Annotated in this window: 47 protein-coding genes; 20 read left to right on the top strand and 27 right to left on the bottom strand. The window is 40.5% G+C overall.

Annotated features, from left to right (window positions below; all coding sequences use genetic code 11):
• Positions 1–186: 186 nt before the first annotated feature.
• From Q0064_RS06715 to rpsF, 6 genes are read right to left on the bottom strand one after another with little or no spacing between them, the layout of a single operon-like run.
• Positions 187–894, bottom strand: coding sequence for a lysoplasmalogenase family protein (locus tag Q0064_RS06715; protein WP_298146171.1), 708 nt, complete (start codon positions 892–894; stop codon positions 187–189).
• Complete coding sequence (ligA, locus tag Q0064_RS06710; protein ID WP_298146168.1) at positions 884–2,887, bottom strand: NAD-dependent DNA ligase LigA; 2,004 nt, start codon at positions 2,885–2,887, stop codon at positions 884–886. The genes Q0064_RS06715 and ligA overlap by 11 nt, the downstream gene beginning before the upstream one ends.
• A gap of 47 nt (positions 2,888–2,934) precedes the next feature.
• Positions 2,935–3,408 carry a DUF6495 family protein gene (locus Q0064_RS06705; protein ID WP_298146165.1) on the bottom strand — a complete coding sequence of 158 codons (474 nt, stop codon included), beginning with the start codon at positions 3,406–3,408 and terminating at the stop codon, positions 2,935–2,937.
• A gap of 52 nt (positions 3,409–3,460) precedes the next feature.
• Positions 3,461–3,901, bottom strand: a complete 441-nt coding sequence (rplI, locus tag Q0064_RS06700; RefSeq protein ID WP_094486676.1) for a 50S ribosomal protein L9 — start codon at positions 3,899–3,901, stop codon at positions 3,461–3,463.
• 12 nt (positions 3,902–3,913) lie between these two features.
• Positions 3,914–4,210, bottom strand: coding sequence for a 30S ribosomal protein S18 (gene rpsR, locus Q0064_RS06695; protein WP_094486677.1), 297 nt, complete (start codon positions 4,208–4,210; stop codon positions 3,914–3,916).
• A 5-nt stretch (positions 4,211–4,215) separates the two neighbouring features.
• The gene (gene rpsF, locus Q0064_RS06690; RefSeq protein WP_094486678.1) at positions 4,216–4,557 is read right to left on the bottom strand and encodes a 30S ribosomal protein S6; all 342 of its coding nucleotides are present in this window, start codon (positions 4,555–4,557) and stop codon (positions 4,216–4,218) included.
• Positions 4,558–4,728: 171 nt separating this feature from the next.
• On the opposite strand from rpsF, the gene Q0064_RS06685 reads away from it, so the two are divergent.
• Complete coding sequence (locus tag Q0064_RS06685; protein ID WP_298146178.1) at positions 4,729–5,424, top strand: LytTR family DNA-binding domain-containing protein; 696 nt, start codon at positions 4,729–4,731, stop codon at positions 5,422–5,424.
• Positions 5,425–5,426: 2 nt separating this feature from the next.
• On the opposite strand, the gene priA is transcribed toward Q0064_RS06685, so the two are convergent.
• The 5 genes from priA to Q0064_RS06660 all read right to left on the bottom strand — a co-directional run bounded on the left by priA (position 5,427) and on the right by Q0064_RS06660 (position 11,199).
• Positions 5,427–7,874, bottom strand: a complete 2,448-nt coding sequence (priA, locus tag Q0064_RS06680) for a primosomal protein N' (protein WP_298146160.1) — start codon at positions 7,872–7,874, stop codon at positions 5,427–5,429.
• Positions 7,875–7,884: 10 nt separating this feature from the next.
• On the bottom strand, positions 7,885–8,280 hold the full coding sequence (locus Q0064_RS06675) for a DUF2147 domain-containing protein (RefSeq protein WP_298146176.1): 396 nt from the start codon (positions 8,278–8,280) through the stop codon (positions 7,885–7,887).
• 103 nt (positions 8,281–8,383) lie between these two features.
• Positions 8,384–9,307, bottom strand: coding sequence for a YihY/virulence factor BrkB family protein (locus tag Q0064_RS06670; protein WP_298146157.1), 924 nt, complete (start codon positions 9,305–9,307; stop codon positions 8,384–8,386).
• Positions 9,307–10,164, bottom strand: a complete 858-nt coding sequence (gene nadC / locus Q0064_RS06665) for a carboxylating nicotinate-nucleotide diphosphorylase (RefSeq protein WP_298146154.1) — start codon at positions 10,162–10,164, stop codon at positions 9,307–9,309. The genes Q0064_RS06670 and nadC overlap by 1 nt, the downstream gene beginning before the upstream one ends.
• Before the next feature lie 900 nt (positions 10,165–11,064).
• Positions 11,065–11,199 carry a hypothetical protein gene (locus Q0064_RS06660; protein ID WP_298146151.1) on the bottom strand — a complete coding sequence of 45 codons (135 nt, stop codon included), beginning with the start codon at positions 11,197–11,199 and terminating at the stop codon, positions 11,065–11,067.
• 359 nt (positions 11,200–11,558) lie between these two features.
• Here Q0064_RS06660 and Q0064_RS06655 point away from each other — a divergent pair, with 359 nt between their 5' ends.
• From Q0064_RS06655 to Q0064_RS06640, 4 genes are all read left to right on the top strand, one after another.
• Positions 11,559–12,563 (top strand): bifunctional oligoribonuclease/PAP phosphatase NrnA, encoded by a 1,005-nt coding sequence (locus Q0064_RS06655; protein ID WP_298146147.1) that lies wholly within the window; start codon positions 11,559–11,561, stop codon positions 12,561–12,563.
• A 2-nt stretch (positions 12,564–12,565) separates the two neighbouring features.
• The gene (gldI, locus tag Q0064_RS06650) at positions 12,566–13,138 is read left to right on the top strand and encodes a gliding motility-associated peptidyl-prolyl isomerase GldI (RefSeq protein WP_298146144.1); all 573 of its coding nucleotides are present in this window, start codon (positions 12,566–12,568) and stop codon (positions 13,136–13,138) included.
• Positions 13,135–14,235, top strand: a complete 1,101-nt coding sequence (locus Q0064_RS06645) for a peptidylprolyl isomerase (protein ID WP_298146141.1) — start codon at positions 13,135–13,137, stop codon at positions 14,233–14,235. Before gldI ends, Q0064_RS06645 begins: the two co-directional genes overlap by 4 nt.
• A 67-nt stretch (positions 14,236–14,302) precedes the next feature.
• Entirely contained in the window at positions 14,303–15,538 is a 1,236-nt protein-coding gene (locus tag Q0064_RS06640; RefSeq protein WP_298146138.1) for a peptidylprolyl isomerase, read from the top strand.
• 75 nt (positions 15,539–15,613) lie between these two features.
• Here the strand turns inward: Q0064_RS06640 and Q0064_RS06635 are convergent, their stop codons facing one another.
• Positions 15,614–16,048: a hypothetical protein gene (locus Q0064_RS06635; RefSeq protein ID WP_298146136.1), complete on the bottom strand. Its 435-nt coding sequence runs from the start codon at positions 16,046–16,048 to the stop codon at positions 15,614–15,616.
• A 110-nt stretch (positions 16,049–16,158) separates the two neighbouring features.
• Here Q0064_RS06635 and Q0064_RS06630 point away from each other — a divergent pair, with 110 nt between their 5' ends.
• The 4 genes from Q0064_RS06630 to Q0064_RS06615 are packed head-to-tail and all read left to right on the top strand — an operon-like array spanning position 16,159 to position 20,293.
• Positions 16,159–18,081, top strand: a complete 1,923-nt coding sequence (locus tag Q0064_RS06630; protein ID WP_298146133.1) for a BatA and WFA domain-containing protein — start codon at positions 16,159–16,161, stop codon at positions 18,079–18,081.
• On the top strand, positions 18,078–19,343 hold the full coding sequence (locus Q0064_RS06625) for a dihydroorotase (protein ID WP_298146130.1): 1,266 nt from the start codon (positions 18,078–18,080) through the stop codon (positions 19,341–19,343). The genes Q0064_RS06630 and Q0064_RS06625 overlap by 4 nt, the downstream gene beginning before the upstream one ends.
• Positions 19,324–19,650, top strand: coding sequence for a hypothetical protein (locus tag Q0064_RS06620; protein ID WP_094486375.1), 327 nt, complete (start codon positions 19,324–19,326; stop codon positions 19,648–19,650). Before Q0064_RS06625 ends, Q0064_RS06620 begins: the two co-directional genes overlap by 20 nt.
• A gap of 1 nt (position 19,651) precedes the next feature.
• Positions 19,652–20,293, top strand: coding sequence for a dienelactone hydrolase family protein (locus Q0064_RS06615; RefSeq protein ID WP_298146124.1), 642 nt, complete (start codon positions 19,652–19,654; stop codon positions 20,291–20,293).
• A gap of 304 nt (positions 20,294–20,597) precedes the next feature.
• On the opposite strand, the gene Q0064_RS06610 is transcribed toward Q0064_RS06615, so the two are convergent.
• The gene (locus Q0064_RS06610; protein ID WP_298146120.1) at positions 20,598–21,095 is read right to left on the bottom strand and encodes a hypothetical protein; all 498 of its coding nucleotides are present in this window, start codon (positions 21,093–21,095) and stop codon (positions 20,598–20,600) included.
• The gene (locus tag Q0064_RS06605; RefSeq protein ID WP_298146117.1) at positions 21,092–21,871 is read right to left on the bottom strand and encodes an MBL fold metallo-hydrolase; all 780 of its coding nucleotides are present in this window, start codon (positions 21,869–21,871) and stop codon (positions 21,092–21,094) included. The genes Q0064_RS06610 and Q0064_RS06605 overlap by 4 nt, the downstream gene beginning before the upstream one ends.
• Before the next feature lie 139 nt (positions 21,872–22,010).
• On the opposite strand from Q0064_RS06605, the gene Q0064_RS06600 reads away from it, so the two are divergent.
• Complete coding sequence (locus tag Q0064_RS06600; RefSeq protein WP_094486379.1) at positions 22,011–23,465, top strand: TonB-dependent receptor; 1,455 nt, start codon at positions 22,011–22,013, stop codon at positions 23,463–23,465.
• Between the two features lie 138 nt (positions 23,466–23,603).
• Here the strand turns inward: Q0064_RS06600 and bcp are convergent, their stop codons facing one another.
• The gene (bcp, locus tag Q0064_RS06595) at positions 23,604–24,056 is read right to left on the bottom strand and encodes a thioredoxin-dependent thiol peroxidase (RefSeq protein WP_094486380.1); all 453 of its coding nucleotides are present in this window, start codon (positions 24,054–24,056) and stop codon (positions 23,604–23,606) included.
• 228 nt (positions 24,057–24,284) lie between these two features.
• Between bcp and nth the strand changes: the two genes are divergently transcribed.
• Complete coding sequence (gene nth / locus Q0064_RS06590; RefSeq protein ID WP_298146112.1) at positions 24,285–24,944, top strand: endonuclease III; 660 nt, start codon at positions 24,285–24,287, stop codon at positions 24,942–24,944.
• A 75-nt stretch (positions 24,945–25,019) separates the two neighbouring features.
• Here nth and Q0064_RS06585 read toward each other — a convergent pair whose 3' ends face one another.
• Positions 25,020–25,163: a hypothetical protein gene (locus Q0064_RS06585; RefSeq protein WP_165764475.1), complete on the bottom strand. Its 144-nt coding sequence runs from the start codon at positions 25,161–25,163 to the stop codon at positions 25,020–25,022.
• A gap of 52 nt (positions 25,164–25,215) precedes the next feature.
• Positions 25,216–25,800: a sigma-70 family RNA polymerase sigma factor gene (locus Q0064_RS06580; protein WP_298146105.1), complete on the bottom strand. Its 585-nt coding sequence runs from the start codon at positions 25,798–25,800 to the stop codon at positions 25,216–25,218.
• Positions 25,801–26,114: 314 nt separating this feature from the next.
• On the opposite strand from Q0064_RS06580, the gene uvrA reads away from it, so the two are divergent.
• The 3 genes from uvrA to Q0064_RS06565 all read left to right on the top strand — a co-directional run bounded on the left by uvrA (position 26,115) and on the right by Q0064_RS06565 (position 29,994).
• Entirely contained in the window at positions 26,115–28,913 is a 2,799-nt protein-coding gene (gene uvrA / locus Q0064_RS06575) for an excinuclease ABC subunit UvrA (RefSeq protein WP_298146102.1), read from the top strand.
• A 181-nt stretch (positions 28,914–29,094) separates the two neighbouring features.
• Positions 29,095–29,280, top strand: a complete 186-nt coding sequence (locus tag Q0064_RS06570) for a hypothetical protein (protein ID WP_298146099.1) — start codon at positions 29,095–29,097, stop codon at positions 29,278–29,280.
• Between the two features lie 6 nt (positions 29,281–29,286).
• Positions 29,287–29,994 carry a hypothetical protein gene (locus tag Q0064_RS06565; RefSeq protein WP_298146096.1) on the top strand — a complete coding sequence of 236 codons (708 nt, stop codon included), beginning with the start codon at positions 29,287–29,289 and terminating at the stop codon, positions 29,992–29,994.
• Between the two features lie 126 nt (positions 29,995–30,120).
• Here the strand turns inward: Q0064_RS06565 and Q0064_RS06560 are convergent, their stop codons facing one another.
• Positions 30,121–30,510 carry a hypothetical protein gene (locus Q0064_RS06560; protein ID WP_298146094.1) on the bottom strand — a complete coding sequence of 130 codons (390 nt, stop codon included), beginning with the start codon at positions 30,508–30,510 and terminating at the stop codon, positions 30,121–30,123.
• Between the two features lie 40 nt (positions 30,511–30,550).
• Entirely contained in the window at positions 30,551–31,489 is a 939-nt protein-coding gene (locus Q0064_RS06555; RefSeq protein ID WP_298146091.1) for a LysR substrate-binding domain-containing protein, read from the bottom strand.
• Positions 31,490–31,582: 93 nt separating this feature from the next.
• Between Q0064_RS06555 and katG the strand changes: the two genes are divergently transcribed.
• Positions 31,583–33,865 carry a catalase/peroxidase HPI gene (gene katG / locus Q0064_RS06550; protein ID WP_298146088.1) on the top strand — a complete coding sequence of 761 codons (2,283 nt, stop codon included), beginning with the start codon at positions 31,583–31,585 and terminating at the stop codon, positions 33,863–33,865.
• 233 nt (positions 33,866–34,098) lie between these two features.
• On the opposite strand, the gene Q0064_RS06545 is transcribed toward katG, so the two are convergent.
• Positions 34,099–34,881, bottom strand: coding sequence for a CDP-alcohol phosphatidyltransferase family protein (locus Q0064_RS06545; protein ID WP_298146084.1), 783 nt, complete (start codon positions 34,879–34,881; stop codon positions 34,099–34,101).
• Positions 34,882–35,467: 586 nt separating this feature from the next.
• On the opposite strand from Q0064_RS06545, the gene Q0064_RS06540 reads away from it, so the two are divergent.
• Positions 35,468–36,043: a hypothetical protein gene (locus tag Q0064_RS06540; protein WP_298146081.1), complete on the top strand. Its 576-nt coding sequence runs from the start codon at positions 35,468–35,470 to the stop codon at positions 36,041–36,043.
• A 509-nt stretch (positions 36,044–36,552) separates the two neighbouring features.
• Here the strand turns inward: Q0064_RS06540 and Q0064_RS06535 are convergent.
• The 3 genes from Q0064_RS06535 to Q0064_RS06525 form a co-directional block, all read right to left on the bottom strand.
• Positions 36,553–37,389 carry an alpha/beta hydrolase-fold protein gene (locus Q0064_RS06535; protein ID WP_298146077.1) on the bottom strand — a complete coding sequence of 279 codons (837 nt, stop codon included), beginning with the start codon at positions 37,387–37,389 and terminating at the stop codon, positions 36,553–36,555.
• Positions 37,390–38,058: 669 nt separating this feature from the next.
• Entirely contained in the window at positions 38,059–38,616 is a 558-nt protein-coding gene (locus tag Q0064_RS06530; RefSeq protein WP_298146074.1) for a hypothetical protein, read from the bottom strand.
• A gap of 214 nt (positions 38,617–38,830) precedes the next feature.
• Positions 38,831–39,328, bottom strand: a complete 498-nt coding sequence (locus Q0064_RS06525) for a hypothetical protein (protein WP_298146071.1) — start codon at positions 39,326–39,328, stop codon at positions 38,831–38,833.
• Between the two features lie 902 nt (positions 39,329–40,230).
• On the opposite strand from Q0064_RS06525, the gene Q0064_RS06520 reads away from it, so the two are divergent.
• Positions 40,231–41,286, top strand: a complete 1,056-nt coding sequence (locus Q0064_RS06520) for an NAD(P)-dependent alcohol dehydrogenase (protein WP_298146068.1) — start codon at positions 40,231–40,233, stop codon at positions 41,284–41,286.
• 305 nt (positions 41,287–41,591) lie between these two features.
• Here the strand turns inward: Q0064_RS06520 and Q0064_RS06515 are convergent, their stop codons facing one another.
• The 4 genes from Q0064_RS06515 to Q0064_RS06500 are packed head-to-tail and all read right to left on the bottom strand — an operon-like array spanning position 41,592 to position 47,173.
• A complete protein-coding gene (locus Q0064_RS06515; protein WP_298146065.1) occupies positions 41,592–43,058 on the bottom strand; it encodes an oligosaccharide flippase family protein in 1,467 nt (488 codons plus the stop codon).
• Positions 43,046–44,344: a glycosyltransferase family 4 protein gene (locus tag Q0064_RS06510; protein WP_298146061.1), complete on the bottom strand. Its 1,299-nt coding sequence runs from the start codon at positions 44,342–44,344 to the stop codon at positions 43,046–43,048. The genes Q0064_RS06515 and Q0064_RS06510 overlap by 13 nt, the downstream gene beginning before the upstream one ends.
• Positions 44,345–44,348: 4 nt before the next feature.
• The gene (locus Q0064_RS06505) at positions 44,349–46,838 is read right to left on the bottom strand and encodes a YfhO family protein (protein WP_298146058.1); all 2,490 of its coding nucleotides are present in this window, start codon (positions 46,836–46,838) and stop codon (positions 44,349–44,351) included.
• Positions 46,839–46,891: 53 nt separating this feature from the next.
• The gene (locus Q0064_RS06500; RefSeq protein ID WP_366094886.1) at positions 46,892–47,173 is read right to left on the bottom strand and encodes a DUF4834 family protein; all 282 of its coding nucleotides are present in this window, start codon (positions 47,171–47,173) and stop codon (positions 46,892–46,894) included.
• A gap of 91 nt (positions 47,174–47,264) precedes the next feature.
• Between Q0064_RS06500 and Q0064_RS06495 the strand changes: the two genes are divergently transcribed.
• From Q0064_RS06495 to Q0064_RS06485, 3 genes are all read left to right on the top strand, one after another.
• Positions 47,265–48,236, top strand: coding sequence for a transporter (locus tag Q0064_RS06495; RefSeq protein WP_298146056.1), 972 nt, complete (start codon positions 47,265–47,267; stop codon positions 48,234–48,236).
• Between the two features lie 5 nt (positions 48,237–48,241).
• Entirely contained in the window at positions 48,242–49,375 is a 1,134-nt protein-coding gene (locus Q0064_RS06490) for a GTP cyclohydrolase (RefSeq protein ID WP_298146054.1), read from the top strand.
• Between the two features lie 235 nt (positions 49,376–49,610).
• The gene (locus Q0064_RS06485; protein WP_298146051.1) at positions 49,611–50,447 is read left to right on the top strand and encodes an AraC family transcriptional regulator; all 837 of its coding nucleotides are present in this window, start codon (positions 49,611–49,613) and stop codon (positions 50,445–50,447) included.
• Positions 50,448–51,186 lie beyond the last annotated feature (739 nt).

Here is a 51,186-nt window from a genome sequence, read left to right as displayed (position 1 = left end):
GCGAACTTTGCGTAAATCTTCGCGTTCTTTGCGGTTAAGCATTCAACAAGCTCAGGTACCGCCGATACGCGGGTTCGGGTGGGTGAATGATACGTAAAGTGGTGAATTCATCGAAGTCTCAATACTCTAATCTTAATACTCTAATCTTAATACTAAATGCTGTTAAACCATACGTTACGTGGCCAATTAATCTAATGATAACTTCTTTTGCAACTTTCGAGCTTCTTCGGCTTCACGCATAATGAAATACTTGGCTAAAAAGAAGTAGGAAAGCATTTGCATTGCTAAAGTTAATAACTGCAGTAGATCGGAATAAACGTAAAAGCTCTTTATAGAATAGAAAATATCAGATAAGATGAAACAGGTTGTAGCTAAGCCAAAACTCAAATACTGTAAACTGCCTTTTGCCGTATAACCCGCAAAGACTAAAATCGATAAAACAGTAAGCACCAAAGCATAAATGAGATACAGGAAATTCTGTCCTTTTGGATTGCTAAATTGCATCTCTAAAACAGAAATGACCACATATATTAAAGAACCAGTAACAACTAGTATAACTGGTATATCCCGTCTTTTATAAGTAACATGTTTGAGATCTTTCACAGCATAAATGAGCATCAAACTATAAACAATCAAAAATGCATAAGCGGAATAGATGAAAAAGTCCTCCTGGTCGATAAGCACTGCAACGTCGCCCGTGTAGCATAAAAGGAAAATGCTTATCGGAAGGAAACTAAATTTGCCGTTTCTACTATTCAAATAGTACATTCCGATAGAAGGGACTACGCAAGATTTTGCAATAAGTGCTGAATAATCCCAGCCTAACATAAAAAAGGTTACAAAACTGATGCTTGATAACCAATACAATATCAAGGTTGGGCTCTTAATTTTCATTAATTAGATTTAAAAAGGTTTGTTCGTCTAGTATCTTCACACCCAATTGTTTGGCTTTTTCTAGTTTAGCCGGTCCCATGTTCTCACCAGCCAATACAAAAGAGGTTTTCGCCGAAATAGATGATACCATTTTTCCTCCGTGTTTTTCAACTAGTAACTTCAACTCATCGCGGCTGTGCGTGCTAAATACGCCTGAAATAACCACAGCCTGCCCTGCTAGCGTGTCGCTTAACAAAGACAGCTCTTCTTGATTAATTTCAAATTGCAAGCCCGCAGTGCGCAAACGGCTTACCATCTCACGCTGACTTTCCGTACCGAAAAAACTAACGACACTGTTCGCGATACGTTCGCCAATTTCATCAATTTCAAGTAGTTGTTCAACAGTTGCCGCGGCCAGGTTATCGATGTTTTTGAAATGTTGAGCTAATTTCTTTGCCACCGTTTCACCCACATGTCGGATTCCCAAACCAAATAAAACGCGTTCAAAACCAACCGATTTCGAGGCTTCAACACCAGCAAGTAAGTTTTGTGCCGATTTCATTGCCATACGTTCCAGTGGCAGTAAATCGTCGAGTTTTAAATCGTACAAATCCGCTACATTTTTGATGCGGTTTTCACGAAATAACTGCGCTGCCGTTTCGCCACCAAGACCATCAATATCGAGCGCCTTCCGCGAAATAAAATGCTCGATTTTTCCGATTATTTGCGGCGGACAACTACTGTCGTTTGTGCAATAATGCTGGGCTTCGCCCTCGGCTCGGCTAAGTATCGAACTACATTCGGGGCAATGCTCAATGAAAATAATTTTCTCCGTCGTTTCGTTGCGTTTGGTGAAATCAACCCCCGTTATTTTAGGGATAATTTCGCCGCCTTTTTCAACAAAAACATAGTCGTTTATATGCAAATCTAGTTTTTCAATCTGGTCGGCATTATGCAACGAAGCGCGTTTAACCGTTGTTCCGGCGAGTTGCACCGGCTCGAGATTCGCAACAGGCGTAATTGCACCTGTCCGACCCACCTGGTAGGAAACACTTTTTAATTGCGTAACGGCTGTTTCGGTCTTAAATTTATAAGCCAGTGCCCAACGCGGATTTTTAGCTGTGTATCCAATTTCCTCTTGTAAGAAAATCTCATTGACTTTAATCACAACACCGTCGGTTTCGTACGGGAGTTCATGTCGCTTTACGTCCCATTCATCTAGAAAAGTAAAAACCTCATCAATAGAACTGCAAACGCGGTAGCTGCTCGGAACTTTAAAGCCAGCAGTTGCTGCATGTTGTAAAAATTCGCTGTGTTTCTTGGCAAATTGCTCAGTAATTCCGCCGTAAATTAAACACTCCAACGGACGTTTTGCCACTTCGGTACTGTCCTGCAATTTTAGTGTTCCCGAAGCGGTATTCCTCGGATTTGCATACAGCGGCAATCCCTTACTTTCTTGAATCTCGTTTAGCTTATTGAATCCATCAATGGGCAAAATTACTTCGCCACGAAACACACTAAAGCCTTTAAAATGCTGGCTATGTAATTTCAAAGGAATTGTTTTGATGGTTCGAATGTTCTCGCTGACGTCATCACCTTGAAAACCGTCGCCTCGTGTAATGGCGCGTTGGAAAACACCATCTAAATATTCCAAACTTATGGAAGCACCGTCGTATTTGAGTTCGCAAACGAGTTCTACACTTGTACGTCCGGTACTTTTAAGAATGCGATTGTACCAGTCAACTACCTCTTCGCTGTTGTATCCATTTTCGAGTGAGTACATTCGGTTGGAATGCACCACAGTTTCGAAATTCTTTGTGACTCCGCCACCTACACGTTTTGAGGGAGAATTGGGATCGTCGAATTCGGGAAAATCGGATTCTAACTTTTGAAGTTGTTTCATTTTTAGATCGAATTCCGTGTCTGAAATCAACGGCTGATCTAAAATGTAATATTGATAATTGTGTTTATCGAGCTCGTTTCGTAAGGCAGTGATCTGTTCTTTGATGTCCATTCAATTGAGTGCTAATACTCAACTAAGATAAAAATAAAAAGCAGATTTTATCCGCGAATTACGGCATCGATTTGCAAGAACATTTCTCCGTCGGAAATAAAGGCACCTTGTTTGATGATTTCAAAAATAGCGGTGTTTCGATCGGGAGTGTAGTTCTTGGCACCAGACTGAATTTCAAACAAATCGGTAAAAAGCGAATCAGAAATAGCGTTAACTCCTTTGGCAGTTGTAAGATCAAGGTTTGGATCGGCGCATTTGATTACAATAGCTTGTATATTTTCTTCGGAACATTTAAAGAGAAAAACAATGCTTTTGGTGAAATGTTCGAGGAATGCGGTATTGCTGAGTACACCGTCCCAAATGAAGTCGGAAAAGTTATCGAGTTGGCGCTCGACTTCGGCGCTGTTGTTCGCCTTAATTTCGTCCCATTGTTGCTTATCTATTGATTGTACTGCTAGGAATTTCGCAAACTCGTCGGCAAGTTCTTCGAATTGCGGTCGGGAAAGTCGTAGGTATTTCATGGTAAAAAAAAATCCCGCCGAGACGGGATTTAATGTATTCTATAATTGAAAATTAGTTTTCAGCTACAATCTCGTAAGCTAATTCAACCACTACATCTCTGTGTAAACGTACGGTAGCGCTGTACTTTCCAGTTCTTTTCACGATACCTGAAGTGATGAATTTTCTTTCGATTTCGTGACCACTTTTAGCAAGTGCATCAGCGATATCGATGTTAGTGATTGAACCAAAAAGCTTCTCACCACCTGCTTTTGCAGTGATTTTAATTTCAAGAGCTTTAAGTGCCTCTGCTTTTTCTTTCGCATCAGCAACAATTTTAGCTTCTTTGTGTGCTCTTTGCTTTAGGTTTTCAGCCAAAACTTTCTTAGCAGAAGGAGTTGCCAACTGAGCAAAACCTTGAGGAATAAGGAAGTTTCTGCCGTAGCCCGGCTTCACAGAAACTACGTCGTCTTTAAAACCTAAATTAGGTACGTCTTGTTTAAGTATAAGTTCCATAATTTCTGATTCTTATTTTAATAAATCTGCAACGTAAGGCATAAGCGCTAAGTGACGCGCTCTTTTTACAGCAACAGATACTTTTCTTTGATATTTTAATGAGGTTCCAGTTAAACGACGTGGTAAAATTTTACCTTGCTCGTTTACGAATTTCAACAAGAAATCTGCGTCTTTATAATCTACGTATTTAATACCAGATCTTTTGAAACGACAATATTTTTTTGTCTTGTTTGTTTCTATGTTTAGCGGGGTTAAGTAACGGATATCTCCGTCTTTCTTACCTGAAGCCGATTGTTGTAATGTTGCCATAATAATTAAGCTTTAGCAATTTTAAGTTTTTCTCTTCTGCGCTCTGCCCAAGAAATCGCGTGTTTGTCTAAACTAACAGTCAAGAAACGCATTACGCGCTCATCTCTTCTGAATTCAGTTTCGAAAGCGATTAACACTTCTGCAGGTGCTTTGAACTCAAATAAGTGATAAAAACCACTTTTCTTGTGTTGGATTTCATAAGCGAGCTTCTTTAAGCCCCAGTCTTCTTTAGCTACCATCTCTGCACCTCTGCTCGTAAGAAAATCTTCAAACTTGCTTACTGTTTCCTTTACCTGGGTCTCAGATAAAACGGGATTCAAGATGAAAACAGTTTCGTATTGATTCATAAACAAATAAATTATTTTGTTAAAGTGGGTGCAAAAGTAATCATTTTATTTAAACGAAATCCATTCCAAAAAAAATATCGACGAACTGCAATATTTTTCTTGGAAATGCTAGTGTATTCAGATATTAGTAGCTATTTTAGACCATCCCAAATATAAATTGCAAATATGAGTGTGAAATTAAACTGTGTTATAGTAGATGACAGCGCCATACAACGAATGGTAGTAAATAAACACGTTAGTAATTCACTACATTTAAAATTAGTTGGCGAGTTCTCTAATGCTATAGAAGCAAAAAACTTTATGTCGTATAATGAGGTTGATCTCATTTTCCTCGACATCGAGATGCCCGTAATCAACGGATTTGATTTACTCGACGGTCTTAAAAAGAAACCGCAAGTCATTTTCATTACATCCAAACCCGATTATGCCGTTAAAGCTTTTGATTACGATGCCACCGATTACCTGCAAAAACCCATCACTAACGCCCGATTCGATGCGGCAATACGCCGAGCTTTGCAGCAGTATTCGCTACTGAAAGATGCTCCTGAGGAAGACGGAACACACATCTTCATTAAAAGCAAACTCAAAAAACTCAAAGTTTTTACCAATCGGATTAAATACGTAGAAGCGTACGGCGACTATATCAAAGTAATCACCGACGATGAAACGCATTTAGTGCTTTCCACGATGAAATCGTTCGAAAATGATTTGCCTAGCGAGCGCTTTGTTCGTGTACACAAATCGTTTATCGTTAATATCGATAAAGTCGAAAAGTTTAATTCGAAATATGCCGAGATCGGAACAATTAAAATACCGCTTTCGCGGAATAAAAAAGACGATCTGAAACGCGCCTTGAGTTTAACCTAAACCTAGTAATAATCGATATTCACAATCAAACGCACAGATTTAAACTGCGCAATTGCTTCGAAACTACTTCGGATTTTACGCAATTTCTCCTTTAAATCCTTTTCCGCAGCACCTTTCGCATATTTAACCATTAAATGTTGTAAATACTCGTTGCGAATACGACCCACAGCCGGCTCAATCGGACCTAACACCTGCGCGCGCGTATGCTCTTTAAGTGCGTTTGCAAACCAAGTTCCGGCAACTTGCGTAAGTTCGAAGTTCTTGCTCTTAAACGTAAGTTTTGCCAATTTAAATACCGGAGGATAATAAAACTGCTGCCGTTCTTCTAGCTCGCGATCTACCATAGTCGCATAATCGTTATTGATAAAATCTTTCAATACAAAATGAAACGGATTATACGTTTGCAAAATCACTTTGCCCGGATTCGTGCTACGCCCTGCCCTACCCGCTACTTGCGTGAACAGCTGAAATGTTCTTTCGTTAGCACGGAAATCCGATTGATATAAAATTGAATCGGCGTCCATAATCCCAACCAAGGTTACGGCACTAAAATCAAGACCTTTGGCAACCATTTGCGTGCCGACTAAAATTTCAGCTTCCCGATTTTTAAACGAATCGATGATCTTCTCAAAGGCAAACTTCCCGGAAGTAGAATCTTGATCCATTCGCAAAACACGGATATTCGGAAACAACTCTTGCAATTCGTTTTGAATTTGCTCCGTTCCAAATCCTTTGTGTATTAAAGTCTGACTCTTACACGCATAACAGCTTACCGGCTGCGGAACTGAAAACCCACAATAGTGGCAACGCAACTGATTTTTAGATTGGTGGTACGTGAGTGCTACATCGCACTGATTGCAATGCGGAACATGGCCGCAGGTAATGCACTCCGTTATAGGCGAGTACCCACGACGGTTTTGAAACAATATTATTTGTTGTTTCTGTTCCAAAGTTTCGCGAATGGCTTCCAACAACGTGTCGCTGAAATGCCCGGTCATTAATTTCCGCTTTTGCTTGTCTTTTAAATCAACAATTTCGACCTGTGGTAAAGGCTGTAATGCGTAACGCTCGTTTAGTTCCACATATCCGTACTTGGCCGTTTTTACATTATACGTACTTTCTAAAGATGGCGTAGCCGAACCCAGCAACACTTTAGCTTCTGCAAATCGAGCCAGAACTAAGGCGGCATCGCGAGCATGATAACGCGGCGCCGGATCTTGCTGCTTAAATGTAGGTTCGTGTTCTTCGTCAATAACAATACAATCCAAATTGCTAAACGGCAAAAACAATGCCGATCGTGCTCCGATTACAATTTGTGCTTCGGGTTTTCGCTCTAAAATTTGCTTCCAAACCTCGACGCGCTCGTTAATACTTAATCGAGAATGATAAACCGCAACTTTATTCCCAAACTGCTTACGTAAGCGACCTACTAATTGAGTCGTGAGCGCAATTTCTGGCAACAAATACAACACTTGATTCTCTGTACTAAGCAAATCGTTAATAATCGACATGTAAACTTCTGTCTTTCCCGAAGCGGTTACGCCTTTGAGTAAAACCGTTTCGCTTTTCGCCCAGGCGTCGGTAATTTCTTGCTTGGCTTTTGCCTGTGCTGCTGAAAGTGAGATAGCAGAACTCCCTTTAGAAAAATTGCCCGATAATCGCGATGTTTCAATGTAATACTTCTCAAAAACACCTTTGGAGATTAATGAGTCGACTGCCGATTGCGACACCCGTTCTTGCGACACAAACTCTTTGTAACTAATGTGTTTATCGGTTTTTTTCTGGGTATCGAAAAAAGCCAGTACGGCCATTTTTTGTTTTTCTGCCCGGGATAATTCCTGCAACAACAAAGGCAACGCTTCTTTGTCTTGAAAAGCTTCCGCAAGTCGGATATAACTCACTAATTTTGGTTTATACACTTCTTTTACCTCTTCTTCTAGCTTCACTACTTTAGAGGAAATCAATCGCTGCAATTTTTTAAAAGATACCTTTTTACCGATGATTTTTTCAACTTCGGCAATCGTTAGCGACGATTTTACTTGCATTGCTTCGTACACTAAATACTCATCGTCGTCGAGTGCGTTAGTGTCTGGATTTGTATCGAAGGCGCTGACAATGGTTTCGCTGGCTAAAAGAAGTGCGCTTGGCATGGCTGCTCGAAAAACCTCGCCTACACTACACATATAATAATCGGCAATCCAAAGCCAAAGTTGCAGTTGCGGTTTGGTAACAATCGGACTCTCGTCTAAAATATCGTGAATGGGTTTAGCTTCGTAGACTTGTGGAGCGGGCACATCATATTCGCTCACCAAAGCAGTGTATAACTTTCTTTGCCCGAACGGAACAACAACTCGAATACCAATTTGCAGCTGGGAAAGTTGTTCGTTGGTTACGAAATAGGTAAAAGCAGTATTAACCGCCAAGGGCAATACCACATTAATGTATGGCATGTATTATAGTTTAATGAACGCGATGCCAATATTGGGTTCGTCCTAAGAGCGAAAATCCTATATAGCCTCGTACCTTTAATTTATCCTTATTTTCTAAGGTTATGTAGCATTTGTATTTCTTTCCTGTCTTCGGATCTAAAATATGTCCGCCGCTGTATTCATTGCCATCTTTAGTTAAACCTTCAATAATTCTGAGATTTAAAATTGGCTTATTTTTATTTTCCCCGTCACAATTCTCGCAACGTCGGTTTTTGTTAGCCGGATTTAAAATATCGATCACCCGACCTTCTATTTTTCCGTTTCGTTCCACAATTTCCACAATCGACATGGCTTTACCTGTTTGGTCGTCTATCGTTTTCCATTTTCCAAGAACTGTTTGTCCGATCGAAAGTTGGAAAAACAACATAAAAAAAAGCACCGAAAATGTCGGTCTTGAGAATAATCTACTGCTGTAAAACAATTTCATAATTTCTTACTTACAATTAAACAAATGCACGAAAATCAAGTATTTAGGTGTTTTCGCGTTTTAAAGTTCGAATAACCGCATTAAGTTCAAATCCCAATAAAAGAATCATTGAATTCAACCAAATATAAAACATAAGAATTAAAAGTGTGCCAATCGAACCATACAATTCGTTGTATTGCGCAAACTTCTCGACCCAAATACCAAATAAAAATGAGGTGAGAATTACAATTAAAGTTGTAACCACCGAACCGATACTAAAAAACGGCAAGCGCTCCGAACGTCTGGCACCATATTTCAGTAAAGTACTCACTGTCAGAAAGATCATTAAAGCTAGAAACAAATAACGCCCAATTTCCAACAATTGAATCCGATCGGAAATAACACTCTGAATTTTAGATTTCTGCACAAAAACCTCAAAAACAACGACACCCGAAACCGTAAGAATCAGAAAAAAGATCAATAGAAAAGAAATGCCCATCGCTACAAAATACTGCCGAAAGAAGCTGCGCTTATTCCCGTAGTACTTAGAATGTTCAAAACCGCCTAAGATGGCATTAACACCGTTAGCTTGCAAAAAAATTGCCAATAAAAATCCAGACGACAATAAAGAACTATTACTGTTATTCATAATATCGAACAAGATAACGGAAATGGCGTCGTACGTATTTGGTGGCACGCTGCCTGCTACAAATTCTAGAAAATCGTCCTGAAAATTGGGAATAGGAATAAACGGAATCAAGTTTAATACAAAAAGTGCAAACGGAAACAGCGCCATAAAGAAACTCCAGGCAATGGCTCCCGCACGGTACGAAACGGCGCTTTCGGCAATTCCCACGCCATAGATTTTCAACAAACGATACAGCGATAAATCGCCCATAAAACCGAGCTTCCATCTATCTAAAAATGAAATTATCGGCTTCAAAACCGGCCATTTTTCAAACGATAACGGTTTGTCTTGTAGCAACATTAAAAGGCTTTTAAACTTAAATCCATGTTGTAAACCGAGTGAGTTAACGCACCCGACGAAATGTAGTTCACGCCGCATTCGGCATACGCGCGAATTGTTTTTTCATTTATGTTACCCGACGATTCGGTACGGGTTTTATCGCCAATCAAAGCAACGGCTTCACGGGTTTGCTCAAAGCTAAAGTTGTCGAGCAAAATCCGAAACACACCGCCGGCATCTAGAATTTCTTGTACTTCGGCAATGTTTCTGGCTTCCACAATTATTTTCAAATCCAAACCATGTTCTTGCAAGAAATCCTTGGTTTTTTGAATGGCATTGGTAATCGATCCCGCAAAATCATTGTGGTTATCCTTCAACATGATCATGTCGTACAACGCAAAACGATGATTTTCGCCGCCGCCAATTTTCACGGCCCATTTCTCTGCCGCTCTAAAATTCGGAGTCGTTTTGCGCGTGTCTAAAATTTTACACGAAGTTCCTTGCAGCAGTTGAACGAATTTATTGGTTTTAGTAGCAATCGCACTCATGCGCTGCATGCTGTTCAGTACGGTGCGTTCGGCTTTTAAAATCGATTGCGACTTCCCCCTAACGTGCAGCACCACATCGCCAATTTGAACGGGAGTGCCGTCCGAAATTAAAACATCCACGTGCAAGTCTGGATCTACCGTTTTGAAAATCATTTGAGCAAAAGCAACACCGGCGATAATCCCCGCTTCTTTTACGAGCAATTTCGCACGACCGGTTGCTGCCTCCGGAATACATGCCAGCGAACTGTAATCGCCCGGACCCACATCTTCCAGCAAAGCCTGATCGATTATTCTTTGCAACTGTACTTCAAATTCGTGTTCTGAAATCATAATGAATAGTAACTGCAGGCTAAAATAGGAATTAAAAAATAATGGATCGACCCGCGTGATGCTGCAAATTATCAAATAATCACGGTTTACTCAGGTTTTTGTTGGCACTTTTTAGATAACATTAACCTTGTATGCGATAAAACGAAGTTGCTTATTTTGGGCGGTCCGGCGGCAAACGTTCGGTGGAAGCTCTTTGCCGCCGTCAGGCCATTCGCTGCAAGGTGTTTCGCCTTTGCGGCCGTTGCACTTGTGCTTGTAGCTTCTGCCGTCGCTACCGCCCCTCGGCAACGGTACGCAAAGGCGCGCACACGCTTTCCGCTGCTGTCCTTACCGCAGTGAGATGAATTCACCATTTTACGTGTCGTTTTTTAGATAATAGAAGCTAGACACGAGAAGCTAGACTTCAGGACGTTCACCACTTCACTTATCATTTCCCCCAATTTAACCCACGTATCGTCGTCGCCTGAGCTTGTCGAAGGCTATTTTTTTAGAGGCTAGAAGCTAGACATGAGTCCCGATAGCTATCGGGATAGACTTTGATGAATTCACCCTTTTACGTTTCATTTCCCCAACCTAACCACGTATCGTCGGCCGGTGCCTGAGCTTGTCGAAGGCTGATGGAGATTTGAGTATTAAGATTTGATTATTAAGACTTTGTGACGTTCACCCTTGTACGTATCCTTTTTGAGAAGCTAGTCCCGATAGCTATCGGGATAGACTCGATGATTTCACCACTAAACGTATCTTTTTCCCGACTGAACCCACGTATCGTCGACCGGTGCCTGAGCATGTCGAAGGCTGGTGCCTGAGCATGTCGAAGGCTAACCGCAAAGAACGCGAAGATTTACGCAAAGGTCGCAAAGAGGTTTTTTGTTAGTATTAAGATGGGAGTATTAAGTACTAAGAATCAGCGACTTTCACCACTTCCCGTATCGTTTTTCCCAACCTAATCCGCGCATCGTCGGTGCCTGAGCGTGTTGAAGGCAGCTTGTCGAATGCAGCATTGTGTACATCGTGAAAAACTTTGTGAAACATCGTGCTCCATTTTCACTTTTTTCTATTTTTTAGCTTTTTAGCTGTTAGCTGTTAGCTTTTTAGCTTCTTTCGCTTTTTTCTATTTTTTCTATTCTTTTTATCTTTCCACTACTTCCGGGTGAGCGATAGCAGCGACATCTTTTTTGGCGTAAATGAGCTTCCACCAAACGTGCGCCAAAAAAATACAGCGGATAGCGCGACGGCGGTTCGATGACACGTTTGCGAAGCGCTACGATAGCACCGCCGGCACCCCATAAAAACTGAAAAACTACCTTCAAACAACGAAAGGTTTGTTAATTTTTTCTAATCCAAATTCACGAAAACGTCTAAAAAGTGCGTTTAAGTTGTATTTTCGTCGCATGAATGAAGCGCTTTTAGAGAAATTACGTACACAGCTCGCCAATCCTGGGAAAATTGGTATTGTAACCCATAAAAGTCCCGATGGCGATGCTATGGGCTCATCGCTCGGTTTATATCATTTATTGAAGCAATTCGGACATAAAATCGAAATTTTCACACCCAATCGCTATCCCGAATTTTTAGCATGGATGCCCGAATCGGAACGCGTTGTTGTTTTCGACGAACAAAATTCCGCTGCCACGGCACTGTTAAACAGCTGCGATACCATTTTTACGCTCGATTTTAATGCATTTCACCGTGCAGGCGATATGGAACACGCACTGAAAAACAAATCGGCGTTTTACGTGATGGTCGACCACCACCAAATGCCCGATACGTATGCACAAATCACGTTTTCAGATACCGCTTATGCATCGACTTGCGAAATGATATACGACTTGGCTGTTGGATTAGGTTGGCAAGAATACGTGAACAAAGACGTTGCCGCTTGTTTATACACGGGAATTATAACCGACACAGGTTCATTTCGATTTGCTGCTACAAAACCTAGCACACATTTAGCCGTTGCGCATTTGATGCAAACCGGCATCGATCACGCTAAAATCTATTCGAACATTCACGATAATTTCTCGGCCGACCGCTTGCAATTGATGGGGCGCAGCTTGCAGAATTTAAAGGTATTTCCCGAAAAGAAAACGGCATACACGAAATTGTCGCAAGCCGAGCTGGATGCGTTTAATTATGTTAAAGGCGATACGGAAGGTTTAGTAAATTTGGCCTTGTCGATAAAAGGCATTGTATTTGCGGCGATTTTTATTGAACACACGGATGAAAAAATTATTAAAATATCGTTTCGTTCGCAAGGCGATTTTGATGTGAATCAGTTTGCAAGAGCACATTTTAACGGCGGCGGGCATATTAATGCGGCGGGTGGAAAATCGAATGTTAGCTTAACAGAAACGTTACAAAAATTTGAAGAACTGGTCTTAAAATTAGACATATAATCATGAAAAAATACATATTGAGCCTCCTAATCCTACTGGTTGTATCGGCCTGCTCGCAGCAACAAGCTCGAATGCCCGTTTCGCGAACATCGGGAACTTTTATGCGGGAGTCGGTTGAACGCAACAAAAAACTCGTTGGCCGAGAAGAAGCAGCTATCGATTCGGTAATCAAAAGCAATCCGAAGATTAAATACCTCGCGAGCAGCAAAGGATACTGGTACTTTTATGAAAATAAAAACCAAAACGATACGCTTAAACCCAAGAAAGGCGATGTTGCGTATTTCGACTATTCTATTTCCGATTTAAACGGCAACGTGATTTATTCAGAAGTTGAGCTGCGTCCGCAAACATATGCCGTGGATAAACAAAATATATTAATGGGCTTGCGCGACGGCATAAAACTGATGAAGAAAAAAGAAGTGGTCACATTTCTATTTCCTTCGCACATGGCATACGGTTTTAGAGGCGATACCAAGAGAATTGGTCCAAATACAACCATTGCATGTACCGTAACGCTACACGATTTTAAACCTGAAACACAAGTAAATACTAATTCAAATACTCCAAAACAGTGAAGAAACTAATTTCTTTTGCACTTTTATTTACGCTGTTTGCGTGCACTGATAAGTACGCCGATTTAGAAGACGGCATATACGCTGAAATAACAACTACAAAAGGCGTAATTGTAGCGACCTTGTTTTACAAAGAAGCTCCGGTAACTGTTGCTAATTTTGTGACTTTAGCCGAAGGAACCAATAAATTTGTTGTTGGCGACAAGAAGGGTAAACCTTTTTACGACGGACTTAAATTTCACCGCGTGATTCAAAACTTTATGATTCAAGGCGGCGATCCGCTTGGAAACGGCAGTGGCGATGCTGGCTATATGTTTAAAGACGAACAAGTTCCGTTTAGTTTCGACAACGGTGGTTTACTAGCTATGGCAAACTCAGGACCAGGAACCAACAGTTCGCAATTTTTCATTACTCATGTAGCAACTCCCTGGCTTGATGGCAAGCACACCATTTTTGGTAAAGTAGTTGGCGAAGGTATGGATGTCGTAAACAAAATTGTTCAAGACGACGGAATTATTGGGATTAAAATTATCCGTAAAGGCGAGTCTGCTAAACGTTTCGATGCGGTTTCAGAATTTTCAAAATACATGGTAAATGCGGGCGATGAGGCAAAAAAACGTGCCGAGTTAGAAGCTGCAAATAAACTCCGTTACAAAAAAGAATTTGCCGCCGTAATCGAGAAAACGCTACAGGAATTCGCTACTGCAAAAGCAAAAGGCAAAAAATTACCTTCCGGCGTACAATATTACATTGTAAAATCATCGACGGGAGAGAAACCGAAAGCGGGCGACGTAATCAATATTCACTACGGAGCGTATTTCAGCGATGGCATACTTTTGGATTCGAGTGTAGAAGAGGTAGCAAAGAAATACGGCATGTTCGATCAGAATCGTAAAATCCAAAACGGCTATACGCCTATTCCGTTTCAGTACGGAAATAAAGTGGGCTTGGTTCCTGGCTTTATTGAAGGTGTGGAACAATTAAAGTACGGCGAAAAAGCGATTGTTTTTGTTCCTGCGGCTTTGGCATATGGAGCAGCTGGTAAAGACGTAGTTCCGCCGAATACCGACTTAGTTTTTGAAATTGAAATTGTAAAATAAATTCAACAACGGGACAAATCCTGAAAATCCCGGCAATCGCGAAAAGAGTAAGGGAGAAAATTAAACTATGAAATCAAGTATCTTAAGTTTATTACTCATTTTTTCATTTAACCTTTATGCTCAAAAAGGTGGTAAACCCGGCGTAAAGAAAGCACCTGCCAAAACAACGGTTGCTAAAAAAGCAGTAACTCCGACACCAGCCGCTGGCGATGGATTATTTGCAGACATAAAAACAAACAAAGGAACAATTATCTTAAAGCTTGCTTACGATAAAACTCCCGTAACCGTAGCTAATTTCGTAAGCCTTTCAGAAGGAACGAATACTTGGGTAACCGACGAAAAACTAAAAAATAAACCTTTTTACGACGGACTTAAATTTCACCGTGTGATTAAAGATTTTATGATCCAAGGTGGCGACCCGACAGGAACGGGTAGCGGAAGTCCCGGTTATAAATTTAAAGACGAAATCACCGACTTAAAGCACAACAAAGCGGGTATTTTATCGATGGCAAACAGCGGACCGCGCACTAATGGAAGTCAGTTTTTTATTACGCACAAAGAAACGCCTTGGCTCGACGGAAAGCACACGGTTTTTGGCGAAGTTCAGGTTGGACAAGACGTTGTGAATAAAATCGAACAAAACGATATCATCGAAAAAGTAACGATTCGTCGCGTTGGAACGGCTGCTAAATCATTTAATGCCGTCAAGGTGATGAGCGATTATTTTGCTTCGAAACCCGACGAAGATAAGAAAGCTGCAGAAGCCGAAGAAGCAGCTCGCAAGCAACAAGAAGAGATTCGCAAACAAAAACAGGCACAAGAAGATGAGAAAAAACGCGTGTACCGCGAGCAATACAAAGACTTGATCTCGTCGACAGCGCAGCGTTTAACCGCTTTGAAAGCAACGGGCTCTAAAACCGAAAGTGGCGTAACCTATGTGATCACTAAAGGGAACGGCACAAAACCCACAGATACTGAAACCGTTTTTATACCTTTTACGGGTTACTTACCCGACGGCACTATGTTTGAGTCGAGCGACGAGCAAACAAGCAAAACTTGGGGTAAATTCGACGAAAACAGAGCTAAAATGAACGCATATCGTCCAATTGAACTCACCTTAGCGCAAGGCGGACTCATCCCAGGATTGATGGAAGGTTTGAAAATGATGAGTTTTGGTGATAAAGCTACCTTCTTCATTCCAGCAGAATTAGCATACGGAAGTCGTGGTGGCGGAAACGTTATCCCACCAAATAGCGAAGTAATTTTTGAGGTAGAACTACTTAAAGAAGCTCCAAAAAAATAAAAAACAACATATTGTAACGAAAAATGGCTGTCGGTTTTTTCCAACAGCCATTTTTTATTCGCCAAACCGAATAGCTTAACGCTTCGGAAAAACAAATTCATCGTTATCACTAACTGCAACGCCGATTTCTAATTTAGAAACCGTACCAAATTCGGCTACCAAATTAAAACTCACTCCCTCGAATACAAGTAATTCGGTTAAATCCAAACGTTCTGCAAACGGCTTTACCTTAGTTTGTTGCTGCAATAAATCGGTTGCTTCATTCAAATTCATACCTATAAAACTGATTTCATGAACTACAGCTTTCGGATTTGCAGTAATTACATAACACAATTTAAAATCTTCCAGTTCGTAAAATGCCAAACGCAACTGCAGCTGATTGTAGATGTAAATTAAATCATTATCGTCGTCGGTGTAACTGTAATCGGGCGTTCCGTAAAGATTTTCCACTTCTGCGGGAAGCATCCCAAAGACTAAATCGCCTACTTTCTTTCCTAAAATAATTTCCATATTCAATTGTTTTCACAAAGGTCGGTTATGATTTCTGTAATTCTCCTAAATTCTGGGAAAAATTAAGATCTAAAGTTCTATTTTTGGGCTTCGATCAGCAATCATATACGATGTCGTTTAAACATCCCGAATTTCTATACTTTCTCGGATTTTTAATTGTGCCCATACTGGTGCATTTGTTCCAGTTACGACGTTTTAAGAAATACTATTTCACAAACGTAAAACTGTTGCAAGAACTTTCTATTCAAACACGAAAGAGCTCTACCTTAAAAAAATACTTGCTTTTAGCGAGTCGATTATTGCTGTTGAGCTTTCTCATCTTCGCCTTTGCACAACCCTTTTTTGAAAATGAAAATACGCAAGCAGCCGATAACGAATTAGTACTCATTGTAGATAATTCTTTTTCGAACGGAGCTGAAACCAAAAAGGGAAGTGTTTTAGAATATAATATCGCAGCCATTTTATCCGCTTTGGATGAAAACCGAAAAATATCTTTGATTACCAACGACGAAGCTTACTTTAATACCGATATCAAAACCATCCGAAAAGAGGTACAAAAAATTACCCCTTCTGCCCTACCGTTCGACTTAAATGCTGCGATATCGCGCTCAGCCGACGAAGTAAAAGGCGCAAAAGACATCGTTGTTTTTACGGACGGTTTATCGGAATTGAAATCACCTAAAACCGATGGAAATCAGCAGTTGTACTTCCACATTCCAAAAATTGAATCGGAACAAAACATAGCGATTACTAACGTTGAACTCACCGAAACACAAGAAGACTTCTATAAAATTGCCATCGATTTACAAAAATTCGGCGAAGGCGAAGCTTCCACTGCACTTCAAGTTTTTAACGGAAATCTTGCAGTCGCAAAATCCGTTGTAAAACTCAATGCAAATACGCAACGAGTAAGCATTACTTTGCCTAAACTGCCATTCTCTGGCTACGTTCAAATTACAGACAATGCACTGGCGTACGACAACAACTTTTACTTTGAAATTGCCGCGCCACAAAAGTTTAAAGTCTTGCTGGTTGGCGAAACTGAACGTAACGTTTCGCTGCGCAAAATATTTGGAACGACAGAATTCGACTTGACAGAAACCGATATTCGCGGTTTAGATTACGCCGGTATCGGAAAACAGCAGTTGATCATTCTAAACGAGATACCCGAATTCACGCCCACTTTAGTCGCAAATTTGTTAGAAGCCGTCGAAAATGGCGTAAATCTCAGTATTGTACCTCGAGAGACCCTAAGTGCCGACGCTTTCAAAGTAATTCTCGAAAAACTCCAACTTTCAGCGACTGCTTCGGCAAAATCCAAGAAATTAGTTACCGGAATTACCTTTGAAAGCGAATTATTCCAAGGTGTTTTTGAAAAGAAAATCGATAATTTCCAGTATCCTTTCGCTAATCCGTCGTTTACGATTAGCGGACGAACTTTGCCGTTACTCACCTTTGCCGACGGATCTGCATTTCTACAAGCCGTTAAACTCGGTCAAGGACACGTATTCCTTTTTAATGCAGGATTATCGAGTCCGAATTCAAACTTTTACCAATCGCCTTTGGTTGTCGTAACGTTCGATCGGATGGCAACGGGCAACAACAGCGCGGGATTGCAGCAGTTTGAGATTTTTGGAGAACAGGAGAAAATTGTCGACTTGAATTTGGAAACCGATCAAGTTGCTCATATTGTGAATCGTGCTGAAAAATCGTACGATTTCATACCAAAACAACGCATTAACGGAAAAAAATTATATCTCAATTTTGGAGAAGCGCCTACAGTTGCAGGCAACTACGATTTATTATTTGAGGGAAAAGCCATCGACAAAATGAGTTTTAACTACAAACGCAACGAAAGTGATGTAAGCGCTCGGTTCGATATTCCGTCTGCTGCAAAAGAAATAGATTCGTTTGAACAATTGCTATCCGAATTTTCAGCGGCACGCGATAACAGCGGCTTTTGGCGCACTTTGGCACTGCTTGCTTTCTTGTTTTTAATCTGTGAAATATTGATTCAAAAGTTTGTAAAATGACGATACTTCTCAAAAATGTTAGCTGTTACGATTCGCGAAGCTCGTTGCACTTGAAACGCACCGACATCCTTATTAAAGATGGAATAATTCAGCAGATTAGTTCGCAAATTGATGCTTCCGCAGACCGTGTCATTTCGGGCAATAATCTGGGAGTGTCTGTGGGTTGGTTTGATACTTCAGTTCAGTTTGGTGAGCCCGGTTTTGAAGATCGCGGAACCATTAAAAATGGTTTACAAGTCGCAGCAAAATCTGGATTTACCGGAATCTTGTACGAACCAAACAACAATCCGGTTACAGATACACAAGCGCAGGTGCTTTTTGCTTTGGGTAAGTCAGCTAACGAGCTTACGCAAATGTATCCGATTGGTGCGCTTACAGTTGAGCAAAACGGAAGAGATTTATCGAACATTTACGAAATGCATTTGGCAGGAGCTGTAGCGTTTGGCGATTACAAAAAAACTCCTGACGATGCCAACGTACTTAAACTAGCCTTGCAATACACCAAAGATTTAAACACTGTGGTAATTTGTTACTCACTCGATAAGAAATTAGCAGGCAAAGGTTTCGCTTCCGAAGGTGTGGCGGCAACGAAACTCGGCTTAAAAGGCATTCCTGCTTTGGCAGAAAGCGTCGAAATTAGTCGAAATATAGAAGTTTTACGTTATGCGGGCGGCAAACTGCACTTCCCAACAATATCTACAGCAGAAAGCGTAGCGGTAATTCGTCGGGCTAAAGCAGCAGGATTGGCTGTAACGTGCAGTGTTTCGATGAATAACATCATGATGACGGAAGATGATTATTCCGACTTCGACAGCAACAAAAAAGTAATGCCTCCACCACGAAGTTCCGCAGATCAAGCGGCACTTATCGAAGGGTTAAAAGACGGAACAATCGATTGCATCACCACCGATCATGCACCAAGAACTTTAGAAGAAAAAATGGTTGAATTCGAAATTGCATTGCCGGGAAGTATCGGTTTAGATTATGCTTTCGGCTGTTTGCATACGAAGTTAGAAACCGAGTTGCTCATAGATAAATTAACAGCAGGACGCGCGCTATTTGGCATCGCAACACCCCAGATAAAAGAAGGTGAAAAAGCCAATCTAACGATTTTTGAAACTGCTGTAACAGCACAGGTAGGCCTAGAGAATTTGTACAGCACTTGTAAAAATGCCGCGCTACTCGGATTTGAAACCAAAGGAAAAGTTGTAGGAAGTATCAATAATAATCAAGTTGTAATTCATGACACCACAAGAAATTAATTCAGGAAAAACGGCGGCTATTATTAGTTATATCGTATTTGTTGGTCCGCTTATCGCGATGTCGATGAACGCTGAAGATAAAAATCCGTATGCAAGTTTTCACATTCGCCAAGGACTTGGATTAACGATTACGTTTATTTCCTTGGGCGTGATCATTTCGAACTTCGAAAGTTTACAAATTGCTACAGCTTTGTGGATTTTTATCAGCGTACTTATGTTTTACGGAATTTTCAGTGCTTCGTCGGGAAGCATCAAACCGCTGCCGCTGCTGGGAAGTTTGTTCCAAAAATTCTTCAAAAAACTATAAAATGACCGAACTCTACGCCTTGGAGCGCGCTGCCGCAGAAAAAAACGAAAATTCTCGATTAATTTTTCTGATTCACGGCTACGGAAGTAATGAAGAAGATTTATTTGGCTTCGCTCCCGAATTACCTGCCAACGACCATATTATCTCGCTTCGTGCGCCCTACGATTTGTATTACGGAAGTTTTGCTTGGTATGCAATAAATTTTGATGCCAACGAAAATAAGTTTAGCGATTTAGTGCAAGCGGCGCAGTCTCGCGACTTACTAAAAGAAACAATCGAACGCTATCAAGCTGCTCGTGGCTTTTCGGCAGACCGAACGGTGGTAATTGGTTTTAGCCAAGGAGCGATTTTATCGTATGCCCTAACGCTGTCATATCCTGAAACAGTACCCAATATTGCTGCGTTGAGCGGCTATTTGAATACGGAAATCGTTTTAGAAACGAAAGAGAACAGTTTCGAAAAAACACGAATTTTTGTTTCGCACGGGATTGTAGATCAAGTTATTCCCATTGATTGGGCTCGAAAAGCTCCCGAAAAATTAACTGCACTCGGAATTCGTCACGAATTTCACGAATATGCCGCCGGACATGGCGTTGCGCCTCAAAATTTCTTTGACCTTTTAGATTGGTTGAAAAAAGTTTAAGAAAATGAATTCCATCAAAACAATTTTGCTTGCTAATACATTTGGCAAGATTGTCGCATGAGCTGTAAAATTTACGGTTTTTCCGTAATGAAATGTTAGTTTTTTTCGCGAGCTTCGCCTTAACGGGAAGGGGAATAACGGGTTTATCCCTACGAAAACCCAAACAATAAATTTTACGGAAAAACCGCATATTTCATCAAATTTTGAAATTTTAACATTTCAATTCTTTTGTGCAAGTTTCACAAAATAAAAAAGCGGACACTCCTTATCAGAATATCCGCTTTTTTTAGTTGAATATGGACACTTATTTGCTGTAAAGAAGCGATTCGGCTGTTTCGAAATCTACGGTACCATCATCGTTAATGAAGTATTTAATAATGGCTTCGCCCCAAAGATCAGTATTGTTAAAGTCGACAATAATCCAGCGGTGGTTCAAAACTTTCACCTTATTAACTAAGAACTTTTTTCCGTCAATTGGCTCGTAACCGGTGTACGGATTTCCTGTTGGCTTGTCGTTATATGAAATCAGCTGCTCTTTAACGAACGGAATTAATTTTTCCGGAGCGATAAAACTTCCATCGGGTTTTTCGAAATAGTTTTGTGCGTTCTGGTTGTTTTCCAATGCGAAATAATTGGAATCAGCCGAAGCATCTTCTAATTTCTTGATTTTGTCTGAAGATCGCTTTTCCACCTTCGTTAATTGATCCTGATTAAACTTCACCTGTTTTGATAAAAAAACGTAGGTAAACACATTGAATAATACCGATAAAATAAAGAGATACAAGAAGATAGATTTTTTCATAAAATTTCAATTTCGAGGTTGTCGTATGCTAATTCTATAGATTTAGGAAGTGTTTTTGACACACTTTCGTGGAATCCCAAATGGTGACTGATGTGCGTAAAATAGGTTTTCTTGGGTTGTATTTGTTCAATAACGGCAAGTGCTTCATCCACGTTTAAATGTGTGGGATGCGGCTCTTGTCGAAGCACATTGATAATTAGTACATCCAAATTCTTAAGCTGTTCTAGCGCTTCCGCAGAAAGTGTTTTCACATCGGTCATGTAAGCTACTTTTCCAAATCGGAAGCCTAAAATGGGCAGATTTCCGTGTTTTGCTTCGATCGGAAGTATGTCGATATCCCCAATTTTAAAAGCTTTGCCCGCTTCGATGATGTGTACCTGAACCTCGGGCGCACCGGGATAGCGGTTTTCTTCATCAAAAATATAGGCAAAACGCGAACGCAAATTTTGATTTACTGCCTCAGAAACGTAAATAGGCAATGCGCCTTTCGACAGCGAAAACGGGCGAATATCGTCGAGACCGGCGGTATGATCGGCGTGTTCGTGAGTAAATAAAATGGCGTCGAGCTTAGCGGTTTGCGATCGCAACATTTGTTGACGAAAGTCCGGACCGCAATCGATTACCAAAGTAGTTGTTGCCGATTTAACGCGAATGGAAACACGTAGGCGCTTGTCTCGAAAATCTTCACTTAAACAAACAGGATGCGTGCTTCCAATAACTGGAATACCTTGTGAAGTTCCTGTTCCTAAAAAATAGACGTCTAATTTCGGATTCATCGATGGCAAAGTTATTAATCTGTTTCCGTTTTGGCACGAAATATGTGCAATTGTTATTGCTAATTAAATGCTAACTTTCGGGCAAAATAGCAGGAATCACCAAGCTTTTATTATAATTTTGTGCTAAATCGCAACAGCAATGGACACCGGAATAAAGTTAAAAGGAGACAAGGTCATTGAACAAGTACCTTCAATAAAAGATAAGGCGCTACGCATTAACTTAAACGAAAACATCTACGGAACTTTTGCAGAAATCGGTGCCGGCCAAGAAACAGTGCGTCACTTCTTTAGATCGGGCGGCTCTTCTGGGACGATTGCTAAGGCGATGTCGGCGTACGACAAAGATTTTTCGGATGCGATTTACGGTGTTGAAGCCGACGGTCGTTATGTGACCGAATCGCGTTTAAAGAAAATGTTGAATCACGAAGTTGATTTGATTGAACGCCGTTTGAGTCGTGAAAAACATCCGAATAAAATTTTCTTCAGTTACGCAAACACGGTTGCAACCATCGATTTTGCGAAGCAATATAAGGGACACGGTTGGGTTGGTATTCGGTTCCAGATTGAACCCGACGAAGATTACAACGAAATCATCATTCACATTCGTTTTAAGGAAACCGATGCGCGCTTGCAGCAAGAAACTTTAGGAATCCTAGGTGTGAACTTGATTTACGGTGCATTCTATAAATACAACGATCCGAAAAGATTACTTCGCTATTTGTACGATCATTTGGATAAAGATCAGCTGGAAATTGATACGATAAACTTCAGCGGACCGCGTTTTGCGAATGTCGATAACCGTTTAATGAGTTTGCAGTTGGTGAAAAACGGCATGACTGATGCGGTAATGTTCGGACCCGATGGAAACAACATTTTGCCAGCAGCAATTCTTTACAAAAAAAATATTCTCGCTTTACGCGGAAGTTTCCGACCCGTAACGGTAGTAAACATGGATATGTACAAAAAGTCGTATCAAATGTTTATTCAGGAGAATAAAGTAGATGAGAAAAATACGTTGGTCGTTTTCGAAATCACATTATCGAATTTACGTTCCGACGGCGAAATCGACGAACGCGACTTTATGGATCGCGCTGAATTGCTTTGCTCGCTCGGACAAACGGTAATGATTTCGAACTTCCAAGAATACTACAAGGTTGTTGAATATTTCAGCAACTACACCAAAGCACGTATGGGATTGGCATTGGGTGTAAACAACTTGATTGATATTTTCGACGAGAAATACTACCGCCATTTGAGTGGAGGAATTTTGGAAGCTTTTGGAAAATTGTTTTATCGCGATTTAAAAGTGTTTCTGTATCCGATGTTGGGCGAAGATGGAGAAATCATCAATTCGGAGAATTTGAAAGTACATCCGCGCATGAAAGAATTGTATAAGTTCTTTAAATTCAATGGAAAAGTGGTTGATATCGACGATTTCGATCCACAGAATTTACAGGTGTTTTCACGCGAAGTACTAAAAATGATTGGCCAAGGGAAACCAGGCTGGGAACCGATGTTGCCACAAGGTATTGCCGAGCTCATTAAAAAGCACCGTTTATTTGGTTACGATCCGAATAAAGTGCTGGTTTCGTAGTGAACTCCTAATTAACCTGCGATTTTTCACGATTTGAAATGATCAAAAGTCGAGATTGAACTGAAAGCAGGCAGAAATAAGATATAAAAAAACCCGATTCATTTTTTGAATCGGGTTTTTTATTTGAAACACAGCTAACTATTTAAGAATCTGCGCCGCGTGTGCTTTTGTTTTTACGTCGGAGATCACGTCTTCGATAAGGCCCTGCTCGTCGATTAGGAACGTGGTTCTATGAATTCCGTCGTAGGTTTTTCCCATAAATTTCTTGGGACCCCAAACGCCAAACGCCTGAATAACAGCTTTATCTTCATCGGCAATAAGTGGAAACGGCAGGTGGTACTTGTCTTTGAACTTGGCTTGTGCTTTCGCAGAGTCGGCACTAACGCCTAACAATTCGTAGCCACGTGCTTGCAGGTGTTCGAAGTTGTCGCGCAAATCGCAGGCTTCGGCGGTGCAGCCCGGTGTATCGGCTTTTGGATAGAAGAAAACCACGAGTTTTTTTCCTAGGTAATCGGCGGCTTTGTGTACGTTGCCGTCTTGATCTTTACCTTCAAATTGGGGCACTTTATCGCCTTTTGTTAATGTAGTCATTCGGATTAATTTTGTTAATTTGATGAATTGATCTTGTGAACGATTTTTGGTTTAGGAGGCCCGGCCTTGATGGACGCGAAAACCCCGCACATTTTACCGCTATGAAGCCGGCGTAAAACACAGCGACCTAAGAAGCTCGTGTTTTTGCCTGGGCTGAATTGCGGGAAAATGGAGGAGTTGCAGCAAACAACAAGAAAAGCCGCCAAAAACCTGTCTAAAATTATTGAAATGAATAAATCTGAACGCGTTTCATTCGTTATAAATACGTTAAAAGAATTGTATCCGGAGATTCCGATACCTCTCGACCACACCGATGCGTACACCTTGCTGATTGCGGTTTTGCTGTCGGCGCAGTGTACCGATGTTCGGGTGAACCAGGTGACGCCAATTTTGTTTGCCGAAGCCTCGACGCCGGAAGCGATGATACGTTTGGGACAGGACCGCATTAAGGAAATTATTCGTCCGTGCGGATTGAGTCCGATGAAATCGGCTGGTATTTTTGGCTTGTCGCAGATTTTACTAGAGAAATACAATGGCGAAGTTCCACAGAGTTTTGAAGCTCTGGAAGCGTTACCGGCAGTTGGACACAAAACGGCCAGCGTGGTGATGTCGCAAGCCTTTGGCGTTCCGGCTTTTCCGGTGGATACGCACATTCATCGACTTATGTATCGTTGGGGATTTTCGAACGGCAAAAGTGTCGTACAAACCGAACGCGACGCTAAACGATTGTTTCCTAAAGAAATTTGGAACGATTTACATCTACAAATTATTTGGTACGGCCGAGAATACTCACCGGCACGTGGTTGGGATTTGGAGCGCGACATCATTACCAAAACTATTGGTCGAAAAACGGTAATTTCGGACTATTACAAGTCGAAAAAGACGTAATATTCCGTGAATGCAATTCGATTATGAAAAGCATTTTCATAAAAAAATCCGGCCTAAACCGGATTTTCTCATTTTTTAGTTTGCTATGATTTCTAGCTGCACATTTCCTACTTTTTTCATAGTCAGTGCTTTGGAATAATTGAGCAGAAACCGTACCGTCTCAGGTTTCGGATGCATAGGTTTCACAGTAATTTTTTTTTGCGCGTAGATTTTTGCCATAATTGTGTGTTTGTCTGTTTAAAACAGAACGCCACAAATACGGCAATATTGTCTAATTCGTCAAAATAATTTGATGTTTTTCAATGAGCTTTCGCAAATTCATTAGCGCGTAACGCATGCGACCGAGCGCTGTGTTAATGCTAACACCCGTGTTATCGGCAATTTCTTTGAAACTGAGGTCTTGGTACATCCGCATCATGAGCACTTCGCGCTGATCGGCAGGTAGTTCGAGGATGAGTTTCCGCAAGTCGCCTTCGATTTGCTCGGTAATGATTTGGTTTTCGATGTTTAAATCGGCTTCTTTTATGGTATTGAACACCGAATATTCGTCGGTATCGCGTACCATTGGCATTTTTTTATTTCTGCGGAAGTGATCTACAATGAGGTTATGAGCAATACGCATGACCCAAGGTAAGAACTTCCCTTCTTCGTTGTACGAATCGGATTTTAGCGTTTTAATGACTTTGATAAACGTATCTTGAAAGATATCGTCGGACACGTCTCTGTCGTTAACTTTCGAGTAAATGAAACCGTACAGTTTTGATTGGTGTCTGTTAATAAGGATTTCGAGTGCCGATTCGTCACCAGCAACGTAATTCCGAATCAAAAGGGCGTCGGGGAGTTGAACAGTAGCCATAACATACTTCTTTTAAAACGTGAGCAATTTTTAAAACTAAAAGTATTGTTATTGTATAGGCGTCTGTTATTTTGATGTTAATTATGAACCAAATGTAAACACATTTCGAAATGAAATGCAAAAAATATCTTGATTTTTAACATTTACAAACAATTTTAACGTAATTCAACCAAAACTGTAACCAAATATGTAATTAAAACCCGAATATCTTACATATTTTAAGATGCTAAATTTTATATCAAGTTGCGTCTGTTATCAATTGTTTACTAGAATAAGCCTTCTGCCTTTCATATCTTTGCGTAAAATTAGCTTTTATGCACGCCGACATTGCCGAATTAGACTCCAAGCACAACATTATCATCAAAGGTGCTCAGATGCACAACCTTAAAGATTTAAGTGTTGGTATTCCGCGAAACAAACTGGTAGTTATCACCGGATTATCAGGAAGCGGAAAATCGAGTTTGGCGTTTGATACGCTTTACGCGGAAGGACAACGGCGCTATGTAGAGAGCTTGTCGTCGTATGCGCGTCAGTTTCTTGGTCGACTCGACAAGCCGAAAGTCGAATACATCAAAGGTATTGCTCCTGCGATTGCCATTGAACAAAAGGTAAATACCACCAACGCCCGATCGACGGTTGGAACCAGCACTGAGATTTACGATTACATAAAACTATTATTTGCTCGAATTGGCAAAACGTATTCGCCTACTTCGGGTGAAGAAGTGACTAAAGATACCGTAACTTCGGTGATTGAACGCGTAAAAACGTTCGAGAACGGAAGTCGATGGTTGTTGTTATCGCCGCTTTTTATCGAGAAAGGTCGCACAGTCGAGCAAAAACTTTCGGTATTGCTGCAACAGGGATTTGCCCGTATGCTTGCCGATGGGAAATTGCTCCGTATTGACGAGGTTTTAGAAACGAAAACCAAATTTGAAGTAGGCTTTTTGGTTGTTGACCGAATTGTAATCAACAAAGAAAACGAGGATGATGAAGATTTCTTGAATCGTTTAGCCGACGCCATTCAAACGGCATTTTATGAAGGAAAAGGAAAATGTACGTTGGCATCGGCAGATGGCGACGAACGTTATGTGTTTAGCAACAGTTTCGATCGCGACGGCATGACGTTTTTGGAGCCTAATGTGCATTTATTTAGCTTTAATAATCCGTTTGGCGCTTGTCCGAAATGCGAAGGTTTTGGCAGTGTTATAGGTATTGATGAAGACTTGGTGATTCCAAATGCCTCGCTTTCTATCTACGAAAATGCAGTTTACGCTTGGCGTGGCGAAAGCATGAGTTGGTACCGCGATCAGTTGGTAAATAATGCCTACAAGTTCAATTTTCCGATTCACCGTCCGTACGCGCAACTCAGCGACAGCGAAAAAGAACTGCTTTGGAAAGGCAATAAGTACTTTGTAGGTTTAAACGATTTCTTCAAGGAATTGGAAGAAAAGAACTACAAAATTCAAAATCGGGTGATGTTGGCGCGTTACCGCGGAAAAACCAAATGCCCCGATTGCAAAGGAACGCGACTCCGCAAAGAAGCAGCGTATGTGAAGATTAACGGAAAATCGATTTCCGACTTGGTAAACGTTTCGATTAAGGATTTGATTCCCTTTTTTGATGGTTTGCAATTGAGTGCGTTCGATGCCAAGGTTGCTGAACGTTTGTTGATTGAGATTAAGAGTCGACTTCGATTTTTATCGGATGTTGGTTTGAGTTATTTGAATTTGAATCGCAATTCAGCCTCGTTATCGGGTGGCGAATCGCAGCGTATCAATTTGGCGACGTCTTTGGGAAGTTCGTTGGTAGGTTCGATGTACATTCTAGACGAACCGAGTATAGGTTTGCATCCAAAGGATACCGAGCGATTGATCAAAGTTCTGTTGCATTTACGCGATTTGGGAAATACTGTGATTGTAGTAGAGCACGACGAAGACATCATGAAAATGGCCGATGTGATTATAGACATCGGACCCGAAGCAGGTTCTTTGGGAGGAACGTTGGTTGCCCAGGGAACGTTCGACGAAATTTTGAAATCGAATTCGCTAACGGCTCGTTATCTAAATGGCGATTTAGAAATTGAAGTGCCAAAAAAACGTCGAAAATGGTCGGCGTATATCGATATTTTAGGAGCACGAGAAAACAATTTAAAAAATGTTGACGTTCGTTTTCCGCTGGAAGTACTTACTGTAATTACGGGCGTTTCCGGTAGTGGAAAGAGTACTTTAGTGAAGAAAATTCTGTATCCGGCGATGCAGAAGAAATTGGAAGGCATTGGCGAAAAAGCGGGTAAGTTTGGCGAATTGCAAGGACATTACCACAAAATCCAGCATATCGAATACGTGGATCAGAATCCGATTGGAAGAAGTTCACGCTCGAATCCAGTAACATATATAAAAGCCTACGACGAAATTCGCGATTTGTATGCGAAGGAAAAATTATCGAAGATTCGCGGCTATCAATCCAAGCATTTTTCGTTTAACGTCGACGGCGGTCGCTGCGAAACTTGCAAAGGCGAAGGCAGCATCGAAGTAGAAATGGTTTTCATGGCCGATGTCTCATTGCCTTGCGACGCTTGTAAAGGAAAACGCTTCAAAAACGATATTTTAGAAGTGAAGTTTGCCGAAAAGAACATCGACGATATTTTAACAATGACTATCGACGAGGCCGTGCAGTTTTTCGACGAAAATAAGCAACCTAAAATCGTGCAACGTTTGCAGCCGTTACAAGATGTTGGTTTGGGTTATGTACAATTGGGACAATCATCATCGACTTTATCTGGAGGTGAAGCGCAACGTATTAAATTGGCCTCATTTTTAGTGAAAGGAAGTACGAAGGAAAAGGCGTTGTTTATTTTCGATGAGCCAACAACGGGTTTGCACTTTCACGACATTAAAAAGTTACTGAAATCGTTTGATGCATTGATTGACAAGGGACATTCGATTATTGTTATTGAGCACAATTTAGATTTGATGAAATGTGCCGATTGGGTTATCGATTTGGGTCCGGAAGGTGGTGATAACGGCGGAGAATTATTGGCTGCTGGAACTCCTGAAGAGCTTGTGAAAAATAAAAAATCGATTACGGCGAAGTATTTGAAGGAGAAGTTGTAAATGGATTCCAGTCACTAATTTCTTCGAAAACAGTCGAATGAGAATTGTATTTATGATAAAAATATCGTTTTGAAAACCCCGTTATATTTTTGAGCGCTTAGGCAGTAGTTTGTGAATTTCCTGCAAAAAGAGAAAATTGGAATAAAAATTGTTTTAATTTTGATGATGAAAAGTAAAAAACATGATGTCACTAATTAATCTTTTCAAAAAATCAACACCGAAAGATACGGGATTACGAGGAACCACTGAGGGTCGCTTGTATGTAGATAAAAAAGTTTTCTACAACAGAAAAGAAGTTAGGGAAGCCATCAAAAGTTTAAAAGAATCCGTCGTTATTAAGGAGCAGATTGAGGCACATAGAATCTAGTATATGATGCCCTATAACCTACTATTGCTGCCTGTAATCGTTGGCTACTTCATATTAATATATTCACATTACTTTAAGTATAATACGCAGCGTTTGACACAAAACCGCATACTTTTTGAATCTGTTTCTGTTGCGTTGCTAATTATTGTATTCGGTTTTCTGTTAAGAACAGTAGTAGAATTGATATTTCCTGAATTAACGGCTTTTCTCGTCAAACAGCTTGAATTTGTTCCGATTAAGAAGGTTGATTATTTTTGGACTATCTTCTTTTCTTGTACGATCGCTTTAATAGCAGTTTATGTAACCAACATCTATTTGTTATGGCGTTTTAAAGAATTTCAACTAATAGGTTGGGCTGTGGATAAAAATGGCGATGAACTCGAAAAATTATTCAAAAGATCAGTAGTTGAAGCGTCTTTCATTCAAGTAACTTTAAAAAACGACAAAGTTTATATCGGTTATTCTGAAATAATTCCTATTCCTCAGAAAACTAACTATCTTATACTAACTCCGATACTAAGCGGATATAGAGATGATCGAAAACAGCTCCATATAACAACTGATTATTTTAAAGTTGTAGAAGAATTTCTGGAAAAGCTAGACAGCGATGAAAAATCGGTAACGTTAAATACCGACATCATAATTAAACAAGATGAAATCCTAACCGCCTGTATTTATGAGCAAGAAATCTTTAATAAATTTAACCAACACTAGGTTTCTCGCGGTAGTAAAATGATTGCAGTTTTCTCTGTTGCTATTAATAAAGAAGATAAATTAAAAAAATGCCTTTAAGACATTTACAAATTTTATTCCCTTATAATCTCAAAATATGATTTTATGTTAAACCACCTCCTGCTTCGCCAAACGCCAATACATCAAAGGTGCAAAAAGCAATAAAGGAGACGCGAAATACCAATTTTCCAAATCCTCAATTTTAAATATGCCTAAAACAAAGAGGATGCTGTAAATAAATAGGCAGTTGCTGCACAAGTAAAATACAAAATGAAACAGAAAATGTGTTGGAAAACGCTTGAATTTCAATTGTAAGAGCAAAAACAAAAAGCCTAAAACTGCTGCAATTACGCAGGTATAAATGAATTCAAAATACAGGGTTAATCCTTTAAACATACCAGCAGGCTCTGTATAATAATTAAAAAACATATACACGCACCACAAATAAATGAAAAGCAGCGAAATAGCTGCATGACGATAGAATAAGACTGATTTCATGATTGTTTTTTTAAGTCGTAAGCAAGCCTTATGCCAAAAATTATGAAAGCGGATTGAGTTGTGCTCCTTGATTACCGATTTTTGGTAATTGATGTACAACTTTATCCGAAACTTCCTTCTGCAAAATGTGTAGCAACTTATTTTTTACAAAATGATTGTGCACTACCAACCCAATAGTTCGATAGGGAATCGGATTCGAAAAGCTACTTAAATGCAAACGCTCAGCTTCAGGAAAATCGGTTGTAGCCAAATAAGGTAAGAATGTCGCCGCTTTATTAGCCTTCACAAAACGCAACAAACCATCTATCGAACCGGCTTTGTACTCAAAATTTAACTTCGAAGTCAGCAAGCGATCGCGTTGATCACAAATTTGCAGTACCTGCGTTCGCATACAATGCCCCTCCTCCATCACACATAAATTATTCAAATCGATACTCTTAGCAGCTACTTCTGCGCAACCTACTTGCTCGGCATCGTAAAATAAAAATGGCTCGTCGTACAGCGGATACTCGATAATTTCTTTGTCGTTTATCGGAGTAGATAAAATGCCGATGTCCAAGGCACGCGATTTTAACTTACGGATGATTTCCGCTGTCGTTTCTTCGCGAACAATGACATTCAAGTTCGGAAACTTCCTCGCAAAGTCCTGCAAAAACAGCGGAAGCAAAAACGGCGCAACGGTAGGAATCACCGACAAACTCAAAGTTCCGGTAATTTCACCCTTTAATTCCTGTGTCAATTCTTTAAAAGCTGCAATATTCTTTGAAATGACTTGCAGTTGCTTCACAATTTCCAAACCTTCGGTAGTAAGCTGCACCGGTTTCTTTTTGCGATCAAAAATCTTAATGCCAATTTCATCTTCAAATTTGGAAATCATGGTGCTCAATGTCGATTGCGTCACAAAGCACTTCTCTGCGGCTAATTCAAAATGCTGGTACTCGTGAACCGCTAAAACGTACTGAAATTGCTGAATATTCATCTACTGCATCAATAATGTTATTGAAAATATCGTTTTTATAGAACAAACATACTAATTACTTTTGAACTGTTAAAGATCTTAAACCACTGACATATGAAAAAATTCTTCACATTAACAAGCATTCTTATGGCATTCAGCATGCAAGCGCAGGAACGCGCGGAAGGCGGAAAATGTCCGTTTGGTTTCGACAATCCGGGCAAAGCAGCTGCAACTACCGAGGCAGCGCCTACTCCACAAAACGGTTATACAAATAAAGACTGGTGGCCGAGTCAGCTTGACCTAAGCGTCTTGCGAAAAAATTCGGAATTATCAGATCCGATGGGCGCCAACTACAATTACGCAAAAGCGTTTAAATCGCTCGATTATCAGGCTTTGAAAAAAGACATCAATACATTAATGACGTCTTCGCAAGAATTTTGGCCAGCCGATTTCGGAAGCTATGCAGGTTTATTTATCCGTATGGCGTGGCACAGCGCAGGAACGTACCGTACGGGCGACGGTCGTGGCGGTTCGCGTGCCGGACAACAACGCTTTGCTCCACTAAACAGTTGGCCCGATAATGCCAACTTAGACAAAGCACGTCGATTACTTTGGCCAATCAAGCAGAAATACGGAAACAAGATTTCATGGGCCGATTTGATGATACTTGCCGGAAATGTAGCGCTCGAAAACGCTGGATTTAAAACTTTCGGATTTGCAGGCGGCCGTGTCGACGTATGGGAACCTGAATCACACGTTTATTGGGGACCTGAGAAAAAATGGTTAGACGATAAGCGTTACAGCGAAGGTCGCAAACTTGAGAATCCGCTTGCCGCTGTACAAATGGGATTAATTTATGTGAATCCGGAAGGTCCGAACGGAAATCCAGATCCAGTACTTGCCGCAAAAGACATTCGTGAAACCTTTGGAAGAATGGGAATGAACGACGAAGAAACCGTTGCATTAATTGCCGGCGGACACACCTTAGGTAAAACGCACGGCGCTGCTGATGCTAAAAATGTAGGTGTAGAACCAGAAGCCGCTGGTATCGAAGCACAAGGTTTGGGCTGGCAAAACGCGTACAAATCAGGTAAAGGAGGCGATGCTATTACTTCAGGCTTAGAAGTTACGTGGACAAAAACGCCAAACAAATGGAATCAGGATTACTTCCAAATACTTTTTGGATACGAATGGGAATTAACGAAAAGTCCGGCGGGAGCACACCAATGGATAGCCAAAACCGAAGATTTAGTGATTCCGGATGCTTTCGATAAAACGAAAAAGCACAAACCATACATGTTAACCACCGATTTGTCGATGCGTTTCGATCCGGAATACGAGAAAATCTCACGTAAATTTATGGCCGATCCTAATGCATTCAACGATGCCTTTGCACGCGCTTGGTTTAAATTAACACACCGCGATATGGGTCCGAAAACTACCTACCTAGGACCAGAAGCACCATCGGAAGATTTAATTTGGCAAGATCCGATTCCGGCGGTAAACCACAAATTAGTTACGGCAAAAGACATTTCCAAACTAAAAACCACCTTGTTAAACAGCGGATTAAGTTTATCGGAAATGGTTAGTACTGCTTGGGCTTCGGCTTCTACATTCAGAATTTCAGACCGTCGTGGAGGTGCAAACGGAGCACGTATTCGACTAGAGCCACAACGTAATTGGGAAGTTAACAACCCAGCTCAATTGAAAAAAGTACTTGCTGTTTACGAGCGCATTCAAAATGATTTCAATTCAAAATCGAAAGATGTAAAAGTATCTTTAGCAGATATCATTGTGTTAGCGGGAAGCGCTGCTGTAGAACAAGCTGCCAAAAATGCCGGCTATACTGTGGAAGTACCGTTTGCACCAGGACGTATGGATGCTTCGCAAGAACAAACCGCAGTAGCTTCGTTCGATGTTTTAGAACCTATTGCCGACGGATTTAGAAACTACAGCAAGAAACAATACACCGTTCCAACAGAGGCATTACTCATTGATAAAGCACAACAATTAACGCTTACTGCTCCGGAAATGACCGTTTTAGTTGGAGGTTTACGCGCCTTGAATGCAAACTATAATGGAAACAAACACGGTATCTTGGCAAACACCAAAGACCAATTAAACAACGAGTATTTTGTGAAATTGTTGGAAATTGGTACCACTTGGACAGCAACCGACGATACGCAAGAAATCTTTGAAGGACGCAACAGCAATACCAAAGCTTTAAAATGGACAGCTACTCGTGCCGATTTGATCTTCGCATCCAACTCAGAATTACGCGCCTTAGCCGAAGTGTACGCTAGCGACGATTCCAAAGAAAAATTCGTGAAAGATTTCGTTGCAGCTTGGACGAAAGTGATGAATTTGGATCGTTTCGATTTGCAATTCAACTTCTAATAGTCGAACGGCAGAAATTAATTTCTAGCAAAAACAGAAAACCAACTGGATTTGAACTATCAAATTCGGTTGGTTTTTTTTATGGAATAATAAGATATGAAGTTCTGATTTAAATAATAATAAACTGATTTTCAATAAATAAACTACTGGCTTTTCATCTAAAGAACAGAGTTACCACTTTTATTCTTTATTGCAAGCGAAATTCGATTTAAGAATAAAATCGCTTTTGAAAATTACAAGCCAACAGGTAAATGATAAAAGTAGCGCCGAACGCCTACGCAAATAAAAACCATGGCGGTATATGCTACGAAGAACGGCAGAATCAGCTGTTTGAAATCGAATACCAGCAAGAACGCAATAACGAATAGCTGAAAACCTAATCCGAAAGTGGAGACAAATGTCATTAACCAATTCGGGAAAATTTGCCCTTTACTCGCGTTTCGATCGAGCGCATAAATCGCTTTATCAAAAACGGAATAAAACAACTTGTACAAAAAGAACAAGACATTTACGTGCTTTTGCGATTCGCCGGGCAAAGCAATAGGCGTTTTATCTTCGATTACGCGACTTGTTGTATCGCCTGCAAAGCGATTTCTTAAAATCACATAGTAGTAATTGTAGAGTGTTCCTTGTAGTTGAAGACCTAAAAAAGCGAGAAAACAAATCCAAATAGAAATATCAGTCACGTACCAAATCGCGAGAAAAATAAAAAAGTTCAAGATTATGTCGGCCACCGAGTCGGTATAACGACCCACGTACGAAGGTGTTTGTTTCACGCGCGATAATTCGCCATCGGCCGCATCTAAAATCGATTTTACAATTAAGAAAAAAGCGGCTAGGAAATAGTGATCAGAAAGGATGCAATAGATCGCGATACAACCAGCGATGATAAATCCGAATGTCACATGAAGTGGTGTTAATGAAGTGTTTTTTAAAGAAATAGCAATGATTTTTGCCGCTGGCCGACCGTAGTCTGAAAGATCAATAAACTTGTATTCTTGAGGTAATTTACTCATTCGCTAACGTTGGTTTTCTAAATAAAAAAGGTGTGCCTAAGTGGCGCGTAACAAAATTTTGACCTACAGAAGCGAGTACTTGAAATAATGCAAATTCGCTAAAGGAGCAGAAACAGCGAAACGAATTTTTCTAACGCATTTTCGTTGGCGAAATAAGCACTTTTTTACGACTTCCCAAAAATACAATTGCCAAAAACCAGAAATCCGACAAAAACAATCGCTAAAAAACTCATAATCAGTTTGTTGGAAATAAAATAGAGAACTTGATAATCGACAAAGCAACGCGAAGGTTTAAAATGATTCCCTGCTTTTAAGTCGGCCTTTTCCTAAAAAATGCGCTAATGTGTGCACTGAATGCCTACTCTATTCTCAAACGACTTGTTAACGCTTGGTCAACGATTCGTAAAGGAGAATTAACTACTAAATTGAATTACAGACATTTGCAATTAAAGTTGCTGCGGCGTCTTGGTTTGGCACGCGCGGAGAAGTCAATTTCGGCATGTGCTTTGGATATTCGTATACAATTCAAGTTTTGAATTCGAGAAAACCGAAAATCGAAAGAGTAGGAAGTTTTAAAATTTTAGAAATGATGAAAACTATTACTTTACGCCTGTTCGTAGCGTTAACATTAGGAACATTAACAACGGCTACAGCTTTTAACGATTTTCCTTGCACCGTCGAAAACGCAGAACCTTTTGTTTTCACTGAAAGAGGAATAGACTTTTATGTATTTCCAGACGGGCAATTCGATTTCAATACGAGACCCGAAAGTACCGGCGATTACTACTACCGCCAAGCTGGAAACCGCGCTCAGGCTCGAGGCAGAAACCATGTGGAAGTGAACTACGGCGTACGGATTGAACAAGATGCATTTGGACGTGTTCGCAGAGTAGGAAATGTGTTTATCAACTACGATGCTTTTGATCGCGTGAACCGAATTGGCACGATTTACATGCGGTACAATCGTTTTGCGATGAGCCAAATTGGTGGTTTGCGCATTGAATACGACCGTCGTGGAAACATTACGAATTTCATAGGCGACATCCGCAAACGGACCTATCACAGCGGTTACGACTACAACTACAACACCGCTTACCAAAACGATACGTATTACTACTACCGCGCCGACGGTACTCGAGGAAGGATGAACACCACTAGATAAAAGTACAGAAGAAAATAGTTATGATTGGTTGATTGAGAAGAGACTTTCGGAAACGGAGGTCTTTTTTTTGGAAGATTGAAAGATTGAAAGATTACAAGATTGAAAGATTGAAAGATTACAAGATTACAAGATTACAAGATTACAAGATTACAAGATTACAAGATTGAAAGATTGAAAGATTGAAGACAATAGAATTCTGGTAGCTATCGGAAGCGAAAAAAGCGAAAAAAGCAAATTCCGATAGCTGTCGAAAGTGAAAGAAGAGGAAGAGAATCAAAAATGTAAAAGTTCCGTCCATGCGACCTTTGCGCTTAAACTTTGCGTTCTTTGCGGTTAAACCTTCTACAAGAGTAGTTACCGAGCTTTTACGTGCTCGCAAAACTACAATATTTTTAGTGGTGATCTTATCAATTCCGATGGTTCCTAAAATCCGAATTGTGATTTTTAGAAGTAGTTTTTTCTTGGGTTTTAAGTTTGGGTCTACATTTTATAATGGCTTTGGGATTTTTTTAATCCTTAAATAAACGACTTATTATTTCAGTAAATTCTTTCTCCCAGTATTGGTTACTATGTCTGCCCATAAATTCATCTGAATCTATAAACGACTTTGAATCAGAATACTTTTCCTTTAAAATAAAAGCCTCATCTTTCAGAAACGAAGGTTCTTCACTTCCATATCTTAGATATAAGTTTGGGTAATTCGTTTTAGAGTCCCATTTATTAGTTTGAATACCGCCGCCAAATACCGAGAAACAGAGGTAAGTGCCTATCAATTGAGGATCACTGTTGAGTAAATGAATGCCAAATCCGCCACCATTTGAAACTCCGTAAAAATGTCTGTTTGATTTTTTCTTTTTTAGACGGTACTTTTCCTCAACCTGCTTTATAAATTCACGGACAAAATAGGATTTATGATTTTTAAACCTATTAGCTAAAACTGAATCTTTAACCGCCGAAGAATAGTCGTTTATGTATTCGAAATTTCGATACGATAGGAAAACTTTTTTACCATCGCCGGTAGTCTGCATTGTACTGTCTGCAATTTTACTGTTAGCATGGCTTGCGACAAAAATAACGGGATTTATGATTTTTAAGTTAATCAAGGAATCAAAAACTGATTTTTTATCCGTTATACTGCTTCCTCCATCCGTTGAAAAAATAACGGGATAACTTTTTTTTGAATTGAAACCTTTTGGCAAATAAACCGTGTGTTTACGATATTCGCTTAAATATCTGCTAAACAAAGAATCCGTAATTACTACGGAATCTGTTAGCACCAGCGTTTGACTAGTTCTACAGGATAAGACTAAACAGCTTACGCTGAAAATAATTAAAATATTTCTCACTTTCTACGAAGTTTTAAATTTACGTGATTTTTGGCGCTCAAAAGTAGCATAAATGTACCATTAAGAAGGAAAATTAAATATGAATAAGCTTTTCTCATTCTTTCTCTACCGTCCGGAGACCAAATTAAATTTAGTACTTCCGTTTACATATCGAAATAAACTCGCTACCGTGCGAATCCCTCGCGTGGTAAATCACAAAATCGTAATACTCAATTTTAATAAAACCAGCTTATTGGTTTGACCACATAGGCACAGAGCTAAAAAAGAGTATTATTAAAACGCGGAAACCGAATTCGCTGCCGCGCGAGTCCCTCGCGTGGTAATTCACAATTCTTTGAAAATCGATTCTTACGACACAATCTCAATTCGCTGCCGCGCGAGTCCCTCGCGTGGTAAATTGCAAAATACTAATACTTGATTTTAATAAAAACAGCTCAATGGGTTGACCACATAGGCACATAGCTAAAAAGGAGTAATATCAAAACGCAGAAACCGAATTCGCTGCCGCGTAAATCCATCGCGTGGTAAATTGCAATTCCTTGGAAATTAGTTCTCACGACGTTATATCAACTCGCTGTCGCGTGAGTCCATCGCGTGGTGATTCACAAAATGGTAAAACTCAATTTTAATAAAACCAGCTCATTGGGTTGACCACATTTGAAATGATTTTCATAAGAGCGGTTCGTTCTTTCCACCGATATTGTGTTTCATCTTCTGTCCCAAATTTCCCGTTATGTAACCAGCAACATTTTCGTCTCTCTTGACTCCGTTGAAAAAATAGGTGACGTTTATTGAGCAATCTCCAGTTATGTCAACCCAAACTGTTTCGCTTTCGCCGCTTTCTAATTTGTCAATGTGTCCACCGCCACAACCCTCAATATTTATGTTTGTCAGAGTTGTTTGTGTGGCGTTTGTAAAAGTAATTCGCATTGTATTAAGCAAAATACCGGTTATCCAACAATAAAAAAGCATCACAGGAATGTTAAGCAACATCAGACCACAAGTTGCGTATAATTTTTTTCTTTTGTTTTTGTCTTCACTGGCTTTATCTACGATTAAAATTAAAACACCAAGATTTATCAAACCCGCCAAAATAATATACCCAAGGCCAATAAAAAGTAGCTCAAAGACAGAAGTTAAAAAGTAAAATCCGAATATACACGACCCGAGCAAGAATGAAATTAGAGCTGTTTTTCGTCCGAGTTTAATGTGTGTTTCTGTCGTCATACGTAAATTAAACTTTATGCCGGAGCTTTTTTTTAAATTTCGATATCGATTCGTTGCATCGCAAATTCATCTTGTAGCCACTCACGTATTGCCAAAACTCGATTATCACGACGTTATGCCTTTTTAAGCCGAAACATCCCAAAAAAGAAAAATTTCTACAATACAGATGTATCGCGTATAGGCTTAGTACAGATATAATTGTTGTTAAATTGCATTAATGACCTAAAATCTCTTTCGAATCTAAGTAAACTAGCTTTAAAATCTCTTCGCAAATTTCAACGAATTCAAGCAATCCTCGTTCTTTTGAGTCAGATTTTGAAATCCAAAACGCATAACTGGTATTTCTTCCTTTCGCTCCAAACTCTAACGTACATGTACTTCCTCCAAAACCTTGCCTGAAAGCTTTATCAAGGTTTATTTTGTCTAGCGAAGACAGCTTGTCTTTTAATTTGTTAAATTGCTGAATTTCAATATCATAAATTGTATCTATTTTAGAGTAATTCCAGCGAGGGTCATCTTTTAAAGGGCGACTACTAACAAAAGCGAAAGCACTATTACCATCTTCTCGTTTATAAATTCTGACTTTTACGCTATTAAAAGGTATTCGTCTTTCTGAATTAAAGTTTAAGATGATATTGTCTATATCTTGAGAACTAGCGTTTAAAGTTGTGAAGCCAATTAAAAAGAAAAATATCTTTTTTAAAATACTCATTTATTCACAATTAATAGATTTCAAAGCACAAGCTTATAACGTTTAAAGAATAAATATATTATAGGATTTTGAAAAACCGATACCGAATCATATTGTACTAGAATTTTCAAATATTTTTCAATTATCAAAAACAATCGGGAAGAACTACATAAAAGGACGTCGCATGAATCAATTTTGAACATTTTTACCTATCAATTTGCACAGCCACTTCGCCTTATTACAATTACCAATATACACTTTTCCACCAAACGCCAATAACGTATGCCCTAGCCCGGATGGCAGCGGCAGCCCGTAAGAAAAATACGGCTACGTGAACCGTGTTGCAAGGGCGACCCAAGAAGCCAATGGCAAGACGTGTGAACTTGCCGTATTTTTTGCGGACTAAAGCGAACAGCCGGAGAAGCTTGGAATAGAAAAAATAGAAAAAATAGAAAAAATAGAAAAAATAGAAAAAATAGAAAAAATAGAAAGTAGCAAAAAAAGCAAAAAAAAAGCGAATTCCGATAGCTTTTGGAAGCGAAAGAAAGGTTTCGATAGGCTCAGGCTCAGGCGATACTTGGGTTAAGGAGGGCAAAATGACACGTTAAATGGTGAACTCATCGATAGCGATGGCGAACGGAACTCGTGTCTATCCCGATGGCTATCGGGACTAGCTTCCCCAAAAATTAGCCTTCGACAAGCTCAGGCAACGACGATATATGGGTTCAGGCGGGAAATCGATACGTCAAATGGTGAACTCATCGAAGTCTAGCTTCTCGTGTCTATCCCGATGGCTATCGGGACTAGCTTCCCAAAAATTAGCCTTCGACTAGCTCAGACAGCAACGATAGATTCTACGATTTCAAACTTACGAGATTGACCAATTAAAACCGTACCTTTATTTGGAATAAATTACATAACCTATGAACACAACCACAGTTACCGCTTTCGGGACTCATGCGCCCGATCAAGCGCTCGAAAACATCCAAATTCCGCGTCGTGAGGTACAAGCCGACGATGTTGCTATCGAAATTTTATACTGCGGTGTTTGTCATTCCGACCTTCACTTTGCAAAAAACGATTGGGGATTTACCACCTATCCTGTGGTACCCGGACACGAAATTGTAGGTAAAGTAACCGCCGTTGGCAATGCCGTTACCAAATACCACGTTGGCGATACCGTTGCCGTTGGCTGTTTGGTTGACAGTTGCCGAAGCTGCAGCAGTTGCGCACAAGATTTAGAACAATATTGTTTGAACGGATTTACCGGAACTTACGGTGGCGTCGATAAATTTCTGGGCGGAACCACACACGGCGGCTATTCGCAATCGATTGTCGTAGATCAGCACTTTGTTTTACGTGTGCCAAACGGATTGGATTTGGCTGGCGTTGCTCCTCTTTTGTGCGCGGGAATCACCACTTGGTCGCCTTTACGCCATTGGAACGTTGGGCCGAACAGTAAAGTTGCCGTAGTAGGTTTGGGCGGACTCGGCCACATGGCTATTAAACTCGCGAAAGGCCTGGGAGCTGATGTTACGCTCTTTTCACGATCGGCCGGCAAAGAAGCCGATGCAAAACAATTAGGCGCAGATCGGATTATCATCTCAACCGATCCTGAAGCCATGGCCGCCGCTGCTGGTACCTTCGATTTTATTTTAGACACCGTTCCGTATGCGCACGACTTAAATCCTTACGTTCAAGCACTTGCGGTTAGTGGAAGTTTAGTCGTAGTTGGATACTTAGGCGCGTTGGAAGATCAATTAAATACGATGCCAATGGTTTTTTCCCGTAAAACAGTAGCCGGATCGCTCATTGGTGGCATTGCCGAAACGCAAGAATTACTCGATTTCTGTGGTGAACACAATATTGTTTCCGACGTTGAAGTTATAAAAATGCAAGAAATCAATCAGGCTTACGAACGCATGCTGAAAAGCGACGTCCGCTATCGTTTTGTGATTGACATGTCGTCTTTGACGTAAATCAGTGTGACGCGGAAAGTTTCAATTTTGCGATAACTTTTTGCTAAAAATAAATTCTGATTAACTCTATAATGCAGACTAAAAACGTGAGTTCGACTTAAAGATTTTTATTAGAACGCTTGATTTGCGCTTTTTAATTGGAAAAAGAAAAATTTCCACCAATGATTTTTTGAAGCGAAGCATTTCAAGGGTTGATTACGAAGTTATAGATTTCTGAAATACCGCGGTATAGCAATGAAAAAATGCTTTGCGATCCACTATTGAAACGATTTCTAATTTCGACATTTAAATCGAACTCACGCTACTTAAGCTTTTCTGAGTTTTTTAAACAGCTGTAGCACGGCGTCGTTAATTTCCGTAGATAATTTTAGCCTCAAAACTAAAACTATATAGAAAATAGTTATTAATACCGATTTACAAATGATATTTAGGATGGGGTGAAATTGAAAATCCCAACCAAAGAACAATGCAAATGTCAATAGTATAACTAATAAACTTTTCAGCGTAGCTGTCGAGAACGGAGACATTTTTAGCTTGCTAACTACGAAAAGTAGTTTAACTGTGTTGTAAATCGCAACGCTCATTAACGTAGCTAGTGCCGCTCCGGTAATGCCGTACAAGGGGATTAGCCATATATTAAAAGTAATCATAAGTACAACTACGCCCACTCCGAAAGTTAAAGCCCATTTATAATGTTTGGTGTTTACCAAAATAGCGTTGTTATTTCCTAAAATCACGTCGTAAAATTTTGCTAATCCGACTAAGATCACCGACCAATAACCTGCTTCATAACCAGCCGGAAGAATCAAATACAGCTGTTTTACATTAAGAAAAATACCTAGTAAAACCAATCCTCCGATAATTTGTAGCGTGAGGGCACTTTTTTGGTACAAACTTCGAAGCTCTGCCCACTTTTCAGCAGCAATTAATTGAGCCGTAAGCGGATACGTTATATGATTCATGGCGCGCGCCGGAACTGCAATAACAGTAGAAATAAAGCCTGCAACGCCATAAATAGCAACTGCTTCAGGCGAATTATAGCGGGGAATCATAAGTTTATCAAGATCTAGAAGCAGCGTGGCAATACTTCCTGAAACGATAATAAAGGCCGAAAACTGTAGAATCTCGTTTCGGTTGTGTGGAAATCCGATTTGGAAGCGTAAAGGTCGCATAGAAACCGCGTAAATAAACATCCAAATCGCCTGTACCACATAAGCCACAACTAATCCGTACAGAAATTGATCGGTCGTAATCCAGTTGTAGTGCACGCCAAAAAGCATGATCATGGCTAGTAAACGGACTAAAACTTCGCTGAGGAAATTCCCTAAGTTCGAACGTAAATGAACTTTTGCATAGGCATAAAAAATCTCGAAATACGCCATGGCAAGTCCAACTACGGGAATCATCCACAGGTATTTAGAAACATCCATATTCGGACTCAAAAAATGCGTGACAAAAGCTTCGCTGAAAAAGCCGTAAAGCACCGCCACGAGCGAACTGATAAGCAAGGGCAATAGGACAACAAAACTCAGCAATTGGTCTTTTTCCTTTTCAGAAGTACAGCGACTAAAAAAGCGAATCAAACTCGAATGCACCCCAAAAGCCATGAAAGGCATTAAAATGTTTGCTGCCGACAATAAATACTGCGTGTAGCCGTAATACTCTTGCTCTAGAAAATTGGTATAAAGAAACAGCGCATTTACGGCACCAATGGCAAAACCGAAATAGGTGATGACAAAATTTCCGGACGACTGTTTAATTACGATTCCCATAACGTATCGAGCAAAGCTGCGAGTTTTTTAGTAAGCGATTTTCTGCTAAATTGCTCAATATCTTTTGTTTCTACAAATAACTTACTGGCTTGAAAGTCGGAAAAAAGGGATTGTATGTATTCTTTAAGTGCTTGTTTGTTCGAATAATTGAAAAATCGGCCGGCGGCAGCGTCTTCGAGTAGAGAGCGAAAATCGGCGCCTTCGGGTCCGATGGCTAAAATCGGACGCTGTGCTGCTAAATACTCGAACAACTTTCCCGGGATAATTACTTTGCTTTCGGGGCGATCGATTTCGATAAGGAGCAATACTTGCGATGCGCGTTGCTGTTTCACGGCTTCGAGATGTGGCAGATAGCCCAGTAGCGTTACGTAGTCGGCGAGCTTATTTTTCTTGATACTTTCCACAACAATTGGCGATACCGCGCCGATGATTTTTAGCTCGAATGCTTTATCAAAAGCTGCATTTTCTCGAATAAGCTCGGCCAACGCTTGCCAGAGAATTTCTGGATTTCGATCGGCTAAAAACGAACCGATGTGTGCCAAACTAAACTTTTCATCTAACCGAATTTGCTGTATTTCATACGAATCAAAACCATTAGTTATAACCGAGATAGGTGTTTTTGTAAGTGCTTGAAATTCCGTTTTGGTTCCCGAACTCGTTACCAACAAATGGTCGGCGGTATCGAGCACGTACTTTTCTAGTTTCTTGTGTTTATTAGCTGCCCAAGAGGTGAGCAATAAATCTTTGTGATAACCAATGGTAGTCCACGGATCTCGAAAATCGGCCATCCACGTTACATTGGGTTTACGTTCTTTTAGTTTTGCTCCGATCAGATGTAACGAATGCGGCGGTCCGGTTGTAATTACTAACTTAATTTGTTCTTCTTGAATAAATTGTTCAAGAAATTCGACCGAGGGTTTTACCCACAAAACACGTGCATCGGGAATGAATAGGTTTCCGCGAATCCACAATAAAATCTTGTCTTTCGGCGATTGCTTTTTGGGAATAAGGCCGCTACTTATTTTTCGGGTACGTTTTAAAGAAAACCAAGCTGCAAATTTGTACGGCTCGGAAATTGCCTTCTTAACGACGCGAATATCGTGCGGAACTTCATCCAACAAACCGGAGTCGATAATCGGATATGTAGGATTATCGGGTACGTACAATATTGGTTCATAACCAAACTCGCGCAAGTAGGTCGCGAATTTTAACCAACGCTGAACGCCAGGCCCTCCCGCAGGCGGCCAGTAATAAGCAACGATTAGCACTTTTCGCTGCGCGCTCATGAGTTTACTTTTTTGATTCTTTAGCGTATTTCACTCCCACGATTCCTAAAATCAAGAGCAGGATGATTGTGCTTATCAGCGAAATCGTTCCGCCGGTTTCAACCACTTTTGGTTTGAATTCGAAAGTGATTTGGTGGGCGCCTTTTGGAATGAATAATCCGCGTAAGACGTAATTGGTACGATAAATCGGTGCTTCTTTTCCATCGATTTTTGCTGTCCAGCCGTCTTTGTAAAACGATTCTGAAAAAACGGCAAATCCGTCGGTTGCGTTATTCGATTGGTACGTAATTTTATTTGGTGTGTACGCTTTCGCGGAAGTTAAGCGGATTTGCGACAGACTGTCGGCCGCAATGGTTTTCCCGGCAAGAGCTTTCGCATCGGAACTCGCAAGAATGGCTGTTTGACGCAGATTGGAATTCAGCGTAGCTTTAAACTCTTCGTCGGCCGATTTTGCCGGAACAATCGACTTCACAAACCATGCGTTTCCGTAGGCAAACGGATTTCCAACAACAACCTCGCCTTGTTCGGTAGGAATCAAAACGTATTTTACATTTAGCGCACTCAACACGGGATAATCTATGCCCAACAAACCTGTTTCTGGATTTATTTGCGATGCCCATTTTTGTAAATCGCGCTCTACACCAAATTCAAACAATTGATCGTAACGACGTGGTCGGACCGCCGAATAGCCACCCACCGATTTGTGGAAATAAGATGCTCGGGCATTTAAACGTCCTTGAATGTCGTAAACTCTAAAAACAGTGCTATCGGCTAAAATCTCTGAGTCGGCTGAAGTACGCTCGAATGGCTCACGCATTTTGATTCCTGGAACAAAGTTATCGGCGTTCAAATAACGTTTATCTACCGAAATTAAATCGACTAAAATCAGCAATCCAATTAAGGAAAGTGCGGTAGCCGATTTCAACTTTTGCTTCAAAAAGAGCCACATAATTCCTGCAAGGACTGCCGTTAATCCGATGGCTTTTAGCGTATCGGTGGTGTACATGGCTTCTCGGTCTTTGCGTAAGGCAGCCACAATCTCAGCGCCTAATTGCTTCACCAGCTCGTCGTCTTTAACGGTGGTGAATTCCAAAAAGTACTTGCCACCAAAGATGAGCAATAAAATAGCCAAAACGGTTCCGCCGGTTTTAATAACTGCTTTTTGCTGCTGCGCCGCATCGAGTTTCCAAAAGGTTTGTAAGCCCATTACTGCGAGTAACGGCAGACATAATTCTAGCACCACTTGGATGGAAGAAACTGCTCTAAACTTGTCGTACAACGGAACGTAATCAACAAAAAATCGGGTAAGAAAATCAAGGTTTTTTCCCCATGATAAGAACAAACTAAGTAGCGCAGCTGCTAGAAAAGCGTATTTTATTTTTCGCTGATCGTAGTATAAAGCTAGTAATGCCAAAAAGAAAACGGTGACCCCAATATAGGCTGGTGCTGCTACAATCGGCTGATCGCCCCAATACGTTGGCATTCCTTCTTTGGCATACTCAATTGCTTGTTCTTTTGGAATGTATTGATTTTCTCCTATTTGCGTTTTTTGAAGTTGGTCGACAACTGCCGAATTTTCGTCTAAAGATTCGCCGTTACTGCCACCGAACAATCGCGGAACAATTAAATTTAAACTTTCGCCGATGCCGTAGCTGTATTCGGTAATGTATTCATATTCCATAGCCGCGTCCGAAGTTTTCTCGGATCCATCGGCTTTAAAAGTGAGTTCACTTTTTCCACGTATACTCCAATCGGTGTATTCTGCGGTGGCCAACAAACCGGCTGCATTGGCGCCAACTGCCAAAATAGCTGCACCTATCAAAATTCCGAAATTAATAAAAAGTGGTTTATACGCCTTTTGCTTAGCAAATTCGTAGAAGTAGTAGATGGCCACCGCTGCCAGCAGAAACAGCAGGTAATACGTCATCTGAAAGTGGTTCGCGTTAATCTCGAGTGCGATAGCTAAAGTGCTTACAACAAATCCGAGTGTGCGTTTTCCGCGAAATACCCAAATTAGTCCAGCGAGCACGAGCGGCATATAAGCAATCGCATGCGCTTTTGCGTTGTGACCCACATTGAGAATTACGATTAAATAGGTTGAAAATCCGAACGCTAACGCACCGATGATGCCTTTGCGATAATCGATTCCCAATGCAACGATTAAGGTGTAAAATCCTAAAAAGTAGAGAAAAATGTAATCTGCCGGACGCGGTAAAAATCGGATAATTGAATCTAATTTCTTTACGTAATTATGCGGATAATTGGCGCCGAGCTGATAGGTAGGCATACCGCCAAAAGCAGCGTTTGTCCAATAGGGTTCTTGATCGTTGGTGGCTCGAAAATCGTTTTGTTCTTTAGCCATTCCGGTATATTGAACGATATCCGATTGGTATACGGTTTTTCGTTGCAGTACGGGATAACAATAAATAAGTGCGGCTATAACAAAGAACAAGAGCGCAATAAAATGCGGAACGAATTTTTGAAGTATTTTCATGTAGTTTTCAGCGTTTACTGAACCTTAGCAGGTCGGAAAATTGTAAGGCAAACTTAGTCAATTTCCTCAAAGTCTACATACTCCCCTACCTTTTTGGTTTCGCGCGGTTTCTGGTTAGATTGCGCCTGACTTTGATACGTTTGCTGTTGTTGCTGATACGCTTGCTGTTGGTTCTGGAATTGCGTTGCCGCTTTTTCGACCACTTTTTTCATTGCGTAAGGTAAAAGCAAACGAACAATGAGGCGGAAAGCGTAGTAAAAAACAACAATCCAAAATAATGTCTTTATAAATCCAGTAAACGAAGCGGTTTCCATACGCAATATTATCTCTGACAAAATTAAACAATCGTAAAATTTATCTCTCCTTTTACTTCTTAAATAAATAATAAAAATGATACTTTTGAAACTACGCTTAAATAAAGGTCTCATGCATAGAAACCGGCTACTCTTTCTTGCCTTTTTAACAGTTGTTCTGGCTCACGGACAATTTACTGATGTCATAAACTCAAACCGTCCCGGAAAATCGATGGCAGCGTTTTCTGTCGGTAAATCCGTGGTTCAAGCCGAAGGTGGAACCTACTTTTTCCGTGAAAAGCACAACTTACTGCAAACAACGTCAACGGGATTGGGTCTGGAAGCGGTCTTGCGCTGGGGACTTTACAAGGAAGAGTTGGAAGGAATTTTCGAAACGCAATACCAAGGCGACCAATTTGTAACGCCTTTTGGAACTGAAAACCGACGTTCGCTTAAGTCGACAATTATCGGAGCTAAGTATCTCTTATACGATCCGTATAAAAATTATGAAGAGAAGCCAAACATTAGAAGTTGGAAGGCTAAATACAAATTTAAATGGCGCGAACTTATTCCAGCAATTGCTGTGTATGGTGGAGTAAATCTAAATTTTGATAATCCGTACACTTTCGAATCTGATCCTATAATTTCTCCGAAGTTAATGGTAATTACCCAAAACCAATTTAGTAGCGGTTTTGTACTGGTAACAAATATCATTGCCGATAAAGTTACAACCGACTTTCCAAGTTTTGGAGGTATAATTACCTTAACACGTGGATTCTCTGAAAAGTGGAGCGGCTTTTTAGAAAGCCAGATTTACAGTAGCGATTTCTATGCAGATGTTCTTTTCCGCTCCGGCGCAGCCTATTTGATTAAGGAGAATATTCAATTAGACGGATCGCTTACAGCTAATTTAAAAGATACACCTAGTGTGTTCTATGCCAGTGTAGGTATAGCCTGGCGATTCGATGAAAACTATAAGCCTGTTCTAATCCGATCTGGAAAAGATAAAGACAAGGATAAGAAAGGTAACAAAAAGAAGAAAAAGAAAAAAGGTAAAAAAGGCAAAGACACCGAATCTGTGCCTCAACCAACTGGAACAAAATAACATTTATGATCACCGTCAAAGAAGCGATTAACAAAAAAGAACTCACAGAATTTGTGAAATTTCCGATGAAATTATATCGCGATAATCCCTATTTCGTTCCTCCTTTGATCAGCGACGAGTTGGCGGCATTCGATAAAAAAAACAATCCCGCGTTCGATCACGCCGAAGCGCAATTTTATTTGGCTTACCGCGATAATAAAGTTGTCGGACGCGTCGCAGCAATTATAAATTGGCAGGAAGTCAACGAACAAAAAAAATCAAAAGTTCGATTCGGCTGGTTCGATGTTATCGACGATATAAACGTAACTAAAGCGCTACTCGAAAAAGTTCGCGAATTAGGCAAAAAGCACAACTTAACTGCCATGGAAGGGCCAATTGGCTTTTCAAATCTCGACAAAGTAGGAGCACTTACTTTTGGCTACGATGAATTAGGAACAGCAGTTACTTGGTACAATGCACCTTATTACGTTACGCATTTCGAGCAACTCGGATTTCAAACCGAAAAAGAATACATTGAAAGTATATTTTTAGTAAAAGACGTTGATCCCGAACCTCTTTATCGTGGCGAAGAATTAGTAAAAAAACGCTACGGTGTGTATTCGAAAAATTTCACTAAAACCGCCGACATTATGCCCTACGTAGATCAAATGTTTGATCTATTTAATGAATCTTATAAAAAATTATCATCGTTCGTTGCCGTATCCGAACGTCAAAAAGAATTCTTTAAGAAAAAATATATTTCGTTCATTAATCCCGAGTATATAAAATTTGTGTTTAATGCTCAGGATCAGATGATTGCTTTTGCTATTGTTATGCCCGGATACGCGCAGGCCTTGCAAAAAGCTAATGGAAAACTCTTCCCTTTTGGTTTTCTTCATCTGCTGAAAGCGCGAAAGTCAAGTAAAGATGCCGTATTTTATCTGATTGGAATTGCTCCCGAATACCAAAATAAAGGCGTTACGGCACTAATTATGTCGGATTTTTATCGAACAGTCATCAAAAAAGGAGTCGAACGCTGTATTAGAACTCCCGAACTACTTGAAAACGAATCCATTCACTTACTTTGGAAGAATTTTAATCCGCGACTCACAGCACGTCGGAAAACGTTTTCAATTCCAGTTGACAGCCTTTCACTTTAATTTTACGACTCGCATCAATTACTCGCGACGTTTACGTAGAAAAAATCGTTAACGTAATGCCGTATTTTTAAGTTTGAATATTGAACATAACCTAAAAAGTCACGTCTGATTTACAGTTCCAGATCCCAAAAAAAACCGTTATTCCGATCCATGTGGGTTTCCAAGAGAACTTGGCGAAAAATACGTGTTACAATTTCACAGATTTCACTACTAATAAAACAGTAATGCTCATCCGATGAACAAACACGTTTATAGCGACACCCAAAATAACCAAATTCGAATTTCTGCATTTGACAGTTTTGCAGGTAGTACGCATTTCAATCAAATAGCTGCAAAATTCGTGGTTTCAGGAGCCGAAACGTACATCATCAACGGAAAGAAATTCCTCGTAAAACAAGGCGAATACGTAATCGGCAATAACAACCAATACAGCGAGGTACACATCAAACAACAAACGCTGGGGTTGTGTATCGATATTGCTCCTGAAATCATTACCGAAATAACCGACAGTATTTTCGACACAACCGACTTCAGAAACTTTATTCTATCAGATAAATTCCTGATTAACAAATACAAGGCACAACATACACATCTCGGTCACCAACTAAACAAATTGTCTAGAGCGCTGCTGGTCGAAAATCAAAACAGCTTGCTCTCACACGAATTGTTTTACAGCATCGGCGAAAGTATCGTACGCGACCAATCAATAATCTTCGAACAGTTTTCTAAGCTGCGGTACAAAAAGCAACTGGTAAACGAAACCGTATTTCGAAATCTACTCACTGCAAAAGCGTATATCGATGATAACTTCTTGAAAGTCATTACCATAACCGAGCTTACGCAACTCGCTTGCATGTCGAAATACGATTTCATCCGCCGCTTTAAATCCGCATTTTTGGTAACGCCTTTCCAATACCTAATCAAAAAGCGACTCTTACATGCTAAAACGCTGCTCTCACAAGGCCAAAAAGTGGGGCAAGTTGGCATTATAACCGGATTCGCCGACACAGCCGCCTTTAGCAAAGCATTTAAAAATCAGTTTGGCTACGCTCCTTCTACTTTGGTCAAATAATTTTTGTTTTTGGGCGTTTCGGCGGGTCGTTCCTCCGGCGCCGTCGGGCTATTCGCGGCAATTCAAGTACGCCGATGGAGCGCTTTTGCTAGCAGTAAACCGGCTTCTTGGGTCGCCGTTTTCCAGCTGCAAAAACTGCCCACAGCTTACTTTCATTTCTGCTGCTATCCCTAACGCAAAAGTCACGGAGATTTATCGCATTGAAAACTAGTTCCGAAAGCTATCGGGATTGCGACCTTCACCATTTTACGTATTGTTTTGGGGAAAATAGAAGATAGTCCCGATAGCTATCGGGATAGACTACGCGACGTTCACCACTAAACGTATCGTTTTGCCCTACTGAACCCGCGTATCGTGGGTGCCTGAGCTTGTCGAAGGCTTTTTTAGAAGATAGAAGCGAGAAGCGAGAAGCTAGACTACGCGACGTTCACCACTAAACGTATCATTTTGCCCTACTGAACCCGCGTATCGTGGGTGCCTGAGCTTGTCGAAGGCTTTTTTAGAAGATAGAAGCGAGAAGCTAGACTACGCGACGTTCACCACTAAACGTATCGTTTTGCCCTACTGAACCCGCGTCTCGTGGGTGCCTGTGCCTGTCGAAGGCTTTTTTAGAAGATAGAAGCGAGAAGCGAGAAGCTAGATGTCAATGCCTAAAATACGTTGACCGTTTTTTGTTGTTTATTGCTTTCACTCATTGTTTAGGTTTCTGATAACATTGAAGCCGATTTGGCTCGCTTCT

This window comes from Flavobacterium sp. (assembly GCF_027490375.1).
Classification (GTDB): domain Bacteria; phylum Bacteroidota; class Bacteroidia; order Flavobacteriales; family Flavobacteriaceae; genus Flavobacterium.
Note: the sequence above shows the minus strand (reverse complement) of the source record. Positions and strands in the feature narration are given on the sequence as shown.

Excerpts from the sequence above, each read along its gene's own strand:
- Q0064_RS06490 (WP_298146054.1), top strand. The coding sequence starts at position 48,242 with ATGATCACCGTCAAAGAAGCGATTAACAAAAAAGAACTCACAGAATTT.
- katG (WP_298146088.1), top strand. The coding sequence starts at position 31,583 with ATGAAAAAATTCTTCACATTAACAAGCATTCTTATGGCATTCAGCATG.
- Q0064_RS06660 (WP_298146151.1), bottom strand. The coding sequence starts at position 11,199 with ATGTTTCACAAAGTTTTTCACGATGTACACAATGCTGCATTCGACAAG.
- bcp (WP_094486380.1), bottom strand. The coding sequence starts at position 24,056 with ATGACTACATTAACAAAAGGCGATAAAGTGCCCCAATTTGAAGGTAAA.
- Q0064_RS06525 (WP_298146071.1), bottom strand. The coding sequence starts at position 39,328 with ATGAGTATTTTAAAAAAGATATTTTTCTTTTTAATTGGCTTCACAACT.
- Q0064_RS06705 (WP_298146165.1), bottom strand. The coding sequence starts at position 3,408 with ATGAAATACCTACGACTTTCCCGACCGCAATTCGAAGAACTTGCCGAC.
- Q0064_RS06600 (WP_094486379.1), top strand. The coding sequence starts at position 22,011 with ATGGACACCGGAATAAAGTTAAAAGGAGACAAGGTCATTGAACAAGTA.
- Q0064_RS06670 (WP_298146157.1), bottom strand. The coding sequence starts at position 9,307 with ATGTTGCTACAAGACAAACCGTTATCGTTTGAAAAATGGCCGGTTTTG.
- Q0064_RS06495 (WP_298146056.1), top strand. The coding sequence starts at position 47,265 with ATGCATAGAAACCGGCTACTCTTTCTTGCCTTTTTAACAGTTGTTCTG.
- nth (WP_298146112.1), top strand. The coding sequence starts at position 24,285 with ATGAATAAATCTGAACGCGTTTCATTCGTTATAAATACGTTAAAAGAA.
- Q0064_RS06630 (WP_298146133.1), top strand. The coding sequence starts at position 16,159 with ATGTCGTTTAAACATCCCGAATTTCTATACTTTCTCGGATTTTTAATT.
- Q0064_RS06615 (WP_298146124.1), top strand. The coding sequence starts at position 19,652 with ATGACCGAACTCTACGCCTTGGAGCGCGCTGCCGCAGAAAAAAACGAA.
- Q0064_RS06555 (WP_298146091.1), bottom strand. The coding sequence starts at position 31,489 with ATGAATATTCAGCAATTTCAGTACGTTTTAGCGGTTCACGAGTACCAG.
- gldI (WP_298146144.1), top strand. The coding sequence starts at position 12,566 with ATGAAAAAATACATATTGAGCCTCCTAATCCTACTGGTTGTATCGGCC.
- Q0064_RS06485 (WP_298146051.1), top strand. The coding sequence starts at position 49,611 with ATGAACAAACACGTTTATAGCGACACCCAAAATAACCAAATTCGAATT.
- rpsR (WP_094486677.1), bottom strand. The coding sequence starts at position 4,210 with ATGGCAACATTACAACAATCGGCTTCAGGTAAGAAAGACGGAGATATC.
- Q0064_RS06520 (WP_298146068.1), top strand. The coding sequence starts at position 40,231 with ATGAACACAACCACAGTTACCGCTTTCGGGACTCATGCGCCCGATCAA.
- Q0064_RS06675 (WP_298146176.1), bottom strand. The coding sequence starts at position 8,280 with ATGTTGTTTTTCCAACTTTCGATCGGACAAACAGTTCTTGGAAAATGG.
- Q0064_RS06640 (WP_298146138.1), top strand. The coding sequence starts at position 14,303 with ATGAAATCAAGTATCTTAAGTTTATTACTCATTTTTTCATTTAACCTT.
- Q0064_RS06515 (WP_298146065.1), bottom strand. The coding sequence starts at position 43,058 with ATGGGAATCGTAATTAAACAGTCGTCCGGAAATTTTGTCATCACCTAT.
- Q0064_RS06635 (WP_298146136.1), bottom strand. The coding sequence starts at position 16,048 with ATGGAAATTATTTTAGGAAAGAAAGTAGGCGATTTAGTCTTTGGGATG.
- Q0064_RS06510 (WP_298146061.1), bottom strand. The coding sequence starts at position 44,344 with ATGAGCGCGCAGCGAAAAGTGCTAATCGTTGCTTATTACTGGCCGCCT.
- Q0064_RS06625 (WP_298146130.1), top strand. The coding sequence starts at position 18,078 with ATGACGATACTTCTCAAAAATGTTAGCTGTTACGATTCGCGAAGCTCG.
- Q0064_RS06585 (WP_165764475.1), bottom strand. The coding sequence starts at position 25,163 with ATGGCAAAAATCTACGCGCAAAAAAAAATTACTGTGAAACCTATGCAT.
- Q0064_RS06610 (WP_298146120.1), bottom strand. The coding sequence starts at position 21,095 with ATGAAAAAATCTATCTTCTTGTATCTCTTTATTTTATCGGTATTATTC.
- Q0064_RS06565 (WP_298146096.1), top strand. The coding sequence starts at position 29,287 with ATGCCCTATAACCTACTATTGCTGCCTGTAATCGTTGGCTACTTCATA.
- nadC (WP_298146154.1), bottom strand. The coding sequence starts at position 10,164 with ATGATTTCAGAACACGAATTTGAAGTACAGTTGCAAAGAATAATCGAT.
- Q0064_RS06540 (WP_298146081.1), top strand. The coding sequence starts at position 35,468 with ATGATGAAAACTATTACTTTACGCCTGTTCGTAGCGTTAACATTAGGA.
- priA (WP_298146160.1), bottom strand. The coding sequence starts at position 7,874 with ATGCCATACATTAATGTGGTATTGCCCTTGGCGGTTAATACTGCTTTT.
- ligA (WP_298146168.1), bottom strand. The coding sequence starts at position 2,887 with ATGGACATCAAAGAACAGATCACTGCCTTACGAAACGAGCTCGATAAA.
- Q0064_RS06530 (WP_298146074.1), bottom strand. The coding sequence starts at position 38,616 with ATGACGACAGAAACACACATTAAACTCGGACGAAAAACAGCTCTAATT.
- Q0064_RS06655 (WP_298146147.1), top strand. The coding sequence starts at position 11,559 with ATGAATGAAGCGCTTTTAGAGAAATTACGTACACAGCTCGCCAATCCT.
- Q0064_RS06560 (WP_298146094.1), bottom strand. The coding sequence starts at position 30,510 with ATGAAATCAGTCTTATTCTATCGTCATGCAGCTATTTCGCTGCTTTTC.
- rpsF (WP_094486678.1), bottom strand. The coding sequence starts at position 4,557 with ATGAATCAATACGAAACTGTTTTCATCTTGAATCCCGTTTTATCTGAG.
- Q0064_RS06545 (WP_298146084.1), bottom strand. The coding sequence starts at position 34,881 with ATGAGTAAATTACCTCAAGAATACAAGTTTATTGATCTTTCAGACTAC.
- rplI (WP_094486676.1), bottom strand. The coding sequence starts at position 3,901 with ATGGAACTTATACTTAAACAAGACGTACCTAATTTAGGTTTTAAAGAC.
- Q0064_RS06715 (WP_298146171.1), bottom strand. The coding sequence starts at position 894 with ATGAAAATTAAGAGCCCAACCTTGATATTGTATTGGTTATCAAGCATC.
- Q0064_RS06620 (WP_094486375.1), top strand. The coding sequence starts at position 19,324 with ATGACACCACAAGAAATTAATTCAGGAAAAACGGCGGCTATTATTAGT.
- Q0064_RS06580 (WP_298146105.1), bottom strand. The coding sequence starts at position 25,800 with ATGGCTACTGTTCAACTCCCCGACGCCCTTTTGATTCGGAATTACGTT.
- Q0064_RS06505 (WP_298146058.1), bottom strand. The coding sequence starts at position 46,838 with ATGAAAATACTTCAAAAATTCGTTCCGCATTTTATTGCGCTCTTGTTC.
- uvrA (WP_298146102.1), top strand. The coding sequence starts at position 26,115 with ATGCACGCCGACATTGCCGAATTAGACTCCAAGCACAACATTATCATC.
- Q0064_RS06570 (WP_298146099.1), top strand. The coding sequence starts at position 29,095 with ATGATGTCACTAATTAATCTTTTCAAAAAATCAACACCGAAAGATACG.
- Q0064_RS06605 (WP_298146117.1), bottom strand. The coding sequence starts at position 21,871 with ATGAATCCGAAATTAGACGTCTATTTTTTAGGAACAGGAACTTCACAA.